The 57,671-nt window shown below is 45.4% G+C and carries 54 protein-coding genes and 2 pseudogenes (1 of these 56 running past the window's edge); 11 read left to right on the forward strand and 45 right to left on the reverse strand.

Translation table 11 applies throughout. The features are described 5' to 3' along the window. The coding region (locus tag H2C83_RS17340; protein ID WP_220184077.1) for a hypothetical protein at positions 1-207 on the forward strand (207 nt) is incomplete at its 5' end. Positions 208-239: 32 nt separating this feature from the next. Here H2C83_RS17340 and H2C83_RS08450 read toward each other — a convergent pair. The 4 genes from H2C83_RS08450 to H2C83_RS08465 all read right to left on the reverse strand — a co-directional run bounded on the left by H2C83_RS08450 (position 240) and on the right by H2C83_RS08465 (position 2,159). Continuing rightward, complete coding sequence (locus H2C83_RS08450) at positions 240-935, reverse strand: hypothetical protein (protein ID WP_181739713.1); 696 nt, start codon at positions 933-935, stop codon at positions 240-242. A 167-nt stretch (positions 936-1,102) separates the two neighbouring features. Next, positions 1,103-1,240: a hypothetical protein gene (locus tag H2C83_RS08455; RefSeq protein WP_181739716.1), complete on the reverse strand. Its 138-nt coding sequence runs from the start codon at positions 1,238-1,240 to the stop codon at positions 1,103-1,105. A gap of 9 nt (positions 1,241-1,249) precedes the next feature. Then, complete coding sequence (locus H2C83_RS18540) at positions 1,250-1,504, reverse strand: hypothetical protein (protein ID WP_181739718.1); 255 nt, start codon at positions 1,502-1,504, stop codon at positions 1,250-1,252. Then, positions 1,488-2,159, reverse strand: coding sequence for a response regulator transcription factor (locus H2C83_RS08465; RefSeq protein WP_181739720.1), 672 nt, complete (start codon positions 2,157-2,159; stop codon positions 1,488-1,490). The genes H2C83_RS18540 and H2C83_RS08465 overlap by 17 nt, the downstream gene beginning before the upstream one ends. A gap of 447 nt (positions 2,160-2,606) precedes the next feature. Between H2C83_RS08465 and H2C83_RS08470 the strand changes: the two genes are divergently transcribed. Further along, complete coding sequence (locus H2C83_RS08470) at positions 2,607-3,989, forward strand: UDP-N-acetylmuramoyl-tripeptide--D-alanyl-D-alanine ligase (protein ID WP_181739722.1); 1,383 nt, start codon at positions 2,607-2,609, stop codon at positions 3,987-3,989. 57 nt (positions 3,990-4,046) lie between these two features. Here H2C83_RS08470 and brnQ read toward each other — a convergent pair whose 3' ends face one another. From brnQ to H2C83_RS08485, 3 genes are all read right to left on the reverse strand, one after another. Next, positions 4,047-5,387, reverse strand: coding sequence for a branched-chain amino acid transport system II carrier protein (brnQ, locus tag H2C83_RS08475; RefSeq protein WP_181739724.1), 1,341 nt, complete (start codon positions 5,385-5,387; stop codon positions 4,047-4,049). 550 nt (positions 5,388-5,937) lie between these two features. Further along, entirely contained in the window at positions 5,938-7,101 is a 1,164-nt protein-coding gene (locus tag H2C83_RS08480) for an iron-containing alcohol dehydrogenase (RefSeq protein WP_181739726.1), read from the reverse strand. A 112-nt stretch (positions 7,102-7,213) separates the two neighbouring features. Beyond that, positions 7,214-8,074 carry a DUF421 domain-containing protein gene (locus H2C83_RS08485; RefSeq protein ID WP_181739728.1) on the reverse strand — a complete coding sequence of 287 codons (861 nt, stop codon included), beginning with the start codon at positions 8,072-8,074 and terminating at the stop codon, positions 7,214-7,216. A 108-nt stretch (positions 8,075-8,182) separates the two neighbouring features. Here H2C83_RS08485 and H2C83_RS08490 point away from each other — a divergent pair, with 108 nt between their 5' ends. Further along, complete coding sequence (locus H2C83_RS08490; RefSeq protein ID WP_181739730.1) at positions 8,183-8,389, forward strand: DUF1657 domain-containing protein; 207 nt, start codon at positions 8,183-8,185, stop codon at positions 8,387-8,389. Between the two features lie 321 nt (positions 8,390-8,710). Here H2C83_RS08490 and H2C83_RS08495 read toward each other — a convergent pair whose 3' ends face one another. The 9 genes from H2C83_RS08495 to hemE form a co-directional block, all read right to left on the reverse strand. Then, a complete protein-coding gene (locus H2C83_RS08495; RefSeq protein ID WP_181739732.1) occupies positions 8,711-10,078 on the reverse strand; it encodes a PTS transporter subunit EIIC in 1,368 nt (455 codons plus the stop codon). A 25-nt stretch (positions 10,079-10,103) separates the two neighbouring features. Next, entirely contained in the window at positions 10,104-10,958 is an 855-nt protein-coding gene (locus H2C83_RS08500) for a MurR/RpiR family transcriptional regulator (protein ID WP_181739734.1), read from the reverse strand. Between the two features lie 13 nt (positions 10,959-10,971). Then, complete coding sequence (gene murQ, locus H2C83_RS08505) at positions 10,972-11,883, reverse strand: N-acetylmuramic acid 6-phosphate etherase (RefSeq protein WP_181739736.1); 912 nt, start codon at positions 11,881-11,883, stop codon at positions 10,972-10,974. 216 nt (positions 11,884-12,099) lie between these two features. Continuing rightward, the gene (locus tag H2C83_RS08510) at positions 12,100-12,828 is read right to left on the reverse strand and encodes a DnaD domain-containing protein (protein ID WP_181739738.1); all 729 of its coding nucleotides are present in this window, start codon (positions 12,826-12,828) and stop codon (positions 12,100-12,102) included. A 104-nt stretch (positions 12,829-12,932) separates the two neighbouring features. Beyond that, the gene (asnS, locus tag H2C83_RS08515) at positions 12,933-14,225 is read right to left on the reverse strand and encodes an asparagine--tRNA ligase (RefSeq protein ID WP_376766354.1); all 1,293 of its coding nucleotides are present in this window, start codon (positions 14,223-14,225) and stop codon (positions 12,933-12,935) included. A 164-nt stretch (positions 14,226-14,389) separates the two neighbouring features. Next, complete coding sequence (gene hemQ / locus H2C83_RS08520) at positions 14,390-15,148, reverse strand: hydrogen peroxide-dependent heme synthase (RefSeq protein ID WP_181739742.1); 759 nt, start codon at positions 15,146-15,148, stop codon at positions 14,390-14,392. 88 nt (positions 15,149-15,236) lie between these two features. Further along, entirely contained in the window at positions 15,237-16,640 is a 1,404-nt protein-coding gene (hemY, locus tag H2C83_RS08525) for a protoporphyrinogen oxidase (RefSeq protein WP_181739744.1), read from the reverse strand. Further along, positions 16,637-17,584, reverse strand: a complete 948-nt coding sequence (gene hemH / locus H2C83_RS08530; protein WP_181739840.1) for a ferrochelatase — start codon at positions 17,582-17,584, stop codon at positions 16,637-16,639. Before hemH ends, hemY begins: the two co-directional genes overlap by 4 nt. Positions 17,585-17,589: 5 nt before the next feature. Continuing rightward, entirely contained in the window at positions 17,590-18,621 is a 1,032-nt protein-coding gene (gene hemE / locus H2C83_RS08535; RefSeq protein ID WP_181739746.1) for a uroporphyrinogen decarboxylase, read from the reverse strand. A gap of 476 nt (positions 18,622-19,097) precedes the next feature. On the opposite strand from hemE, the gene H2C83_RS08540 reads away from it, so the two are divergent. After that, positions 19,098-19,349, forward strand: a complete 252-nt coding sequence (locus H2C83_RS08540) for a hypothetical protein (RefSeq protein WP_181739748.1) — start codon at positions 19,098-19,100, stop codon at positions 19,347-19,349. A 377-nt stretch (positions 19,350-19,726) separates the two neighbouring features. Here H2C83_RS08540 and H2C83_RS08545 read toward each other — a convergent pair whose 3' ends face one another. Next, positions 19,727-20,266: a hemerythrin domain-containing protein gene (locus H2C83_RS08545; protein ID WP_312853881.1), complete on the reverse strand. Its 540-nt coding sequence runs from the start codon at positions 20,264-20,266 to the stop codon at positions 19,727-19,729. A 1,065-nt stretch (positions 20,267-21,331) separates the two neighbouring features. Between H2C83_RS08545 and H2C83_RS08550 the strand changes: the two genes are divergently transcribed. Next, positions 21,332-22,024, forward strand: coding sequence for a Crp/Fnr family transcriptional regulator (locus H2C83_RS08550; RefSeq protein WP_181739750.1), 693 nt, complete (start codon positions 21,332-21,334; stop codon positions 22,022-22,024). Between the two features lie 181 nt (positions 22,025-22,205). On the opposite strand, the gene H2C83_RS08555 is transcribed toward H2C83_RS08550, so the two are convergent. The 15 genes from H2C83_RS08555 to spoVK all read right to left on the reverse strand — a co-directional run bounded on the left by H2C83_RS08555 (position 22,206) and on the right by spoVK (position 35,774). Continuing rightward, complete coding sequence (locus H2C83_RS08555; RefSeq protein WP_181739752.1) at positions 22,206-23,192, reverse strand: tagatose 1,6-diphosphate aldolase; 987 nt, start codon at positions 23,190-23,192, stop codon at positions 22,206-22,208. A 13-nt stretch (positions 23,193-23,205) separates the two neighbouring features. Then, positions 23,206-24,141 (reverse strand): hexose kinase, encoded by a 936-nt coding sequence (locus H2C83_RS08560; RefSeq protein ID WP_181739754.1) that lies wholly within the window; start codon positions 24,139-24,141, stop codon positions 23,206-23,208. Between the two features lie 53 nt (positions 24,142-24,194). Continuing rightward, positions 24,195-25,604: a PTS galactitol transporter subunit IIC gene (locus tag H2C83_RS08565; protein WP_181739756.1), complete on the reverse strand. Its 1,410-nt coding sequence runs from the start codon at positions 25,602-25,604 to the stop codon at positions 24,195-24,197. A gap of 49 nt (positions 25,605-25,653) precedes the next feature. After that, positions 25,654-25,956: a PTS sugar transporter subunit IIB gene (locus tag H2C83_RS08570; protein ID WP_181739758.1), complete on the reverse strand. Its 303-nt coding sequence runs from the start codon at positions 25,954-25,956 to the stop codon at positions 25,654-25,656. A gap of 15 nt (positions 25,957-25,971) precedes the next feature. After that, a complete protein-coding gene (locus H2C83_RS08575) occupies positions 25,972-26,448 on the reverse strand; it encodes a PTS sugar transporter subunit IIA (RefSeq protein ID WP_312853882.1) in 477 nt (158 codons plus the stop codon). Positions 26,449-26,483: 35 nt separating this feature from the next. Beyond that, the gene (gene lacB, locus H2C83_RS08580) at positions 26,484-27,002 is read right to left on the reverse strand and encodes a galactose-6-phosphate isomerase subunit LacB (RefSeq protein WP_181739762.1); all 519 of its coding nucleotides are present in this window, start codon (positions 27,000-27,002) and stop codon (positions 26,484-26,486) included. Between the two features lie 13 nt (positions 27,003-27,015). Beyond that, positions 27,016-27,444, reverse strand: a complete 429-nt coding sequence (gene lacA / locus H2C83_RS08585; protein ID WP_181739764.1) for a galactose-6-phosphate isomerase subunit LacA — start codon at positions 27,442-27,444, stop codon at positions 27,016-27,018. Between the two features lie 21 nt (positions 27,445-27,465). Next, positions 27,466-28,221 (reverse strand): DeoR/GlpR family DNA-binding transcription regulator, encoded by a 756-nt coding sequence (locus tag H2C83_RS08590; protein ID WP_181739844.1) that lies wholly within the window; start codon positions 28,219-28,221, stop codon positions 27,466-27,468. Between the two features lie 370 nt (positions 28,222-28,591). Then, positions 28,592-29,461, reverse strand: coding sequence for an HAD family hydrolase (locus tag H2C83_RS08595; protein WP_181739766.1), 870 nt, complete (start codon positions 29,459-29,461; stop codon positions 28,592-28,594). A 293-nt stretch (positions 29,462-29,754) separates the two neighbouring features. Then, the gene (gene glnA / locus H2C83_RS08600) at positions 29,755-31,089 is read right to left on the reverse strand and encodes a type I glutamate--ammonia ligase (RefSeq protein ID WP_181739768.1); all 1,335 of its coding nucleotides are present in this window, start codon (positions 31,087-31,089) and stop codon (positions 29,755-29,757) included. Positions 31,090-31,130: 41 nt separating this feature from the next. Continuing rightward, positions 31,131-31,529 carry a MerR family transcriptional regulator gene (locus tag H2C83_RS08605; RefSeq protein WP_181739846.1) on the reverse strand — a complete coding sequence of 133 codons (399 nt, stop codon included), beginning with the start codon at positions 31,527-31,529 and terminating at the stop codon, positions 31,131-31,133. 154 nt (positions 31,530-31,683) lie between these two features. After that, positions 31,684-32,163, reverse strand: a complete 480-nt coding sequence (locus H2C83_RS08610; protein ID WP_246333823.1) for a DUF456 domain-containing protein — start codon at positions 32,161-32,163, stop codon at positions 31,684-31,686. Between the two features lie 35 nt (positions 32,164-32,198). Further along, entirely contained in the window at positions 32,199-33,461 is a 1,263-nt protein-coding gene (locus tag H2C83_RS08615; RefSeq protein WP_181739772.1) for a methionine gamma-lyase family protein, read from the reverse strand. Between the two features lie 28 nt (positions 33,462-33,489). Next, on the reverse strand, positions 33,490-34,743 hold the full coding sequence (gene hflX / locus H2C83_RS08620; protein ID WP_181739774.1) for a GTPase HflX: 1,254 nt from the start codon (positions 34,741-34,743) through the stop codon (positions 33,490-33,492). Between the two features lie 26 nt (positions 34,744-34,769). Further along, positions 34,770-35,774, reverse strand: coding sequence for a stage V sporulation protein K (gene spoVK / locus H2C83_RS08625; protein ID WP_181739848.1), 1,005 nt, complete (start codon positions 35,772-35,774; stop codon positions 34,770-34,772). Between the two features lie 181 nt (positions 35,775-35,955). On the opposite strand from spoVK, the gene H2C83_RS08630 reads away from it, so the two are divergent. Next, positions 35,956-37,092, forward strand: a complete 1,137-nt coding sequence (locus tag H2C83_RS08630; RefSeq protein ID WP_181739776.1) for a zinc-dependent alcohol dehydrogenase — start codon at positions 35,956-35,958, stop codon at positions 37,090-37,092. A gap of 245 nt (positions 37,093-37,337) precedes the next feature. On the opposite strand, the gene H2C83_RS08635 is transcribed toward H2C83_RS08630, so the two are convergent. Further along, positions 37,338-37,799: an NUDIX hydrolase gene (locus H2C83_RS08635; protein WP_181739778.1), complete on the reverse strand. Its 462-nt coding sequence runs from the start codon at positions 37,797-37,799 to the stop codon at positions 37,338-37,340. Between the two features lie 204 nt (positions 37,800-38,003). Between H2C83_RS08635 and H2C83_RS08640 the strand changes: the two genes are divergently transcribed. Further along, entirely contained in the window at positions 38,004-39,560 is a 1,557-nt protein-coding gene (locus H2C83_RS08640; RefSeq protein WP_181739780.1) for a multicopper oxidase family protein, read from the forward strand. 108 nt (positions 39,561-39,668) lie between these two features. Here H2C83_RS08640 and hfq read toward each other — a convergent pair whose 3' ends face one another. From hfq to H2C83_RS08700, 12 genes and pseudogenes are all read right to left on the reverse strand, one after another. Beyond that, the gene (gene hfq, locus H2C83_RS08645; protein WP_181739782.1) at positions 39,669-39,911 is read right to left on the reverse strand and encodes an RNA chaperone Hfq; all 243 of its coding nucleotides are present in this window, start codon (positions 39,909-39,911) and stop codon (positions 39,669-39,671) included. A gap of 44 nt (positions 39,912-39,955) precedes the next feature. Continuing rightward, positions 39,956-40,885, reverse strand: a complete 930-nt coding sequence (miaA, locus tag H2C83_RS08650) for a tRNA (adenosine(37)-N6)-dimethylallyltransferase MiaA (protein ID WP_181739784.1) — start codon at positions 40,883-40,885, stop codon at positions 39,956-39,958. Then, a complete protein-coding gene (locus H2C83_RS08655; protein ID WP_181739786.1) occupies positions 40,882-41,664 on the reverse strand; it encodes a class I SAM-dependent methyltransferase in 783 nt (260 codons plus the stop codon). The genes miaA and H2C83_RS08655 overlap by 4 nt, the downstream gene beginning before the upstream one ends. Before the next feature lie 2 nt (positions 41,665-41,666). Next, positions 41,667-43,586, reverse strand: coding sequence for a DNA mismatch repair endonuclease MutL (gene mutL / locus H2C83_RS08660; protein ID WP_181739788.1), 1,920 nt, complete (start codon positions 43,584-43,586; stop codon positions 41,667-41,669). 20 nt (positions 43,587-43,606) lie between these two features. Continuing rightward, complete coding sequence (mutS, locus tag H2C83_RS08665) at positions 43,607-46,276, reverse strand: DNA mismatch repair protein MutS (RefSeq protein WP_181739850.1); 2,670 nt, start codon at positions 46,274-46,276, stop codon at positions 43,607-43,609. Next, entirely contained in the window at positions 46,225-47,646 is a 1,422-nt protein-coding gene (locus H2C83_RS08670; protein WP_181739790.1) for a reverse transcriptase/maturase family protein, read from the reverse strand. The genes mutS and H2C83_RS08670 overlap by 52 nt, the downstream gene beginning before the upstream one ends. A gap of 578 nt (positions 47,647-48,224) precedes the next feature. After that, positions 48,225-48,326: pseudogene (locus H2C83_RS18545) on the reverse strand (MutS N-terminal domain-containing protein); the annotation flags it as partial. Positions 48,327-48,403: 77 nt separating this feature from the next. After that, the gene (locus H2C83_RS08680; RefSeq protein WP_181739793.1) at positions 48,404-49,789 is read right to left on the reverse strand and encodes a putative amidoligase domain-containing protein; all 1,386 of its coding nucleotides are present in this window, start codon (positions 49,787-49,789) and stop codon (positions 48,404-48,406) included. A gap of 168 nt (positions 49,790-49,957) precedes the next feature. Beyond that, a complete protein-coding gene (gene cotE, locus H2C83_RS08685) occupies positions 49,958-50,554 on the reverse strand; it encodes an outer spore coat protein CotE (protein ID WP_181739795.1) in 597 nt (198 codons plus the stop codon). Positions 50,555-50,653: 99 nt separating this feature from the next. Next, positions 50,654-51,076 (reverse strand): YlbF/YmcA family competence regulator, encoded by a 423-nt coding sequence (locus H2C83_RS08690; protein WP_181739797.1) that lies wholly within the window; start codon positions 51,074-51,076, stop codon positions 50,654-50,656. Beyond that, the gene (gene miaB, locus H2C83_RS08695; RefSeq protein WP_181739799.1) at positions 51,060-52,562 is read right to left on the reverse strand and encodes a tRNA (N6-isopentenyl adenosine(37)-C2)-methylthiotransferase MiaB; all 1,503 of its coding nucleotides are present in this window, start codon (positions 52,560-52,562) and stop codon (positions 51,060-51,062) included. Before miaB ends, H2C83_RS08690 begins: the two co-directional genes overlap by 17 nt. A gap of 389 nt (positions 52,563-52,951) precedes the next feature. Then, positions 52,952-53,521: a xanthine phosphoribosyltransferase gene (locus H2C83_RS08700; protein ID WP_181739801.1), complete on the reverse strand. Its 570-nt coding sequence runs from the start codon at positions 53,519-53,521 to the stop codon at positions 52,952-52,954. Between the two features lie 424 nt (positions 53,522-53,945). Here H2C83_RS08700 and hcp point away from each other — a divergent pair. The 4 genes and pseudogenes from hcp to H2C83_RS08720 form a co-directional block, all read left to right on the forward strand. Beyond that, positions 53,946-55,231, forward strand: a pseudogene (gene hcp / locus H2C83_RS08705) (hydroxylamine reductase). A 15-nt stretch (positions 55,232-55,246) separates the two neighbouring features. Continuing rightward, positions 55,247-55,468, forward strand: a complete 222-nt coding sequence (locus tag H2C83_RS08710; RefSeq protein ID WP_181739803.1) for a hypothetical protein — start codon at positions 55,247-55,249, stop codon at positions 55,466-55,468. A 79-nt stretch (positions 55,469-55,547) separates the two neighbouring features. Continuing rightward, complete coding sequence (locus H2C83_RS08715) at positions 55,548-56,837, forward strand: sensor histidine kinase (protein ID WP_181739805.1); 1,290 nt, start codon at positions 55,548-55,550, stop codon at positions 56,835-56,837. Next, on the forward strand, positions 56,834-57,671 hold the 5' portion of the coding sequence (locus H2C83_RS08720) for a response regulator (RefSeq protein WP_181739807.1). 77 nt of this gene lie beyond the right edge of the window; 838 of the gene's 915 nt are visible here — the first part of the coding sequence; the start codon lies at positions 56,834-56,836; its stop codon lies beyond the right edge, outside the window. Before H2C83_RS08715 ends, H2C83_RS08720 begins: the two co-directional genes overlap by 4 nt.

The following is a 57,671-nucleotide window of genomic DNA, read 5'->3' on the forward strand; positions in this document are numbered from 1 at the left end:
CAAAATGTTAAAAAACTAGCTTTGCTCCTCTCGAAGAGAGGAAAAAGCCTTGTGATCCGGCTAATTAATAAATTGAATTTCCTTCATTTGTTTATCTCCCTGAAATATACAACCCCAAGCCCTTTTCTTGCGAAAAAGCTTGGGGTTTGTCATCAAGCTCGCGCTATCTGCACCCAGATAGCGCTTTGTTTATTGCTTTTCGCTTAATTTCCGGTTATGCGAGCACCAGCTGCGAAACTTCATACCATGACCCGTTTCAGCTGCGCCAGAAAACGGGACCGAACAACCAGAAAGTAAATGGTTTGCAGGATAATAAACACTCCGATGGCAATAAAACTAACCATCATCATACTATTGGTGAAATGGAACATGGACGTGAACGAAGACAGGCCGATCAGTGTCTGAAGTGCCGCAAAAACAAGCGGGATATAAAAGAGCAGGGCAATCTGAATGGTTGCCGTTCTTTTCATTTCTTTTTCACCGAGGCCCATTTTCGACAGGCTGTGATAATAGCGCTGATCCTGCTGCAAGTCATTAAACAGCTTGAAGTACAGGAAGCTGGCTGTAAACACGGAAAAGATCACCGTGATAAACAGGCCGATAAAGATCATGATACTGGTTACCTGCTTCAAATTCACGTAATTGCTGGCGCGGGAAGTAATTATACCATCAACTTTACCGTTTCTTAACCGGTCTTTATTACTCCTGTCCAACTCCATTCCCAGTTTGACTTCCAGGGAATCCATCGCAGGAACGGTTTGATTGGACCAGTCTGGAACCAGATAACCGAAATTTTCTTCTGTTTGTACAGGTGGCAACTTCTGCATTACCTGTTTATAGTCGGTATCACTTATCACCACAACATGGGTTCTACCAAAAAGGGTCCTCGTAAATTCCTCCTTCTTTTTGAATGTGATGCCTTCTGGTTCATCCAAAGTTAATTCAGTAAAATCCGGTAATTTGTTTTCCGCTAACTTTGAATGAATCAACAGAGCCTCCCCCGCTCGCAGGGTAACGTGTGGCAATGAAAGTATTTTGTTAATCGTTCATAATCGGACTGCTGCATCAGGATAAAATAATTATCAAACCCTTTCATCCCGACTCAGATCTGATTGAAACCCACCCTTTCATACTTGATTCCTGCCCGTTTCAATTCCTGGTCAATCCTGGCCATCTCTGTTTTGCCTGTCGCATCCGTCAGCGGAAAACAACTGAACGCAAACGGGTCTTCTTTATACACGTATTCCGTCTATTTGTTGATTGCCAGCACCGCGCCTGCTATCGAATACAATACAAACAGGAACGAAATCCCACTTCCGGAAGGCCCCATAATTCCCACAAATTCTCCTTTTGCAATCGTTAAACTGATATTGGTCAAGGCGCGTGTTGGAACTTTTCCATGGTAAATTTTACTTAAGTGATGGACCTTTAACATCTTTTCGTTTTCTCCTTTCAGTTTGTAAGTTGCTTCAACCTGACCAACTTCATTACATGTAACCCGCACCCCTTACCGTTTCAATTGCGCTCTCAATCCCCAGTTCGCCCAGTTTTTTTCGAACCCGGGTCACATAAACATTTAACGTATTATCATCGATAAAATGCTGGTCACTCCACAATTTTTCCAACAGCCGGTCGCGGCTTACAATCCGCATGTGATTCTCCATCAATGCTTCCAGCAAAATTGCTTCCTTATGAGTTAAGGTCACTTTTTGTTCATTCAAGAACAACTGCAACCGTTCGGGATACAGGGAGAGGCCCTGTACTTTCACAACACGCTCACCCTGTTTTGCACAGGCTCCATACGCCCGACACAGGTTGCTCCTGATTTTGGCCATCACCACTTCATAGTAAAAAAGCTTTGTAATATAATCATCTGCACCGTTTTCCAAAGCCATAACCTGCTCCATTTTTCCTTCACGGGCAAATATGAACAAAATGGGGCAAGTCGATATCGAGCGGATTTGCCGACACCAAAAAAAACCATCATAGTTAGGCAGATTGACATCCAATAACACCAAGTCCGGGGAAACCTGTTTAAATCGCTGTAACACTTGTGAAAAATCTGTGGTAATCACTGCCTTGTGTCCATACTTTTCAATATGGGCCTTCAACAATTGATGTATCTTTGCATCATCTTCAACGATCAGAATTGTCGCCATGCTGATCCCTTACTGTATTTCAAAATACTTAACTTATGCATTTTTGAAATTGTCGTTTCATTTCTGCTCCTTCACTATTTCGATAACCCAGGTAGAGAAAGATTTCGCCTGTACCCTCTGGGTGAAGCGAAGTGAATGGGAGCTTTTGATCAAGCGAAGCGACCGGAACAAAGACTCCTGAATTTACTCCCGGCCACTTTTTCATCAAGCTCAATATTTATCTGTATTACATCTTTATCTTGACACAGTTTGAAACTCAGTACAATTTTTGCACATACACACAATAAATAAAATAAATTCGCCCAAAAACCGGGAAAACATCACGCTTTATTTTTTTCGGACAGCTTGTTTATTTCTTCCCGCTGGGCTTTTACCCATGCCAGTTTTCTCCTGCCTGAATAAGATAAATCACATGGGTCCATGGGATGATCATGGGAGGATATTTGCATGAAAGCAATCTCTTTAAAAAAACTAGCCCAAGTGATTGGCGGCAGGTTTATCACAGGTTCTCCGGCCAAAATTGTTCATTCACTGAACTTTGGCAATCCAAAACAACTTAAGCCTCATCAGGTCTATTTTTATACACGCAAATGCCGGTATGAAAAGCAGTTGAAAGCAATCCAGCGCATCCGGCCGACAGCGGTTGTTATTCCCGCACATATTTCGGCCCGGCATATTCCGGCGGGTACATCCATTATTCGTGTCAAAGATGCCTATGAGGCTTTTTGGAAAGCGGGCCTGTGGAACTGGAAACAGTGCCCCGCAAGAGTGATTGCCATTACAGGGAGCGCTGGCAAGTCCACCACAACCGAAATGGTGGCTTCTATTTTAAAATACCGCTGGCCGATGGTCAAAACACAAGGCAATCTGAATACTTACTCCTTCCTGCCCTCTTATCTCACCCGCTTGACCGGCAGGGAAAAATTGCTCCTGTTGGAAATGGGCATGAAATCCCTGAATAATATTCGCAAACAATGCCAAGTGGTTTATCCGGAAATCGGAGCCGTCACCAATGTGGGAGAAGCACACGCCGGGAGCCTGGGCGGTTTGAATCTGATCGTAAAAGCAAAGCAGGAACTGGTTGATGGCATTCGCAAGAGAGGAATCCTGCTTTTAAATGCGGATGACGCAAGATCGCGCAGGCTGCGAACCAACCGCTTCCAAGGGAAAATATTCACCTTTGGCATTCACCACCCCGCTCATGTCCAGGCAAAAAATATCCGCTACAGCAGCAAGGGGATGAGATTTGACGCCATCCTTCATGGCCGGTCTTTTCCTGTTTTTATCCCGATCTTTGGCACACATAATGTTTACAATGCATTGACGGCGATCGGCATTTCCTGGGCATTTGGGGCAAATATCGCAGAAATGCAAAAAGGGCTGGCTACTTTTCGGGCGCCGAAAATGCGCCTGCAGTTCATCCGCTGCCGATCCGGCCGCATCCTGATCAACGATGCCTGGAACGCCAATCCGACCGCAATGAAAGCAGGACTGAATGTTCTTAAAAATGTGAGCGGCTCCCGTCCCTCCATTGCCGTCCTGGGAGATATGCTCGAACTGGGAAGTTATTCGCACTATGCTCATGTACAGGTGGGCCGGTACGTTTCCAAACTGGGGATCAGCCAGTTGATTACATTGGGGCAGCGCGGAAAAATCATAGCCCAGGCAGCTGTGTCCAGCGGAATGAACCGGAAAAAAGTTTTTGCCTGCCAAAATTACCAGCAGGCACTATATTATCTGGCAAAAACGCCCAAACATGCGATGATCTACTTTAAAGCCTCACGCTCGCTTCATTTTGAACGATTGGTAAAAAAACTGAGAAACAGCTGAAAGACAACAAAACCGCCCTTTTGTAAAAGGGGCGGTTTGCCTGATATAGCAGCTTTATTACTGTTCCTTCAGGGACAGGGCCGTTTTTTTTGCCATTGCAACTTCAATTCCGTATCCGACGAAGCTGCCAAGGATGGCCGGGATCAGCCAGCCAATCCCATGATCGAACAGCGGGATATAATGAACCCATGACAGGATGCTGTCCAGAAATTGATTTTCCTTGACGGCCAGTTCCAAAAGGCTCACCAGAAAGGCTCCGCCCAAACCGCCGACATAGACTGCCCGATACCCTTTGAACAGGGGATCGATAGAGGAAAGCAGAATCAGGACAATGGCGACAGGATAAAGCATTCCCAGCACAGGTACGGAAATGGCAATCAGTTGGGTCAAACCAATATTGGCAACCACCGCGCTGAACAGAATGACGATCAACAGCCACTGCCTGTAGGACAGGTGTGGAAAAACCTGGTTCAGATAGTGGGCAACAGCGGTAGACAAGCCGATCGAAGTCGTCAGGCAAGCCAGCACGACGACGCCTCCCAGAATCAGGGTACCATAACTGCTGAAGAGTACGTTAGCTACCAGAGTCAGTATTTCACCGCCATTTTCCATCATGCCATACTGTTGGCTGGTTGCTCCCAAATAAGCGAGTGCAAAATAAACCAGGGCTAACAGAGAGACAGCGATCAAACCGGCCCGAAAGGTTGTTGTTGCCACCTGTTTACGGTCGGAAACACCAAACCCCTGAATCGAGGCGACAACCATTCCTCCAAATACCAACGCTCCCAGCGTATCCATGGTCAGATAACCTTCAATAAAACCTCTGGAAAAAGCGGAGTTGACATAATCGCCTGTCGGCTGCCCCAGATCTCCGAGTGGATTCAATAGCCCCTGCACAAACAGAATAACAATGAGAAGCAATAGAGACGGCGTCAAAATCTTACCGATACGGTCAATCAATTTTGACGGATTCAATCCAAACCAAAAGGTAACCAAAAAATAAACAATTGTAAAAACAGGCAAGGCCCACACTTGATTGGTTATTGACTCAGGCAGGAAAGAGAGGCCCATTTCAAAAGATACCGTTCCTGTTCTCGGAATTCCAAAAAATGGTCCAATCGACAAATAAATCATTAAACCAAGAATCAGTCCAAATAAAGGATGAACGCGACTGGCCATCGACTGCAAGCCGTTTTCAGACAAGCCGACCGCTATGACAGCCAGTAAAGGCAATCCGATTCCTGTGATAAAAAAGCCGAGCATCGCTATAAAAACATGTTTACCTGCTTCCTGGCCCAACAACGGCGGAAAAATCAGGTTCCCTGCACCGAAGAATAGTGAAAACAGCATCAGTCCGATCGTAATAATTTTTCGATTTGTTAGAACACTATTCGACATTTGAGTTTCCCTCCTTCTTGCAAATACCGCTAAAGAAATGCGAATCCTAGTACAGATAAATAAAACTTCTGCCTCATGCACGACAGGATCAGAATTAAGTCCAAAAGTGTGTGTAAATGGAAACTCAAAAATATTTCAGATCATTAAACAACTCCAACTTTTCAGAAGTACCGTTTTGAAAACCGCCAGGAAGTGGCAAGCGATATATCAACCGCTTAAGAACGCTTAAGAATACGAACAAATCCGCGGACACTCTATCCCGGATTCCAAAAGCGCAATTATTTCAAACAGGTTCCATTTTGACAGCATGAATATTCAAAATTTGAATTGTTCTAAATAAAAACTGTTGAGTTTCAAAATTTTACACATTTCGGCGGACTTAACTTTAATAGCTACCTCCCAACTCTTCGGTTACTTTGTGCATTTTCAGTATATTCATTTTATACAGATTACAAGTTGACATTATAATGAAATTATAAAAAAACAATCACAATCTGTCAAATGGCGTATTTTTCACAACGAAAAAGCCGGCACTTTTCCGGCTTTTTCATTACAGTGACATTTTATAGATCTCATATACATCTTCTTTGTCAAGTTTTTTGATATTGCCCAACGAACGGGCTGAAACCGCTATTTCCGCCATCAAATCAAGTTTTGAATCATCGATGCCATAATCGGCCAACCGGCTTGGAGCGCCCAATGAATTCCAAAACTCACGCAACCTGTCAATTCCTTCCTCTGCAATTTCCCGATCGGATTTTCCTTCTGGACTGACACCAAAAACACGAATTGCCAATTGTTTCATTTTGGGTGTTGTCACATCCAGGTTATAACGAATCCAGTTTGGAAATAAAATTGCGAGGCCGCCGCCATGCGGGATATCATACATGGCCGATACGGCATGCTCGATCCCATGAGTTGCCCAATCTCCGGCCATACCCATGTTCACAACTCCATTCAGGGCCATGGTTCCACAAAACAGAATTGTTTCCCGCGCTTCATAGTTTTGCAGATCCTGCAGCAGTTTTGGCGCTGTCTCCATCACCGTCAACAGCAGACCTTCCACCATCCGTTCGTTATACGGAACGTTGGGGGCCGGGCTGAAGTAATGCTCCAACGAGTGGGCCATGATGTCCACGATTCCGTTAACAGTCTGATCCCTGGGTACAGTGAAAGTATGTACGGGGTCCAGGATCGAAAACTTCGGAAATACCAGCGGGTGACCCCAGCCCAGTTTTTCCCGGGTATCCCAATTGGTGATGACTGACGTTGGATTCATCTCTGAACCGGTTGCAGCCAATGTCAGGACCGTACCAAAAGGCAACGCATCTTTGGGGGTCTCCTTTTTGGTAATAATCTCCCAAACGTCTCCATCAAATCGGGCCCCGGCAGCAATTGCCTTGGTAGCGTCGATTACGCTTCCTCCACCGACGGCAAGCAGGAATTCCACGTTTTCCTGTTTGCACAGTTCGACCCCTTTGTGGACGGTCAACAGGCGTGGATTGGGTTCAACTCCGGAAAGTTCCAAAACTTCGGCTCCCAATTCATTTAAAATTTTCATTGTTTTATCATAAATACCGTTTCTTTTGATACTTCCTCCCCCGTAAACCAGCAGTACTTTTTTTCCAAAACGGGGGACTTCATCTTTTAAAGCTGATATGGTTCCTTTGCCGAAGATAAGTTTGGTCGGATTATGAAACGTAAATGTATGCAACAATCAGCACCTCTTTTTTTTAAAAATCTATCCAAGTTCAATTATATTATAAAATAAACACAATATGAAATATCTTCCGGAAATGAAACCGGGAGGTGTTATGCCCCCGGTTTCATTGCGTTAAATACGGCTTTACTTCGCGAATAATCTGATCCAGTTCCTGCGCTGATTCCAGATACATTTTTTTGGCTTCTTCATCTTCTGTAGACAACCCGAACATTTCCAAATCAGCTTCACATTTTTTCAGAGTTGCCAATAATTGGGGGCGATCTTGTGCCTCCGGCTGCTGCAGTTGATCGTCATAAAGATCCAGATACAGATCTCCATAGGAATCAACCTGTGCCATAAACACATTTTCGATAGCCACCCCTTGCTTTTCCAATTCCTCATTCAGCCATTTCCGATTCTTGCCCAGACGGAACAATGATTCATCCTGGATATTCCCGTCCATGACGACGATTTCCGGCTCGCGCTCTTGAGCTACCGATATATCCAACATTTTAGCCGTGATCGGCTGGCGCTCCTTTTTTAACATCACATTGACAGAACCGTCCGGTTCCATGATGGCAAACTCAACATCCGCCAGTCTGAAAACATTTTGTTTGCGCAGTTGGGACACCAATTCATCAATTGTAATCCGTTCTTTTTTCAAATTATCCTCCAGTATTTTTCCCTCTTTGATCAAAACGGTTTCCTTTCCATCCAACAAATCCCTGATCTTTTTACTCTTGATTTGCAAATACTCAATCCCGATTGCCATCGTTACCCACACCAGCAGGGAAAGGGCCCCCAGATACCAGGCTGTTTTCTCCGCTTCTAACGGGATATAGGCAGCGATGCTCCCCAAAGTAATCCCTGTAATATATTCAAAAAGGGATAGCTGGGTAATCTGTCTTTTGCCCAGAAGCCTTGTAATCGCCAATAACAGGAGTACCGTAAAAATTGTCTTGATTACAACTCCATACCAGCTCATAAAAATCTCCCTTTTGCAAATGGTAATAACATGTGTAAATATCACGTGTAGTATTTGGAAAGAACCGTTCATCTATACATGAAGAAAAAAAGGAAGGAGGTTTGAACAATGACTGTTGCAACCAATGTAAAAAAATGTCTGGCTTCGCTTAAAAGTGCGCAGGCCTCATTAAAACAATTGTCCATTGAAACCGGCCATCCGCACGCTAAAGACACCTTCAAAAAGGCTTCAGACACAACATTACGCATTATAGACCGGATTGAACAAAGATTACAAACATTGGAGCGTGAGGAACCGCAATACAAAGGATATTAGTCTTATGATTGTCAACCGGTCAATAAATCTATCAGTTGACCCTTACCACTGCCCTGGCCGGAACCTGGGGGTAACTGACACTTCCAGGTTTGCTCAGGTCAAGCCCTGTTTTTTCTGCTTCCCTGGAAACGCGCAAGCCATTTTCCTTCCCCGATAATCAGTCCATGCCAAAGCTGATACGAAATTTCCAGCTTAATCGCGATGATTTTCTGCAAAGAAAATAATCTAATTTATATATAAAAAAGCGGTATCGTTTCATCTAAATACATAACAATACCGCTTCCATTCCTATTAACTTTTTATCGTTGTGAAATTTCGGGTTTACTCAAATCCTCTGGCCATATCATCTTTAAATCCAAACCAATACGTGAACAAAAATCCGGCTGCATAGGAAATGGCCAATCCAATCAGATACAGGAAGATCTGACTCGGCAGAACCAGAAAGGTCAATGGCAATCCGGAAACACCAATAGCAATGGTTGCCACTTTAAATACGGCTTGAAAAGCTCCGCCTACTCCGGCCCCCAGGCAGGCGGTCAAAAATGGTCTTCCCAGCGGCAGAGTCACCCCGAAAATGAGAGGTTCGCCAATCCCGAGCAAACCGGCTGGCAATGCTCCTCCAACCGCTCTTTTAAGATGTCTTTTTTTCGTTTTCATGTAGATGGCAAAAGCTGCTCCTACTTGTCCGGCTCCACCCATGGCCAAAATGGGCAGAAGCGGATCGTTCCCGATGGTATTGATCAGTTCCAGGTGAATAGGAGTCAAACCCTGGTGCAAACCGGTAACGACAAGAGGCAGGAAAGTGGCTCCCAATACAAAACCGGCCACTACTCCTCCCAGATCCAGAAGGTACAGCAACCCTTGCGTAATCCCGTCAGAAATAATCCCGCCGATCGGCATAAATACAACGTAAGTGATGATTCCTGTAATCAAGAGCGCCAGTGTGGGGGTTACAATGATATCAAGAGATGCTGGAACATAACGGCGAATCCGTTTTTCCAAATAGGCAATAAAAATCGCAGCAAACATGACACCAATCAATCCGCCGCGGCCCGGCAGCAAATTTTCTCCAAACAAGGTAATATTGGCCACTTCCGGGTTGATGACCAAAATTCCTGCCAGTCCGCCAAGCGCTGGCGATCCGCCAAATTCTTTTGCTGAATTGATCCCTACCAGAATTCCAAGATAGGCAAACAGCCCCGATCCTATCACTGACAATAAGGTGGCAACCTGAGAAGTTTCAGGAAGCCAGCCTGCCTGAACTATACTTTTGGTAATCCCCGTAATCAGTCCGGAAGCTACCAGAGCAGGAATCAGGGGGATAAAAATACTGGCGATTTTTCGCAAAAACAGTTTAAACGGTGTGGCATTTTTTTCTTTGAGTTGAGCCTTTCTTTGCTTGGCCTCTTCTTTTAAATCAAACTCATCATTACCGCTGTCACCCAGCAGTTTTCCAAATTCCTCCGATACCTTGTTCACAGTACCGGGGCCCAAAATAATCTGCAGCGTTTCTTCTTCAACAACTCCCATCACGCCATCGATTTCTTTCAGTTTGTCCTTGTTGACAAGGCTTTCATTTTTTGGTCTGACGCGAAGGCGCGTCATGCAATGGGCAAAGGAAGCAATATTGGATGGTCCTCCCAATTGCTCCATAATCTTTTCGGCCATTAGTTTATGGTTTTTTCCCATATTAATCCTCCTCACTAACGGGCTGTCAATTGTTGTCTTTCAGCCAGCGTGTCGCTTTTCTGGTTTTATCCAGCAATTCGACAATTTTATCGTACTGTGCGCTTGCCATCGCCAAAAATAAAATATCAATGATGTGGAGTTGCGCAATTCTTGAAGACGTTGCTCCGCTTCTAAACGTCGCTTCCATGGAAAAGGAAGTATACAGCCTGGTTTCCGCCAGATTGGCCACGGAAGATGGTCCATATTTTGTCAGACTGATGGTCCTGACACCGTACATTTTGGCCAAACGCAAAATCTTAACTACTTCAGGGGTTTCTCCGGAAAAAGAGATTGCAAACACGATATCGCTGGGTTCTGCATTGGCAATTTGCGTGGCAACCAGATGGGTATCGGAAAAGGCAGTGGCTCCCCGATTGATCCGAAGCCATTTCTGTTGGGCATCCAAGGCAATGATGTGCGAAGCCCCAATCCCGAAAAAATGCACATTTTTCGCTTGCAATAAAATCTGTACCGCTTTCCCCAATTCCCTGCAATCGATGATTTCCGCCGTATCACGCAAACTTTGGATCGTATTGCTGGTAATTTTCCGGATAATCAGGTCAATCGGTTCTTCCGGCTTGATATCCCGGTAACCCTGGTCAACCGGTTTTGCCAGATCACCAGCGATTTTCATCTTTAAGTCTTGAAATCCATCCAATTGCAGCGATTTGCTTAGACGAACCACAGACGCTCCGCTGGTTTGTGTGCGCTTTCCCAATTCGGCAGCCGTCATATGAATTGCTTCCCGGGGATGAGCCAGAATAAATTCAGCAATCTTTCGCTCCGAAGCCGACAATTGATTCCGCATCGATTTCAAACGATGAAGCCCCCCAGTAGACATCTGTCTCTCCTGTCTACAAAGGGCAACTGAGTGCTATGGCTTCGCGAACGTGACCTTTGGCTCGTTCAAGTAACTCTTTTGCCTCGCTGTAATCCAAACCGGAAATATGCATGAAGATCGCTGTTTTTACTTCATTGTTTGCCCTTTGCAGCAATTCTTCCGCTTCGTTTTCCGTTAGCCCCGTAATGGTTTGAATAATGCTGATTGCCCGTTTCTTCAATTTATAGTTGCTGATATGGACATCAACCATCAAGTTTTCATACACTTTCCCCAGCCGGATCATCGCTGTGGTGGAAATCATGTTGAGCACCATCTTCTGGGCGGTTCCGGCCTTCATGCGGGTGGAACCGGTTAAAACTTCCGGTCCTGCAATCACTTCAATGGCATGATCGGCTACCCGGCTGATCAAGGCATCCTTGTTGCAGGAAAGGGCAACCGCTTTTGCACCAACCTTGCGGGCGTATTTAAGTGCTCCCAGAACATACGGAGTTCTGCCGCTTGCCGCAATGCCAATCACGGTATCTTGGTCTGTCAGATGAATCTCCCTCAAATCCTTTTCCCCCAGATCTTCCCGGTCTTCTGCACCTTCGACGGCCTTGGTAAAAGCTTTTTCCCCGCCGGCAATCAGTCCTTGTACCAGCTCTGGCGGAGTGCTGAAAGTCGGCGGGCATTCTACCGCGTCAAGCACACCGAGCCGTCCGCTCGTTCCGGCACCAACATAGATCAATCGTCCTCCCTCTATAATGGATTGTGAAACAAAATCGACGGCAACCTTGATGTCCGGAAGCACCTTCTGAACTGCCAGAGCCACTTTTTGATCTTCCTCATTGATCAATTCTAAAATCTCCAGCGTGTCAAGGACATCAATCTGCTTGCTGCGGTCATTTCTGGTCTCTGTCATCAATGAACGAAGTTCTTCACCCATGTCTCAATCCTCCAAAACAAACAACGGCATTTGTATGCGCTTTTAATTATACCGGATTTGAAATATTATTTCAATATATAAAAAAAAGAACGAAACAACATTTCAAAAGCGGCAAAATGACTACTGAAAAAACAAAAAAGCGGAAGAAAATAATTCTTCCGCAAGCCTGGCAACACAAACATTTTCAGATGATATGCATAAAAATGATTTCCTCCGTTATTCATGATTTACCCAGTTATAAAAGGAAAAGCCGCTTCCGCCCAGTGCCGTTTTCTCCCGGATATTTGTCTGGTACAGACTTCCTTTTTGTCTGAATTTGCGCGAATACTCCGCTGCCTCATCCGATGTGCGAATATTGTTTTTTTGCCATTCAAACAAAATCCTGTCGATATAACGAAAGTTCAGTTTGCTGCAAAAGACTGCTTCCCGCAAAGCCGCTTCAATCAATTCTTGTGAATATCCGTCTTCATCGATCCATTGTGCCAGCATCTGGCATTCCATGGGAGACAATGCTCGTCCAAATTCCTGCTCAAACATTTGGAAAACTTGCTGATAAATTTCGGTGTCCTGTTTTGCTTCCTTCTGCTCCCGTTCAATAAACGATGAAACCAATTGCTGAAAGAGAGGCGACAAATTATAGCTTTCGCTTCTGATCCCATATTCGTTTACCTCATCCTCAATTCGCAAAAATCCTCCTGTTACCAAATGTTGGATCAAACCGACAATCTGATCCTGTGTCAGATTCATCCGCTGCTCCAGTTCAGCGACTGTAGGAAAAGTTTTGTTCTCCTTTTCCTGAAACATGAACAGATGGATCAGCAACATGACTTCCGCTTCCGTTAACCCCAATTGTTTATATTCCTTGATCAAAAGGACTGGCAAAGACACCGATCCCTGTTTTAGGAGATGAACCATGGCCGTCTGCACCGATTCTTTCTGGTTCATGCTCTTCCACCTCTCTTGTCAACTCTACTATAACACGATCATATTGTCGCAAACCGATAAAAAATTGAAAAGCACCGGCCGGCAAAACCGATGCCTTCCACTATTCAGGGATATAAACGGTTTAACATCCGCGGAAATGGAATGGTTTCTCTTACATGATCCAAACCGCAAATCCAAGCAACGGTTCTTTCCAAACCCAATCCGAATCCGGAATGGGGAACCGTTCCAAATTTCCTCAGATCCATATACCAGTCATAAGATTCAAGAGGAAGATCATGCTCTTTATATCGTTGGGCAAGCAAATCAGGATCGTCGATCCGCTGGCTTCCGCCAATGATTTCGCCATATCCTTCCGGCGCAATCAAATCAGCGCACAAAACCACTTCAGGGCGATCTGGATCCGGTTTCATATAAAAAGCTTTGATTTCAGTCGGATAATGAGTAATAAAGACCGGTTTCTCAAAGCTTTCGGCAATTTTCGTTTCATGTGGCGAACCAAAATCTTCTCCCCATTTAAAGTCTTCAAAGCCTTCCTTATGAAGAAGTTCAACAGCTTCATCGTAAGTAATCCGCGGAAATGGCGCCCTGACTTTTTCCAGCCGGCCAAGATCCCGTCCCAGTGTTTTTAATTCCGGCCGACAATGTTCCAACACATGCTGAACCACATAGGAAAGTATCTGCTCCTGAACTTCCAGGTTACCATCATGTTCCACAAACGCCATCTCCGGCTCAATCATCCAAAATTCAATCAGGTGCCGCCTGGTTTTCGATTTTTCAGCCCGGAAAGTGGGGCCAAACGAGTAAACTTTTCCCAGTGCCATGGCCGCCGCTTCCATGTATAACTGGCCGCTTTGCGTCAAATAGGCATCTTCGTCAAAATACTTTGTATGAAACAGGTTGGTGGTTCCTTCACATGATGAAGGTGTCAGAATGGGCGGATCAACCAACGTGAACCCGTGGTCATCCAAAAACTGCTGCACGGATTTGATGATTTCGGCCCGGATCTTCAATATGGCGTGCTGGCGGGGCGAACGAATCCACAAATGGCGGTGATCCATCAAAAAGTCAACTCCGTGCTTCTTCTTGGCAATCGGGTACTCAATGGCTATTTGAATAGGTTTAATGTTTGTTACATCCAACTCGTAACCGATTGGAGACCGTTCATCTTTCCGGACAGTCCCCCAGATATACAGCGAACTTTCCTGTGTCAGGGACTTGGCAGCTTCCCAAACCTCAGGAGTTACCTGGTTTTTCACCACAACTCCCTGAATAAAACCGCTTCCATCCCGCAATTGCAGAAATTGGATTTTTCCGCTGGAACGTTTATTATAAAGCCAACCGCCTAATTTCACTTCTTTTCCTACATGGTTCGTTATTTCCTTGATTGTTGTCAGCACTATGTACCCTCCATCCATTAAAAATGCCGCTGGCTACTATTATACAACCGCCTATTTTACAGAGTCAATTTGTTACTGCACTAGGCTAAAGTTTCCAAACCATTGTTTTTAAAACAAAGGAAAACCCCCGGTAAAAGCCGGAGGTTTTCCTTTTATATGTTGATTTATCCATTGATATTGTCAGTAAGCAATGAAGTTAATCCATCCATGGTTAACCGGTTACCGATATAGAAGGAGCCAAATTCTCCAAACCGGGCGCTGGCTTCGTCAAATCTCATTTCATATACCAGCTTTTTGAAGTACAGGGGATCATCGGAAAACAGGGATACTCCCCACTCCCAGTCATCCAGACCTGTGGAGCCTGTGACGATTTGCCGAACTTTTCCTTCATACTGGCGTCCGATCATTCCATGGCTTTTCATCATTTTTCTTCGTTCCTCAATCGGGAGCATAAACCAGTTGTCGTTTCCGACTCTCCTCTTGTTCATGGGATAAAAACAGACATATTGCGTTTTGGGAAGAATCGGTTGGAGACGGGCCCGGAAGACCGGATCGTCTAAAGGGTCAACCCCTGGCGGAATGGTATAGGCACTGAGTTCCACAACCGATAGAAAAGAATACGAAGCGGTCGTAAAATCTGCAAAGCCTGTTTTGTCCCACCCAAATTTTACTTCGTTCAGTTCTTCAATGGTAGGACGCAGATGGATCAACATCAGGTCTGCTTCATGACTGAGAACAGCATATTGGGCAAAGCTGCCTTTGTTGTCATCTTCTGTCTTCTGGTATTCTTCCGCTTTTTTTTGCAGTTCCTGAATCATTTGTTGTCTATGTGACGGCTTGAGTGATTTCCACTTGTTCCAGTCAATTTTGCGAAAATCGTGATAGGCATACCAGCCATTATAAGTGTCTACAGAACGGCTCATGCTTCACTTCCCTTTCATCTTGTTGTTCTTTCAACGAGTTCTTTCATCGAAAAAAACTTCAATAATCGAATGAATAATGGGAAAGCCTTCACGACAAATATTTTATCACATGTTTGGCCTCGTTTTTCCCTTGCTCGACACAATCGGGAATCCCGGAACCCATGTAGGAAGAACCGATCAAAAAAATGCCGGGATATTGAATCTCCATGTTCTGCTTCAATCGCTTCAACCAATCCTGGTGCTCAATGACAAACTGGGGCATTGCGCTTTTCCAGTGAGTCACATACGTAAATTCAGGATCACTCGTAATCGGGATAATCCGTTTCAGGTCACTGATGGCGATCTCCACCAGTTCATCATCCGGCTTGTCAACGATATCGTCCTCCCCATCCCGTCCGACATAACAGCGAAGCAATGCTTTGCCGGGAGGTGTGGTATGCGGCCATTTTCTGTTAATCCAGGTACAGGCCGTAATGGTATAAGGTTCCGCTCTGGGAACAATAAAACCGGTTCCTTCCTTGTCGAGATGGACGGCATCCTCGGGATAAGCCAGAAGGATGGTACCGACAGATACAGGCTGGCTGCGCAACGGTTCCAGGAAGTCATTATTCCCCAGCACTTCACTGGTTACCCGATGCGGGGTCGCCATGATCACCGCATCTGCCTGGAGTGGTTCCCCATTTGTCAAATGGAGCCGGTATCCCTGTCTATCCTTTTCAATCCGTTTCAACGGATCCCCTTTGATCACACTTACTTCCGTCAGTTGTTCCTCAATCGCTTTCACCATCGAGTACAACCCTTTTTTCAGCGTGATAAAAGCTCCTTTTGCTTTGCCTTTTTTCTTCTTTGGTGAACCCGTGCTTGCCATCGCCAGAATCAGGCTGCGATATTTTTTTTCCATCTCAGCAAATTGGGGAAGGATGGTCATTAAACTCATCTTGTCGATATCTCCGGCATAAATTCCCGACAGCAAAGGCTCGATAATGCGGTCAACCACTTCGTCCCCAAGCCGGCGGCGGAAAAATGAGCCGATCGATTGATCTTCAAGCTGCAAGTTTTTGGAACGAGGCAAAAACAGATCCGCCAGCGCACGAACTTTGCCCATTGGCGACACAAGGGGAGTTAAAGCAAAAGGTGTCAGTTTGGTTGGCACTCCCATCACTGCACCCTCCGGAATGGGAAAAAGCTTGTCGCTATGCAGTATGTATGCCTGACCTGTCTCATTGTTGACCAGTTCGTCTTCAAGCCCCAATTCCTTGATGAGCTCCCTGGCGCTCGTTTTCCGTTCCAGGATGGAATCGGGACCTTGCTCCATAATAAAGCCGTTATGGGTCACCGTTTTGATCTTTCCGCCAAGCCGGTCAGATGATTCCAGCAAGGTAACCTGCCAATTCAGCCCCTTTTCTTTTAATTCTTTTTGCAAATAAAAAGCAGCAGATAATCCGGTGATGCCTCCGCCAACGATGGCAATGCGAGGCGTTTTACTTGTCATGACTGTTCACTTCCTCCAGTAATCAAGTTTTTCTCCGCCGCATCAGCAAGGCAACTGATAAATAACGGGTTGGCATTGGGCATGTCGGTGCGGTAAAAATCAGCTCCAAGTTTTTCGGTCACCTGTCGGCACTCAATATCAATATCGTAGAGAATTTCCAGATGATCGGCGACAAAGCCAACCGGACAATAGACGAATGAACGGTACCCTTTTTGTTTATACAGTTGCCTCGTCAGATCCCGGATATCGGGACCAAGCCATGGAACGGGTGTTTTCCCTTTGCTTTGCCAACCGATGGCATAATTTTTGATTTGTGCCTGTTCAGCGATAAGATCGGCAGTCTCCTGCACTTGGTCCGGGTAGGGATCTCCCAGGTCCAGAATTTTTTCCGGTAAACTGTGGGCCGAAAAAATGACGACTGTTTCTTCGAGATTTTCCGATGGTATGGAAGAAAATGTCTCTTTCAACTGATTTGTCCAGTAATCGATGAATTTCGGTTCACGGTACCAGCTGTCCACCGTATAAATCAATGGACCGCCCAGCTTTTCAGCTTCTTGTCTGGCACGGTCATTATATGATTTTACACTAAAAAGGGAATAGTGTGGAGCCAGCACAACACTTACAGCTTTTTCAATTCCATCTTCGTGCATTTTTTTCACAGCGTCTTCAATAAATGGATTGATATGCTTCAATCCGATATATGCTTTAAACGTCTGACCGTTCAACCTGAAGTTCAATTCTTTTTCCAGAGCAGCCGTTTGTTTCTCGGTGATGGTTGCCAAAGGTGAAATGCCGCCAATCATCTCATATCTCTGTTTCAGGTTTTTCAAAAGCTGTAATGACGGCTTTTTGCCGCGCAATATATGTGTGTAATATGCTTCAATGTCTTCCGGACTCCTTGGTGTACCATAGGCCATCACCAATAAACCAGTTTTTCCTGCTATGGTTATCACCTCTTTGTATATTCATGGATAAAGGAGGTCAGTTTTTGTAACGTTTCCACCTTGACGCTCGGGAAGATTCCATGGCCGAGATTAAAGATATAGCCGGGCTCTTCCATGCCCTGGTCGAGAATCTCTCTGGTTCTTTGTTTGATCAGTTCCCAGGGTGCCAGGAGAAGAGAGGGATCGAGATTTCCTTGCAGAACCTTGTCAATTCCCCGCCCGCGGGCAGACCGGATCGAAGTGCGCCAATCTATTCCGATCACGTCTACGGGTAAGCGGTTCCATTCTTCCAGCAGATGCCCCGCCCCAATCCCAAAATAGATGACAGGAACACCCGTTGTTTTCAATTCCGTAAAGATATGCCGCATGACGGGAGCCACATAGATTTTGTAATCCTGTTCATTCAGCGCACCGATCCAGGAATCGAAGACCTGTACAGCATGGGCTCCGGCAGCAATTTGCCCTTTCAGGTAAGTGACGGTCAGATCACCCAGTTTTTTCATAAGCGCATTCCAGACATCCGGAGCTGAATACATCAACCCTTTTGTCTTGTGGTAGTTTTTCGAAGGCTGCCCTTCCACAATGTAACTGGCAAGTGTAAAAGGAGCACCGGCAAAGCCGATCAACGGAACGGACAACTGCTGGTTCAGGATTTTAATCGCTTCCAGAATTGTCGGAAGATGCGTTTGAGGATCCAGCTCACCGAGACGGCTTACGTCCTGTTCTGTATGTATCGGGTTTTCAATAACGGGACCGATGCCAGGCTTGATTTCCAACTGGACTCCGATATGCTTGAGCGGAGTCATGATATCGGCAAACAAAATGGCAGCATCCACACCAAGCTGTTTAACGGGAAGACGCGTCACCTCTGCACATACTTCAGGAATTTCACTCATTTCAAAAAAGGAATATTTCTTGCGCATCTCCCTGTATTCCGGCTGGTACCTGCCTGCCTGGCGCATATACCAGACCGGAATGTAAGGCGTCCTTTCCTTTCGACATGCTTTCAAAAATACATCATTGAATGGTTTGTTCATATTATCAACCTCTTTGATCATCACGATCTTTTTTGTTTTTGCAAATACAACTCAGGCCAACCATTTTTATTTTAATATGTAATTTTTAAGAATGAGTGATGATGATCACAAATCCTTAAAAATGTTTCCTGCAAAAAAATAATAAAATCCCATTATACATTTTTGATAAATGATATCACAATCTGCCTTTCTGTCAACCAGAATCCCCGTGTTTATTGCGGAAAACGCCAAAATTCGGCTGTATCGATTCAAGTCACAACAAAGAGGCAGAAAACTTTGATCAGTTCTTTGAAAATGATAAAAAAACATTTTCCGTTTTGAATAGAGAATGAGGCCATTGAAAAAACTACCCGTAATAATGCAGATTCAGGAGGTCCAGGCAGATGCGGATTAGCAAGCTACGAATAGGCTTTACCCTTGTATTTGTCATTTCATTTGCCATTCTGTAATATTATAGTGGGGAAATTTACCAGACAATGCCTCCAATCCCCAAACGGGTAGTTACCACGACAGGTACTGTCCTGTTTACGGAAAAGGATATCAAGGATGGGCAAAATGTCTGGCAATTCATGGGCGGACAGGAAGTGGGAACAATCTGGGACCATGGCGCATACGTAGCGCCGGACTGGAACGCGGACTGGCTGCATTGGGAAGCCATGTGGCTTCTTAACATACTCACCTTGCCATTGCCGAATACTGGCGCTGGTGGGTGGTTCACCTGTGGGTAGAAAGTTTCTTTGAAGTATTTGCAACGGTTGTGATCGCATTTTTTTACACGCATGGGCTTGTTGAAAATTTCCACAGCCAACACTTCGGTGTTGAAAACACTGATGCTCATGCCAATCACCACCTCCATCAATAAAAAATGACCATAAAAAACCAACGGCCCATTTGAAACAGGGCCGTTTTTCATTCCAACCTCCCCATCGAACAGTCAATTCGATGACGGACCCAAATAATCCGGGTTTTGTTCAAATAAAGATTTTAAAATCAATTCCCCCAATCCGAACCAGTGCTTCTTGTCTTGCCCGTGCTCCTATCCCAATTGAAATTACATTTTAAAATATACTGTCAAAATATAACACATATTTTTGCTGGCTTGTCTTTAAACGGTTTGGATCATTTTTTCCAAATCATCTTTTTCCCTGTCTGATAATAAACGTTCTCCCATGGGAAACAGAACCTTTTCTTCCTTCATGAAGTGATCAGACAGGACAGTACAGCAATCGATCATAAATATGGCGATTTCCTTTGCCTGTTCCGCATTTACCGGTTCGTTCAGCTGGCCGGCCTTTGTGATAAAAGATTCCAGGTTTTTCTTTGCCAGCTTATGTTCATATTCCATGACGGCAATCGGACCTGTTTCCCGGCCTATATATTTGGCAATTGCCGGAAATACAAAATCATCTTCGCGCTTTGAGTGCAGATACAATTGCCGCTGAAACTGAATGGCTTTCTCTCTCAGAACATTTAACAAATCCCGCCAGTCCGAAATGCTGTCGTCTTCTCCAATTGCTTGTGCCAGCTGTAACGAGAGTTCCATCTGTTCTCTCAGTTGAACATGTTCCTGTTTCAATTGGGAAAAGGCCGGCCCCAAAGAAACTTCTTCTCCCATTGAATGGCACTGAAAGGACATATTTTCCATGTTATTCCCTCCTGTTTACAAGCATAAAAACATTGTATCCTGATTTGTTCATTTTTATTGTGACGTTTATCACTTTACGCCCAAAGATCACCACTTTAATCACCCCATCGCTTTCCGCTTTCACAAATATTCCTGTCATAGGTATCCGCTTTCTGATAAATGATAATACCGATTTGGATGTGACTTAGATCAAACTATCCCTTTTATCGATTGTAGTATAGTTAAAACCAGTGGGGGAATTGGCATGAGGCAAAACGAACAGCAATCCATTGAACTGGACGTCCGTGATGACTTAAGGAAAAGATTGGACCCTTTTAAAAAAATCATCGATGCCATTAAAAACTTAAACTAATGAAGATCAACTCATTTTGCTATATCGACAAACTTTGGGATAACACTGGTACAGCAAAACAGTGGAACACGTTTACGGTTCACGTAATCTTTGCTTTATTGTGCCTGCTTTTAACAGGATTGACCGGAATGATCACGGGTTTTGGTTTTGCGCTTGGGCAGGAATTGCTTTCACTTTAAAAATCAATGTCTTCATAACAATCTACCTGTTGATTTTTGCCGGAGCAGCCATTGAGCAAGAAAAAACCGACCATCGCATTTCAGTCAACAGGAACAGGAAAAGCGAAAAAATTTAATCTACTGATCCAGAATAAGGGGGTGAGGAAAACAAGCTGTGATAATTATCATAAACCGAAACATAGTATTCATCTTTTTGTCAATAAATAATATGAATTTGGCGGAAAATTGCTCGAAAAAATTGAAAAATACGGCTTCATATCTGTATATTTCCTGTGCTGGAAACGACTTTTTTCCCTTTTTTGTGAAAAGATTTCTCACTTCATCTTATGGTACTATAAATATTAATGTATCACCACGTTAAGCCGCTTTTTCCCTGTTGGTTACCGCATCATGGATGGAAGGTTGCTATTTTGCAGTCGTACAGCCTTCAAAAACAGGGGATCATAATCTCAACCAGCCATCATACTGTGCCATTACTTGCCAATAAATTTTTTTCCAATTTGTGACCCGGTTAAAAATGGAGGTATTAAACTGGTGGATAGCAAACTTGATTTTTTAAGACGTGTTTCTTTGTTCAGCGAAATGACAGATGACGAACTGGAACAAATCGCCCGGATTACCGATTTGCGCCAGTATCCAAAAAATTCAACCATCTTTGTGGAAGCACAGGAACGGACAACGATTTACTTTATCCAATCCGGCAGTATCAAAATAACCAGGGTGGATAACAGTGGCAACGAACAGGTGATTACCCTGCTGCAAAAAGGGGATATGTTTCCCCATGTTGGCTTTTTCGATGATTCCCCGTATCCGGGAACAGCCCAAACCATTACGGATTGCAAACTGCTGGCCATCTCCATCAGGGATTTTGACCGTTTGTTAAATTCGAATCCACAGATAGCAAAATCGGTCATGAAAATCATGGCCAAAAAAATCCTTGATCTGCAAAGCCGCCTGCAAGTGGTGATTTCGGGAGATGTTCAACAGAAGGTGATTCAGTCTTTATTGCATTTGGTTCAGGAATACGGAATCGTCAAGGAAGACGGCATTCTGATCTCCATTCCCTTGACTCACCAGGATCTTGCAAACATGCTCGGAATGTCGCGAGAATCGGTCAATCGGGTCCTGAACCAGCTGAAAAAGGAAAAAATACTCAGTATCAACCGCAAGGGAATTCTGATTTGCAATCTGAATGCTCTGGAAAACAAACTTTCTCTTAAGGAATAACTGAATTATTCTGATTAAACAACGAACACGTCTTATTTCAAATACAAATCAGTTACCCAAAAAACAGCTATTTTAAAATAACCATTTTTGGACTTATTCCGCAATTTGAAAATACCACCATGAATAACTCCTGAGTTATTCATGGTGATGTATCTTTTTAGAAAATAGAGCTTTTGACTGATCAGGCTTTCCAGGGGATAGCCGTTTTCTTAACGGCATCCAACACATTATTCAAATTGGCCAGCCCTTTGGTTTCCAACCACTGATAAAAAGCTTTTTCTCCTTTTTCCGCAAAGGGCTTGACACCATCCTGCCAAATTGCCCTTCCGCATAAGCATCCGCAAAATCTGGACTGTGCCTCTTTTGCAAAGTAAAGCGTATCGATAAACTGCTCATTGGTTACCCCGCCGCTCAAATAGATGAACGGTACTTCGCTTTTCTCGGAACATCGACGGTAAAATTGTGCGGCCTCATCTGCACTGAAAACGGGATGAGCATCGTCATGGCGAGAATAGCCCTCGATGTGGTAAATCGCTACAGGCACCTCTACTTTCAACAAATCAATCCCATAGCATTCCTTTGAAAATTCTTCCATAAAATACTCGATGATCCCCGGTTTCACTTTGGCAAATTCCGGGCTTTTGGCGGGCAATCCCTTTTCGCTGTAAGAAACCGGTTCTAAAATAAAGAGAAGGTCATTTTGTCTGCACTCATCGCCGACACGTTTAATGAATGTTTTTTTTATGGAATTAACCACTTCATCTTCATCAGGATCATAATAGACCAGCAGTTTAAGCGCATGAACTCCTTTACGCGCCAGATCAGAAACGGCATAATGATCGACCAGATTGGGCAGGCGCCCCTTGCTTGTCGTGTCATAACCCGTTTTCTCATACGCCATGATCAAGCCGATATCCTTGTTCAACTTCTCCGCCGCTTCCCATCCATATTCCGGGTCCAGCAAAAGGGAGGATGACCGGTTTCCCAGTATTTCACTTACACCTTTTTTAAAACGGGTTAATCCATCTTGGTAGGAAATCTCTTGATTCAATGAGCTGATCATTTTCCCCAGACTTCCGCGCTGATCCATGGCTGTCGCCAGGATGATTCCATTCTTATCCGAAATTGCCTCAAGTCCTTTTTGTTTTCCAGGTGTTAATCTTCTCATTTGTTTTCCTTCCTCAAATCGTCATTGTTAGATTTTCTACTATCATTTGCTGCATGCACCAGGTCAATTTTCCCGTATTTATATAACCTGTTTTTTCCTCCATGGCATTCAAGACTCCCATGGCCAAACCGAACCTGACCAATTTCTCTTCCACAAGTCCCCGCGCAAAACCGGCTGCAAAACCGGCCAACACGGAATCTCCCGATCCCACCGGATTTTTTACATCAACCCTTGGCATCCTTGCTCTGTAACAGGCATGTCCATGTTTTACGATGGCGCCATCCGCGCCCAGGGTGACAACCACCCAGGGGATCCCTGCAAATATTTCTGCTTTCAGGGCATTGATAATTTGTTCTTCTTTTTCCGGTTTGCCGCCAAGCAAATCCGCCAGTTCATCCTGATTCGGCTTGATCAGGAAAGGCTTATTGGCTTTGGCGAGCGTAGATTTAAGCAATTCACCATTTGTATCAAGTAAAACGGGAATACCGTTTGCTGTTTCAATCAATTTGCCATAATAATCTTTTGCCAGCCCTTTTGGCAAACTTCCGGACAGGGTTACCACTTTTACAAGGGGGACGAATTCCGAAAACCATTTCAGGAATTGATCAGACTCACTTTTTGAAACAAGCGGGCCGCTTTCCAGAATCTCAGTCTGTTTTCCCTCATGGATGATGGCAATGCAGTTTCTGGTGTTTCCTTTTATGGAAACAAAACCATTATGGATCCCCAGTCTGGAAAGTTCAGACCTGATAAAGTGCCCAAGGCTGCCTCCGAGAAAACCGGAAGCGGCCACATCTTCCCCCAGTTGGCGCAAAACCCTCGCCACATTCAAACCTTTTCCGCCTGCTGTTTTGGATACGCGGTTGACCCGGTTAACCTGATCCGGCAAAAAACGATCCATTTCATATCGAATATCTACTGAAGGATTTAACGTAATTGTGCAAATCAACTTTTACCACCTTGTTTCAGACCCATTTATCCATTAGAATGACAAATATGCTGCTATGCAGTTTTTTCTTCTTCATATTTTTGATTTCGTTTTTTCATTTGTTTCAGGTACCATATGAACAACGCCAGGTAAGCTGCCAGTGCCAATAACGTTACCGCCAGATTTTGAATGTTGAAATTGGCACCCAGTTCACCAACCAGAATGGCAAGAAATTTTTCAATCGGCCCTTCCAAAGTGGAGTGTGTAATCATGACATTGCTTGCAACTCCACTGGGGAATGCGCCGACCGATTTGGCCGTTTCCGTCACAAATGGAGCTATGGCTGTTCCGGACAGCAGGAATACGGGGAGCATGATGGTTCCGATGATGATCATCCTCAATATTCTTCCGCGCGTTACAACCAGCAGGGCCGGTGTTAAACCAATGGCGATGATTCCTCCCAACGGAAGAATACGGTTACCCGGAATGATCAGGGCGATCAGTAACATGATGGGTGCAAGCACATTGGCTGCCGCCCACATTTCCGGCCTGGCGGCAAGGAAAGGCCAGTCGATGCCGATATTGAATTTTCGCCCTTTCAGCCGCTTGCTCATAAAGTTGGTAATTCCTTGTGACAAAGGTTCGACAGCGGCAATAAACCATGTACCCACAACAGAGAAAAGTTCCAGGGTTACCCCGCCAATAAAAGCCAAAGTGAAAATTGTTTGTATGCTTTGCTGGCTCAGAATCCCGACAAAAGCTCCGAGATAAACCCCAATGGCAAATTTGCTTCCCCAGAATCCGATTTTTTCATTCAGTGTTGCGGCATCAAAGTCATATTTGTCAATAAACGGAAATACCTTGTCAAAAACCTTGTCAAAAACCATGATCAAGGGATTTAACATAAAGTTAAGATGAGTGGTTGTGGTCGGGTTTGTATCAGGCATGTTTAACAGATCATTGAAAGTTGGCTTCATAATATCGGCATTGATAAATTTCAAGACTCCCAAAAATGCTACAAGCAGAGTTGCCAACAAGAGATTGTGCGAGTAATACATGACAATTAAACCAATGATCGCCAAATGCCAGACATTGAATATGTCGACGTCTAGGGTGTTTGTTTTGTTCAGAATGAGCATGATGATATTGATGACGATTACAATCAACAGAAAATATAGTGTATATGCCGATCCCCAGGTAATCGTGGCCAGTGGTGCCCAACCCACGTCCGTGATAGACAGTTCAATCCCGGTGGATTTGACAAAATCCTGCAGGGCCGGTGCGAAATTGCCCGTCAAAATTTCGATGATCACGCCCATACCTGTCAAGGCAATCGCCAGTTTCAAACCGCCTTCGATCGCTTTGCCGACCGGAACACGCATCAGCATTGCCAGAAGAGCCAAAACGATAAACATCATCGGAGCAGCACCCAGATTGATAATTGGCTCAAAAACAAGGTTGGCAAACTTGATGATTGCGTCCAATATAGTTTCCTCCCCCTATTTCATCGTTGTTTGTTCAAACTTATTTTCTTTATTTCTTTAAATTCCTGATCACTTGTTCCAGTTCATCAAACACCGGATCGGCCATGGCTGGAATCCGGTACAGAATCGGTCCTGCTTCTATAACGGGAATTTCAATGGAAAAACTGAATTTCGGTTTGGATATGGGTGTGAATATATCATAGTTTTTCAATGTATCTTCTGTGATATCTTTTATAACAATCGTATCCACCTTTACATCAAACCCGCGTTTTTTCATTTCTTCCTCAATAGCCGTTTTTATTTGGTGGCTTGAATTGATCCCGGCTCCGCAGGCAGCCAAAATTCTGATCATTTTTAACACTCTCCTTTATTGTGCAGATGTCAGAAAATCGTAAATTTCCTTTTTTCCTTTTAATGATTCCAATTTTTTCATGTGTTCCCGATTGGTCATAAACTCGATCAATTCTGACAGAATATTGGTTTGGCTGTTTTTTTCATGATTTACGATGAAGAACAGGTATTTGACAGTTAATTCCCGATCAGGTTCAATCATGTTTCTGAAAGGGATGTTCCTGTCCAATTTTACAAATACAACGGCTTTGTCATTGCAATATTCGGTTTCGGTATGTGGAATTGCCACATTTGGCATATCATCTGCGACCGGATTTAAATCCAGACCAGTGGGATAATTTTTTTCTCTTTCCAAAATCGATTCGGTAAACCCTTTTTTCACCAAACCCTTTTGTAACAAAGTATCGCCAATGTACGCAAAAACTTCTTCCTGTGTCTGTAAATCAGTCATAAATATCAGTTCTTCTCTGAACAAGGATTTGACCGATTCCACCCATTCACCCCCTTTCCTGCAAGCATCACCCATTCTTACTCCGTCGGGTAGCCTCCGTTATTCCATTTTTCAATGAACTCATCAAAAAAGTGTTCATCGTACAATTGATCTTTACCGTCCATGATTGAATCGATTTCTGCAATGATTCTGTCGTTTTCAGCCGATTGCTTGTAATCCGTTTCCAAAAACGCATCTACTATCTTTTCTATCAACCCGATCCCGACAACTTGTCCGCCGATTCCCAAAACATTGGCGTTCAGTTGTTCCCTGGCATAGCGGGCGGTTGCCACATCTTCCACCAGAGCGGCACGAACCCCTTTGACCTTGGCCGCACTGATCGTTATGCCAACCCCGGTCCCGCAAAGGACAATTCCCAGATCGGCCTTGCCGCCCACGACCATTTCTGCTGTTTTTTTGCCGAAAATGGGATAGTGTGTCCGTTTTTTGTCGTATGTACCATTATCAATTACTTCATGGCCTTTTTCCCGCAAATAATTGACCAGGTAATCCTTCACGTCTGTAACAATATGGTCGCATCCGATAGAAATTTTCATCTGTCAACACTCCCTAGCACATTTTGTTTAGCATATCTACTCTGATTTGGTGTCTGCCGCCGTCATATTTTTGATTGATAAAAACCTTACATATTTTTTTGGCCAGTGTTTTTCCAACGATACCGCTTCCAATTGTGACAATCGTTGATTTATTGTGCCTTCTCGTCATTTGGGCCGAATGTTCATTGCAGACGTTGGCACAGATAATCCCTTTATATTTGTTGGCGACCATGAATGAGCCGACACCATATTCATCTATGACAATTCCGCGGTCAGCCTTGTTGTCCCGGATCGCCTCCGCCACCCTTTTGGCGGATTCAACGAAATTCAAATCATTTTCCGGTGTTTCATCCAATACCTCATGCCCAAGGCTTTCGATAAGTCCCTTCAGTTCGGTTTTCAATTCAAACCCCTTGTCATCACTACCAATGGCAATTTTCATTTACAATCCTCTCCCGCTTGATCAGTTAATGATTTTGCATATTTCTTCATAGAAGTTTTTGTATTCGACAGGAATTTTGTTATCGGTAATAATCGCTGTCACTTCATTGACATTACATATTTTTTGAAAAGCGCAAACTCCAAATTTTGTGCTGTCCGTAATGATATACCTGTAATTGGAATTTTTCAGGACGATCCGCTGAATGGCTCCTTCTTCTTCATCCGCTGTTGTAATCTGATCCCCGTCAATTCCGTTTGTACCGATAAAAGCTTTTTGCACTTTGATATCCCTTATCCATTTACTGGTAAAATATCCGACAAATGTTTTTGTTCTTTCCCGTAATCTGCCCCCGATTAAAATCACATTAAAATTTTTGTTTTCCTGAAACCTGTTAAAGATGGAGATGGAGTTGGTAATCACGTTAAGGGAACTCACATCAATGTAATCGTAAATAAATTCGGTAGTTGTTCCCGGGCCGATAAAAATCGTATCATTATTTTCAATCAGCTTGGCCGCTTTTTCCGCTACATATTTTTTTTCCTTGATATTTAATGCTTTTTTCTCTGTATGGGACAGCTCAATGTATTGATCTTTTGTTTTTTTCTTTGCGCCTCCATGAATCCGGGTAATCAGGCCCTGGTTCTCGAGGTACTTGAAATCACGCCTGATTGTCATTTCCGTTACGCCCAGCATTTCTGCTGCCTCAGAAACTTTCAGAAACAATTTTTCTTCAATCATTTGCAAAATACGCTTATGTCTTTCATCCCTCAGCCTCATCACTACCTTTCGTTAATGTTCGAAAATGTTCTTTTTTGTTTTCTTCTATCATTATATAGGGTAAGTTTATTTTCAGCAATAGCCATCCAGCTTAGTCACCAATCGTTCATAAACTTTTAAACATGTTTTTATATAGTTATCAAATGATAGAGTCCATGAAAAAAGCCCATATATTTAAACAATACATGGGCTCATACTGTAGAAAAACATATCCAGGATAACGATTTTCAGGACTCCGTTTCGTCTCCGTCTTGCAAAGAAACGGTCAATATGTCTCCAGAAATTGCTCCATTAACCTTTGAATGAAATTTTGACCCGTCCATATTGACATCATCCATTAAAAAAATTCATTTCCTCTTCACATCAGTAGTTAATTCCTTCTATTTTTTATAATCCCAAAAAATTTTTCCAGCAAAAAATGATACAATCCATCTTCATAATAAGGATATTTTGTAACCTCATCTGCCTGGTTTCGGACAAAATCCATTGCATTTTTCATGGCAACCGAATAGCCGGCCAGTTCAAACATGGGCAAATCATTTTCACTATCGCCGACAGCCATTAACTCTGCCGGGGACAAACCATATTCGTCCAGCAATAAACGAAGTCCTGTTGCTTTGGACACATGATTTACAGCGATTTCTGCGTTATGGCTGGAAGAGGAGGAGATGGAGAAATTCATTTTGTTCCGCATCCGGCTTAGCTGCGCTTTCCAGTCTTTCATTTTCTCGCAGTCTCTGCTGAAAAAGTATATTTTCACCACATTTTCCGTAACAATGTGATCAACCCAATGAATTTTATAAGCAAGCGCCATTTTCCGTGAAATATATTCATTTTCCTGCAGCGTGGCCGGTTTCGTCTGGTTAACTTCGTTCTCCATCCCTGTTTGATCGGCAGCCAGTGCAAACCGGGGGCCTTTGGTTGAATGAATCTCATAGTATAAGCCATTTTTCCTGGCAGCGGAAATGACTTCTTTCACAATATCTTGCTCCAACGTATGATGCACGATTTTTTTATCCCCGGCATAACATCCCGCTCCATTGGAAGATACAATCCCATCCAGATGAAGATCTGCAGGAATGACATCAATGACTTCCGTATGTGTTCTGCCGGTAGCCACAAAAATCTTTATTTTCCTTTGTTGCATTCTAAATAAAATGTCAGCCAATTTGGAATTGACTGAACTATCCTGATCCAGCAATGTTCCATCCATATCTAGCGCTACTGCATTAATCGTCATCTCAGATTAATCCTTTCACATTGAATTATCTATTTCACTTATTAACATTCTTATAAATTATTTCCTCTCATTACAATTTACATGTCTATAATAAATAAATCAATACGAAGGCAAAACTTGCGAATTGCAAGACATGGCACATAAAAAAGCGGTCAAAGTTTTAAGTGTTTTACCACATCCATGATAAGCCTCTTCCCTCACCTGATAAAGAGGAAACGAGGCAAGGATTTCCAGCAAAAAAGCCAAAAAAATATGCCCCCTTCATACCAAAGGCATCAAGGGGGCGTTTTTGATTAGTACAGATTCATGTACTGTTCACGTTCCCACGGATGGACGTTCGTACGGAACATATCCCATTCAATTTCCTTGGCTTCTACAAAGTGGGACAAGGCATGTTCCCCGAGCGCCTCGACCATCACCGGGTTGTTTTGCAATTCAATCAAGGCCACTTCCAGGTTTTCCGGCAGATTATCAATTCCGGCATCTCGCCGCTCCTGTTCATCCATGATATAGATATTGCGATCCGTATGGTTGGGAAGCGGCAATTTGTTTTTGATCCCATCCAGTCCTGCTTTTAACATGACGGCCAAAGCCAGGTACGGGTTTGCAGCCGGGTCTGGGGAACGCACTTCAATCCGGGTGCTGAGGCCGCGCGACGCCGGTACACGTACCAGAGGACTGCGGTTTTTGGGAGACCAGGCAACATAACACGGAGCTTCATAACCCGGAACAAGCCGTTTGTATGAATTAACCAGCGGATTGGTAATCGCGGTAAAGGAACGGGCATGTTTCAGGATCCCGGCCAAAAAATAACGGGCTGTTTCACTGAGACCCAATTCATCAGTTTCATCATAGAAAACATTTTCATTGCCACGGAACAGCGACATGTGACAATGCATTCCGGAACCATTAACACCAAACAGCGGTTTCGGCATGAAGGTGGCATGCAGGCCATAGCGGCGCGCCACATTTTTTACCACCAGTTTGAACGACTGAATATTGTCTGCTGTCGTCACCGCATTCGCATATTTGAAATCAATTTCATGCTGTCCGGGTGCTACCTCATGGTGGGAAGCTTCCACTTCAAAACCGATCTGATCCAGTGTAAGAACGATGTCACGACGGCAGTTTTCCCCCAAATCCATCGGGGCCAAATCAAAATAGCCGCCTTTGTCATTCAGGTTAAGTGTCGGTTCTCCGTTTTCATCTGTCTTGAACAGAAAAAACTCGGGTTCGGTTCCGACATTGAAGGAGGTATAGCCCATTTCTTCCGCTTCTCTGAGCACCCGTTTCAAAATACTGCGCGGATCTCCTTCAAATGGTGCGCCGTCGGGATTGTGGATATCACAGACAAGCCCGGCTACTTTGGCATTTTCATTTCCCCACGGGTAAATGACAAAGGTATCCAGATCCGGATATAGATACATATCCGATTCTTCGATTCGTACAAATCCTTCAATCGAGGATCCATCAAACATCATTTTGTTATCCAGTGCTTTTTCCAGCTGGCTGCGCGGAATTTCCACATTTTTGATCGTACCCAGCAAATCGGTAAAGATCAGGCGGATATACGCAACATTTTCTTCCTGAACGATTCGTAAAATATCATCTTTTGAATATTTAGCCATCGTGACATTGCTCCCTTCATCCAGATGTCGTCATTTCAATCCTAATGGCGGAAAAACCGCGAAAACTCGCCATGGGTCAAAGGGATTTTCCCCGGGCGGTCCGGATAAATCAACTGCCTCTTTACCATCCGTCTCAATTCCCGCTCCGACAATTCCCTTTTTGCTTTTTCCGCTTCTTTTCTTGCTTCCTTAATTTCCTGGGACTGTTTTAACATCTCCCGAATCCCCGCGATGTTAATTCCTTTTTCCAAGTAAGATTTAATCTGCAACAGACGGTCCACATCATTAAAGGAAAACAGTCTCTGGTTTCCTTTTGTTCGGGCCGGATAAATCAGGCCTTGCTTTTCGTAATACCGGATCTGCCGCGGAGTCAATTCGGTGAGTCTGGTTACAATCCCTATCGGAAACAAAGGCATATTCCGTCTTTCTGCATCTCTCAAAACCATCGACAAAGCCCCCTTTCACATGCGGGATTGTCGTCTCTTCATTTTTTATTTTATTTATGTCATGTTTCTTTGTCAATACATGTAAGAAAAATTAACACGAGTTTATTTGAATGTCATAAAGCCGCCCTCCCGAAGGAGCGCGGCTTTTTCAAGCCCAGAATACCAGGACGAAAAACCAGATCAGAATGCCCGTCAACACAATAAATTTGGCAAAGATCCCTCCCAAGAAGCCGATCAAAGTGCCATAAGCAATACGCAAGGCGACTGTCACCGATTTTTTCAGGACCAGTTCCAGGGCAAATACCAGCAAAAAAGGACCGGCAATAACCCCGACGGGCCCCATTACGACAGGAATTATGATGACTCCCAAAATGGCGGCGGCTACTGATAAGGCGTTCCCGCCAAATTTTTTGACAGCAATGCTGCTTGAAACATAATCAACCAGAATCAACAAAATGGCCAGAATCAGTACGGTAATCCAAAAGCCAAACCCCAATTGGCCGGAATCAATCAAAAACTGGTAAATGACAAAGCCGGCGATCATCAACGGAGCATCAGGCAGGGCCGGAACAATCAGCCCAAGATAAGCCAGGATAAACAACAGGATGATGATCCCCCACCATAGCATGTCCAATGGAAATGTCTCCTTTCTGTCTGTTTATATTAAAAATGCCCTGTTTCGATCATGAAATCCATGGCCTGGGCCAGACCAATCTTTACATGAGAATAGGTCAATCCTCCCTGGATGTAGGCAATATAGGGCGGCCGGAGAGGACCGTCCGCAGAAAGTTCAATGCTGGCTCCCTGCACAAAAGTTCCGGCAGCCATGATCACTTCATCTTCATAACCGGGCATGGGTGACGGAACCGGCAAAATATGTGCATCAATGGGGGAAGCGGATTGAATTCCCCGGCAAAAAGCAATTAATAACTCCGGTTTTCCCAGATACACCTGCTGAATAATATCGGTTCTTTTTTCATTCCATGCAGGAGTGGTTTTAAAACCGGTTTCCTCCAGGAAAGCGGCTGTGAAAATCGCCCCTTTTAACGCTTCGCCGACGACATGGGGAGCCATGAACAGCCCTTGATAATAATCATGCATGTGACCAAAGGTAGCTCCGCCTTCCACACCAATTCCGGGAGCCACCAGCCGGGCACTTGCTTTTTCAACCAACTCGCTTTTTCCTGCTATGTATCCTCCCGATTTTGCCATTCCTCCGCCCGGGTTCTTGATCAGGGAGCCCGCGATCAGATCCGCTCCTGCGGCTGTCGGCTCTTCCTGTTCGACAAACTCTCCATAACAGTTGTCGACAAAAATCACCGATTGGGGGCTTATCTCCCGTACACGCCGAATCATCTGCCTGATTTCCCTGATTGTAAAAGACGGCCGGTCAGCGTAACCTCGTGACCGTTGGATAGCCACCATGCGTGTACGGGAATTTGCCGCTTTTTCAAACGCCAGCCAGTCAATCGCATTTTCCTTTGTCAAAGGAATTTCGCGATAAGAAACCCCGTAATCGGCCAGCGAACCAGAACCGTCTCTGGATGAACCGATCACCTGATGTAATGTGTCGTAAGGGCGTCCCGTCAAATAAACCAATTCATCTCCGGGTCGCAACACCCCGTATAAACAGGCAGAAATAGCATGGGTTCCCGAGATTATGTTTGGCCTTACCAACGCTTGCTCCGCACCAACTATTTGAGCAAAAACTTTCTCAAACGTTTCCCTGCCAAGATCATCGTAACCGTAGCCGGTTGAAGACTGAAGATGAAGTTCACTCACTTTCATTTCCCGATAAGCATTCAGTACCTGCCATTGCTTTAAATCCACATTCTTTTCAACTTCCTTGAGAACCGGTTGAATTTTTTTTTCTGCTTCCCGGACTTTTTTTTCAATCCATGTTCCATGGTTCAAAGTTTCGTACACAGCTTCATCACATTCCTATTATCAAATCTTACCGGATTTGTATCCTGTTTCTTAACTCTGCGGGCAACCGTTCAAAATCGGCATGGGAGAGACGAAACCTTATGCTCATCATCAGTTCATCTGCATTCGATTCAATCATTTCCGCTTTGTGATGCAACAGGGAAATCCAATCTCCTCGCATCACCGGAATTTCAACTTGTCCCGTGACCATGTCCTCTTGCAGCAATTGCCCGATCTTTTCTTTCAGGCGCTCCAGATCTGTTTCAGAAAAAGCAGAGACAAACAGGTTTTCCCCTCCACATTGTTTCGGAACAGCACCGGAAAAAAGATCGGTTTTGTTCCATACCTTCAAGGCAGGAATATTGGATGCTTCCAGACTTGCCAGTACTTGCTCCACCGCTTCGATCTGCTCTTCTGCTTCCGGATGGGACGCATCAATGACATGAAGCAGCAGGTCTGCTTCCCTGACATGTTCCAGCGTGGAACGGAACGCGGCAACCAGGTGGTGCGGCAACTGGCGAATAAAACCAACCGTATCTGTCAGGATGACTTCTTTTCCGGATGGCAGCACAAGCAGGCGCGAAGTCGGGTCCAGGGTAGCAAACAGCTGGTTTTCAGCCAACACTTCAGCGCCGGTAAGCTGATTTAGTAAAGTCGATTTTCCGGCATTGGTATACCCGACCAGCGCAACTTGGGGAATCCGGTTCTTTTTCCGGTGCTCCTGATGCAGCTGGCGATGTTTCTTGATCCCTTCCAGTTGCTTCGTCAATAGGCGGATCTGGCGCCGAATATGCCTGCGGTCCGTTTCCAGTTTCTTTTCTCCGGGTCCCCGCGTTCCAATGCCGCCCCCCAAACGGGACATTTCCTTTCCTTTCCCGGCAAGCCTTGGAAGCATGTACTGCAGCTGAGCCAGTTCCACCTGGATTTTTCCCTCTTTTGTTCTTGCCCGCTGAGCAAAAATATCCAAAATGAGTTGCGTACGGTCAATCACTTTACAAGGAATTAATGATTCCAGATTCCTGAGTTGCGCCGGGGAAAGTTCCTGGTCAAAGATGACAAGGTCAATCTGTTTTTCTTCAACCATTTTCGAAATTTCCTCCGCTTTCCCCCGCCCGATCAGCCAGCTCGGATCCTTTCGCCCCCTGAATTGCAGCACTTTTTCCACCGGAATCGCGTGCGAGGTTTCTGCCAGACTGGTTAACTCATCCAAAGTGGAGCGCAGTTCCCATTCCCGCCTTTTAGGCCCCGAGCCCACTAAAATCGCTCTTTCTCTTGATTGCATCTCGTTAATGCCGATTCATTCCTTTCTCAGACAAAATACGGTTTTGGCATTTTTTCATTATACCATGAACTTGCCCCGGATTTCTGCGCATATTGATCAAACCGCAAATCTTCACACTGGATGGTCATCAATTCCTCTCTGCTGATCTCCCGTTTGCCTATTAACCGGACTGCCTGGTGCCGGACAGCCTGCTCAATCAGGTTTCGCACATAACGCGCGTTTCCGAATTCCGTCTTTGAGGTCAGCAATTTCTGCTGCAAATGCTTGCGAAGTTTATCCCGGGCGGCGGAAGACAGCCGATATTCCCGTTTTTTGACCATTTGGGCCGCGATTTTCATCAATTCATCCAAATGGAAATCCGGGAATTGAAGATGGATCGGAAATCTTGACGGCAAACCGGGATTAAGTCGCAGAAAAGCTTCCATTTCTTCCGAATAACCGGCCAAAATCAGAACAAAATCATTTTTGTAATCTTCCATTGATTTTACCATTGTATCGATCGCTTCTTTTCCAAAATCCTTGTCTCCTCCGCGAGCAAGTGAATAAGCTTCATCGATAAACAGGACTCCTCCCAATGCCTTTCTTACATGTTCCCGCGTCTTTTGCGCCGTATGGCCAATATACTCGCCAACCAAATCTGCCCGCTCCACCTCGATGAAATGACCTTTTGACAACACTCCCATTTCCTTGAACAGCTTGCTGAGAATGCGTGCCACGGTCGTCTTCCCGGTTCCCGGATTTCCCGAAAAAATCATGTGCAGCACCTGCTGTTCCGCACTTAAACCCGCGGCTCTTCTTCTTTTTCCGATCTCCAGCCAGGCATAGATTTCTTTAATAAATTCCTTGATTTTATTTAAACCAACCAGCTGATTCAACTGTTCCAGACAATCTTGCAAAGGCCCTTCCCCACCGGCCGGATCAGAAGGGGAAAACTCAATTGGCCGGGACAGAGAAGCGAAATCTTTTTTCGGATGATCAAACACCACATGGATCTGGTGCCTGGCATTTCCCGTCATTACTCTCCTGTTCATGGTTTCACCTCGTCGTCCGGATTCGCTCATCCCAGTATACGCATCCGCCCATTTTTTGGTGAAAAAGTACCCAAAAGACCACCGTTTATTCATCGCCCCCGCTCCAACGAATAAAACAGTAAAAGTTTTTGGCCTGTGCATATTGGATAAAATAGGAAAATAAAAAAGGAGGAGTGTTCTGATGAAGGCCGTTACCTTTCAAGGCGTCAAAGATGTAAAAGTAAAAGAAGTCAAGGCCCCGGAAATTGAAAGACCGGACGACATCATTGTCCGCATTACCAGCTCGGCAATCTGCGGTTCCGATCTGCATCTGATTCACGGGATGATCCCCAATCTTCCCGAAAATTATATTATCGGGCACGAACCCATGGGTGTGGTTGAAGAAACCGGACCCGAGGTAACAAAAGTGAAAAAGGGGGACCGGGTAATCATTCCGTTTACGGTAGCTTGCGGAGAGTGCTTTTATTGCAAACACCAGCTCGAAAGCCAGTGCGATCATTCAAATCCCTACGGTGAGAGTGGCGGCTATTTCGGGTATTCGGGAACATTTGGCGGATATGCGGGTGGACAAGCCGAATGGATGCGGGTGCCCTTTGGCAATTTTACTCCTTTCCGGGTTCCTGACGACTGTGAGCTGGAAGACGAAAAATTGCTGTTTTTATCCGACATCGTGCCGACAGCTTTTTGGGGCGTCGATCAGGCCGGGGTGAAAAAAGGCGATACCGTCATCGTCCTTGGATGTGGCCCGGTTGGACTGCTGACCCAGAAATTCGCCTGGCTAAAAGGGGCGAAACGGGTGATTGCCGTTGATTATGTCGGTTATCGCCTGAAACATGCCAAACGGTGCAATGACGTGGAAACCGTCAACTTTGAAGAGGAAAAAAACATTGGACATCATTTAAAGGAAATAACCAGGGGCGGAGCAGACGTCGTCATCGACTGTGTTGGCATGGACGGAAAGAAAACAGTACTGGAAACGGTTGAAACTGTCCTGAAACTCCAGGGAGGTTCCATGGGAGCCATTCAAATCGCTTCCCAGGCCGTGCGCAAAGGTGGCGTGATCCAACTGGTTGGGGTTTACGGTATGCGCTACAACGCTTTTCCGCTTGGAGACCTGTTCTCCCGGAATATTACCTTGAAGATGGGCCAGGCACCGGTCATCCATTACATTCCGCAACTGTACAAGAGCATTGAGAATGCCGAGTTTGATCCCACCGATATCATTACACACCGTTTACCCCTGGAGCAGGCGGAATACGGATATGAGATTTTTGACGCCAAAAAGGAGGGATGCATTAAAGTGGTACTCAAACCGTAAACTGAAGGAAAAGAAAATGGGAAACATGGAACCAATCGACCGGCAGACCATTCTGTTGGCACACGAGGAGAGTGAAAGCCCGCCACCATGATCGCTTTTTCGCAAGGCGGAGCTGACGGGTTCTGAAAATCGCCACCAAATCGTTGTTTTTTACAGACTGGGACCGGGTCAGACGACTCCGGTCTTTTTTTACCGAATAAACAATCCAAAAATTGCCCTTCAGATCTCATCCAAAGAAATTTTGACTACCTGGTCGAGTCAACCGTCACGCTCTCCCAGCCAAAACTGTCAAACCAGCGGCCCTTCCGGTAGTTGTGAATTGCACGAACAATGTATGGAATCATGTTTGCCGGAAGATTGTCCAAAGAAAAAAAACGCAGGTCATTGCATTTGTGAGGCTCCCGGTTTTGAATCTCTCCTTCCCAATTCTTCACGGCTGCAAAAAAATCAATCCGTTCATCACCCGTTTTTCTGTGCATCACACCGACAATTTTCACGTCATCTTCCCGCAATGAAACCCCAGTCTCTTCTTTTGCCTCGCGCACAGCAGCTTGTTTGACCGTTTCTCCACCATCCAGGTGGCCCGCAACCACCGAATAATTGCCATCCTCATAGCCGGTGTTATAACGGCGCAGCAAAAGAATCTGATCCTCCCTGATAAAAAACAGGTGGATCGTAACAGGTGCAGTAAAACGATCTTTTGACATTTTCCCACTCCTCTGCAATTTTTGGAACATTTATCATTTTGACAATACATCGTCTGTTTCCTTGCTTCCGGGAAAATTGCTTCTTCCATTTTCTGATATAAAAATTCCGCTTTTTTTCATCCTGTAGTCAACTGACCGTTGCGTCAAAAGCCGCTTTCACATTTACTAAACTGAAAGATTCCCTTGAAGAAAGGAGAAGCTTGGATGAGACTGAAAAAACGGCTCACTCCCTTTACTGATCCGCTTCCCATTCCCAAAACCCTGAAACCGGTATCGCGAAATTCCAGGTTTACCTTTTATATCGTCCGGATGATAGAAAGATTTCAAAAACTTCACCGCGATCTTCCTCCCACCCGAATCTGGGGATATGAAGGGCAGTATCCCGGCCCGACCATCGAAGTAAAAAGGAATGAACCGGTTCGGATATTGTGGCTGAACCAACTGCCGAAAAGGCACTTGCTCCCTGTGGACAAAACGATTCATGGGGCAAGAAGAACGCCGGAAGTAAGAACCGTCGTCCACGCTCACGGGGTCGTCTCTCCCCCGGACAGCGACGGGCATCCCGATGCCTGGTTCACCAGAGGATTCAGACAGACTGGTCCTTTTTTCCAGCGCAAAATCTATCGGTATCCCAACAACCAACGAGCCGCCACTCTCTGGTATCATGATCATGCTCTCGGCATTACCCGGCTCAATGTTTATGCCGGACTGGCAGGGTTTTATCTTGTTCGGGACAAAAATGAAATGTCACTCAACCTCCCCAAGGGAAAATTTGAAATTCCCCTCGTTATCCAGGACCGCTCCTTTAACCGGGATGGATCGCTCTTTTACCCGAGGCGTCCGGAAACCACCTTCCGCAGGCTTCCCGATCCCTCAATCGTGCCGGAATTTTTTGGGGATACCAATCTGGTAAACGGAAAAGTATGGCCGTTTTTAAATGTGGAACCCCGAAAATACCGCTTTCGCCTGCTTAATGGTTCCAATTCCCGCTTTTACACATTGCGTCTCAGTTCCGGCCAGCCTTTTATACTGATCGGAACCGATGGCGGATTTATCCAGAGGCCGGCCCGCATCAGAACATTGACTCTCGCTCCTGCCGAGCGGGCCGATGTCATTCTTGACTTCTCCCGGTTTAAAGGGAAAACGGTCACAATGATCAACAGCGCTCCTGCGCCTTTTCCCGACGGAACACCGGCACCCCCCCGAACAACAGGTCTGGTCATGCAGTTCAGGGTAAAAAAACCTTTGAGTTTCAAGGATACCAGTTCCATTCCCGAGCGGCTCGGCACGATTCCGCCAACACCGTTAAGCAGGGTGCAAAAGGTCCGCAATCTTTCCCTGGTTGAGAGCACGGACCGGTTTGGCCGATTGCTGCTGCTACTGCAAAACAAAAGATGGGATGATCCCATTACAACCAAACCCCGCCAGGGCAGTCTGGAACTGTGGCAACTGATTAACACAACCGAAGATACCCATCCGATCCATCTGCATGAGGTTCATTTTCGCATCCTGAACCGCCAGCCTTTTGACGTGAACCATTTCCGGCGAACCGGCAAGCTCCGGTTCACTGGTTCCCCCGTCCCGCCATCTCCCGGTGAACGGGGTCTGAAGGATACGGTAAGGGCCCACCCTGGCCAGGTAACAAGGATTATTCCGCATTTTGGCCTAACTCCCTTTACCGGAGAGTTTGTATGGCACTGCCATATCCTGGAGCACGAAGACTGGGAAATGATGCGCCCCTACCTGATCGTGAGAAGATAGCCTATATACTCATCTTTCATTGCCATTTTCCAGCCGCAAAAATCAAAAAAGCTGCTGACCTTGCCTAAAAGCAGGCCAGCAGCTTCAAACCAAGTGATATGGACCGGATCAGCTTTCCTTGTCATCATTGGCGGGCATCAATGAAACGGGACGTGCGGGAGTAAATGTGGAAATGGCATGTTTATAAACCATTTGCTGTTTTCCATCACTATCGATTACGATGGTGAAGTTATCAAATCCACGGATTATTCCACGTAACTGAAAGCCGTTCACCAGATAAATCGTAACCGGTACCGATTCTTTGCGGATTTGGTTGAGGAATGTATCTTGAATATTGATTGTTTGTTTCAAAACCCGTACCTCCTATGTATTTTTACATTTAACATTATTGTACTCTATTCTCTAGCCAAATGAAACTTTCCTGCAATCAACAGTTCAATTTCTTGAAAAGATTCGGCGTTTGTTATGTCAAACCAATGAATTTCTGACAGGCGTCGAAACCATGACAACTGCCTTTTTGCGTATTTCCGCGAACCCAGCTTGATCAGGTGAACCGCTTCGTCAAATGATATGTCCCCTTCCAGATAGCTCATAATTTCTTTATACCCGATCGCCTGCATGGAAGTCAAATGGAGCCTGTAGCCTTTGTTCCAAAGTTGTTTCACTTCATCGACCAGGCCGGAAGCGATCATCTCATCCACACGCCGGTTAATCCGCTCATATAACAGTTCACGCGGCATGGTCAGCCCGATCCACAAAGCATCATAGGGGGATGTGCCTTTCCGTTTCAGTTCTGAAAACGGTTTCCCTGTCACATGATACACTTCCAGAGCGCGGATGATGCGCCGGACATCATTGGGATGCAGTTTGTGCGCCTGTACCGGATCGACTTTTTCCAGCTTCCGATGGAGCGCTTCTTTCCCTTCCCGTTGTGCCATCTCTTTCAATTCTTTCCGAAGTTCCATGTTTTCTTTCACATGGGGCATGGCATAATCGTGAACAACCGACTCAATATAGAGTCCGGTTCCCCCGACCAGCATGGGCAACTGTTCGCGTTCCGTGATTTCCGCTATTTTTTCGCGCGCCAATTTCTGATATTCCTGTACTGAAAACAATTGATCAGGATCGCGAATATCAATGAGATGGTGGGGAATTTCCTCCATCTCCCCGGGCATGATCTTGGCTGTTCCGATATCCATTCCCCGGTAAACCTGCATCGAATCCCCGGAAATAATTTCTCCATGGAACCGTTTGGCAAGCCATACACTTAACCGGGTTTTTCCGACAGCCGTCGGCCCCACAATCACAAGCAGTTTTGGTTTCACTGGCCTCCTCCTTTTTCAATCACGCCCCAGGCGTAGCTGGATGATGATTTGACGATTGTAAAACCCAGCCGTTCAAATTCGCCGCTTTTGGGGCGTTCTTTCAGTAATACAGCTTTGCGGGCGACCCGCACCGCTTCCTGGACCGACTCCCATTCAAGTGGCGTTGCATTGGCAAGCGGCTTTAACATATGGATTCCGGCCGAGCCCTCCACCGTTTCCCGGAACATGGGGTCAAACATGACAACATCAAAAGACTGATCCTCACATTCCTGCAGATAAGACTGATAATTGGATGAAACCACCTCAACCCTGCGCATTGCCTGAATGAGAGATTTTCTGTCAGTTTCATAATGCCTGAGGCCATGGCGGACAATCTCGGCAATAACCGGTTCACTTTCCAGCGCCACCACCCTTCCCGACGTTCCCACGACGTAACTGGCAACAATCGCGTCTGCTCCCATTCCCAGCGTACAGTCGAGCACATGGTCTCCTTTGCCCAAATTGGCAGCCGTCACCATTCGATCAGGTTGTCCATCCATCAGGTGTTTGACCCTGAGTGCTGACATATTGGGATGAAAATAGAAGGTAAAACCGTTTTTCTCTTCATACCGCCATTCATTTTTGCCAATAATGACCGCCCGATCTGTTTTCATCTCTTCAAACAGTGCCTTAAGCGACTTGCGCCCGCGCGCGAGAAATGGAACGTTCCAACCAGCAGCAAGTTTTTGTCCGGCTTCTGTTTCATTTTCGCCTGGATCAAACGAAGTGGTGACAAACAAATTTACATCACCCTTTTAAACATTTTTTCCAAATCATAAACAGAAAAATGGACAAAGATCGGCCGTCCGTGCGGGCACGTAAACGGGTTCTGGCAACGGTTCAACTGTTTCAACAGCTCTTCCATCTCGTCACGCCGCAAATTCCGGTTTGCCTTGATCGCCGCCTTGCAAGCCATCATTTTGGCTGTCGCGTCTCTTAATTGTGCCGTATCCACTTTTCCGTTCTCCTTCATAAAGTCAATGATTTCATGAATCAGCCGGCTCTCGTCTTCTTTGGGAAACCAGGTCGGATAGGCTCTCACCACAAAAGTTGTCCCGCCAAAAGGTTCCATGTCAAGGCCCCACTTTTGCAAATAGGCCAGCCGCATATGCAGTACTTCCGCTTCTGCCGGCGTACACTCAATCGTTAACGGCACCAGCAAGGGATACTGTTGATGATGATCTTCCCCCAGTTTTCTGGCGTACACTTCATAATATATCCGCTCATGGGCGGCATGTTGGTCCAGCAAGTAAAAACCGTCCTCCGTCTGGGCCACGATATAGGTGCCATGCACCTGCGCCAGCGGAGTCATGGCAGGCAGACGCGGTCCCGGCGATTCATCATGGGATGTATCCGTGCCCATCCCCGCCAGCTGGTCTTTTTCCCCGGCCGGTTCCGGACAGGTATCGGACACTGCCTCTTCATTGTTTTTTTCCGCTGCCACCGGTTGGGGTTCGAAATTTGCCCCATCCGCATTCCGCTTTTCGGCAGGCTGGCTTTTCAGTGTCCGGTTCGCTGATGGTGAAACATTCTCGCGAACCTGTGAAGCTGAACCGGTTTTTGACTGCGTGTATTCTAGGACCGGTTTTTCCGAATGATCCCAATCGAAAGATTGCTGTTCGGCAACCTGCGGCCCGGACCGAAACCCGTCCGTGATGGCAGCCGGAACAAGACGCTCTTTTTGCAATGCCTGCCGGATCGCGTTTTCCACAAACTGGCGACATTCCTTTTCCTTGCTGAGCCGCACTTCCAGCTTAGATGGATGTACATTGACATCCATCAGCCTGGCATCCATTTTCAGATGCAAAACACCAATCGGGTACCGGCCTTTCGGCAACAGGGTCCCATAGGTGCGTAAAACGGATTGAGTAATCGGCAAGGATCGTACATACCGTCCATTCAAGATAATTGACAGATAGGAACGGTTGGACCGGGTTACTTCGGGTTTTGTCACCAGTCCGCGAAGATGGAAATCCACATTGGACGCCTGAACCGGTATCGCATGCCCGGCCACCTGTTTCCCGTAGATTGCCAGCAGGACGTGAAGCAGTTTCCCGTCTCCGGTCGTGTAAAACAGTTGCCTCCCGTTATGGGTCAGGGAAAAGGAAATATCGGGATGGGCAAACGCCAGCCGGCCCAATATATCCGCAACATGGCTCACTTCGGTATTGACCGTTTTCAAATATTTCAAACGGGCGGGCGTGTTGTAAAACAGGTTTCTGACAATCACATCCGTCCCGCGGGAGCGCGAAGTTTCACCGATGGAAACGGGCTCTTTGCCCTGAATGGTCACCTTTGTGGCAAGCGCGGATGGATCATGAGCCGTAATTAACTCTACTTTGGCCACGGAAGCAATGCTCGGCAAGGCCTCTCCCCGAAATCCCAGGGTACGGATGGCAAACAGATCCCTTTTCCGTTTGATTTTGCTGGTGGCATGGCGGGAAAATGCCAAAACCGCATCTTCCCGGTCCATGCCAATCCCATTATCCGACACTTTGATAAACGAAATTCCGCCTTCTTCAATCATGACCTGCACCCGGGTCGCCCGTGCATCGATCGCGTTCTCGACAAGCTCTTTGACAATGGATGCAGGCCTTTCGACCACTTCCCCCGCAGCGATCTGGTTCGCCAAATGATCGTCAAGAATTTGGATTTTCCCCATGCCATCCTCCCTCCTCCTTTTTAATCTTTATCCAGTTTCTGTTTCGTTTCAAACAAAAATTGCATGCATTCAAAAGGTGTTTTATTCATCAGGTCCCATTTGCGCAGGGCGTCCAGTACCTCTTTTTCCACAGCAGGGATTGTTTCAGAAACAGCCTGACCTGAATCGGGAGCCGCTTCATCCACAGGCAGATCGCCAAACAGAGACAGCTGTCCGGACAAAGCCGATGAGGAATTGCTTTTATCCTGAGACCGGGCCTGATCCAGTTCGGACAACAGTTGTTTTGCCCTTTCAATCACCTTGGCAGGGATGCCTGCCAGTTCGGCGACATGAATTCCATAACTGCGATCCGTTCCTCCCGGGACGATCCGGTGCAGGAAAACAACTTTTCCGTTTCGCTCGATGCACTGGGCATGGACATTTACCAGCCGGGGCAATCTTTTTTCCAGTTCCGTCAATTCATGATAATGGGTGGAAAACAATGTTTTTGCCCCGATATGATCATGAATATATTCCACAATTGCCTGGGCGAGTGCCATTCCGTCATGCGTGGATGTTCCCCGCCCCACTTCGTCCAGCAGAATCAGGCTTCGCCCGGTGGCTTCCTTTAAGGCATGACGCGTTTCGGCCATCTCCACCATAAACGTACTCCGCCCGCCAATCAGGTCATCGGCAGCCCCGATGCGGGTAAAAATGCGATCGACAATAGCAATCTCAGCTTCATCAGCCGGAACAAAACTGCCAATTTGACCCAATATCGTAATCAGGGCGATTTGCCGCATATACGTGCTTTTCCCAGCCATATTGGGCCCCGTAATCAACAACACCTGGCTGTTTTCGCTGTCCAGCTCCACGTCATTGGCCACAAACTCTCCTGTCCCGGTTACGGCCTCCACAACAGGATGACGGCCGGCTTTGATCCTGAGATGATTGCCATTATGCACCTCTGGACGAACATAATGATACCTTTTGGCAACGAGAGCAAATGCATGCAATACATCCAGTTCGGCTACACGCTCCGAGAGTGCCTGCAGGCGGTGAACCTGGCCGGCAATCTTTTCTCTTACCCGGGTAAACAGTTCATATTCAAGTTCCACTGATTTTTCCGAAGCATTCAGGATTAACTGTTCCCGTTCCTTCAATTCCGGAGTGATAAACCGTTCTGAATTGGCCAGTGTTTGTTTGCGGTGATAACGCTGTTCCGGGACCAGATGGAGATTTGATTTGGTCACTTCAATATAGTAGCCAAACACGCGATTGTACCGGATCTTCAAGGACTTGATGCCGGTCTGTTCCCTTTCTTTCTGTTCCAGTTCGGCAATCCAGCTTTTCCCGTCCTTTTGGATCGAACGCAACTTGTCCAGTTCCGGGTTATACCCTTCGCGAATGATTCCGCCTTCTTTTACGGAAATTGGCGGTTCATCTGTAATCGCTTCTGCAATCAGCGACTGCAAATCTCCGCATTCATCCATTTCTTCTGCCAGTTGCCTGAGCGGCTTGCAGTTCGTCTCCGCCAGCCTCTTCTTCAACCGGGGAATTATGGACAGGGAACGGCTGACACTGTTCAAATCGCGCCCGTTGGCTGATCCGTAAGAAATCCGGGCCGCTAGCCGTTCCAGATCGTACACCTGCTTCATCATGTCCCGGACTTCATCCAGCATGAGGAAATCGTCCAGAAAAGCCTGCACCATATTTTGGCGCCGCCTGATCTCATTTATCGTTAACAGCGGCTTGTCCAGCCACTTTTTTAACATACGGCTTCCCATCGCCGTTGCGGTTTGATCCAGCAGCCACAGTAAAGAGCCTCTTTTTTTCCCTTCCCCCAAGGTTGACCACAATTCCAGGTTTTTCCTGGCGGTTTCATCCAAAATCATGTATTGCCTGGCGTCGTATCGGTTTAATCGCTGTATATGATGCAAAGCGCGTTTCTGCGTCTGCTTGAGATAGGAGAACAGCAAACAAACCACTCTCTGCAGATAAGGGGTGTTGCAAGCCTCTTTATACTGCGGGAATTGATCAGGCAATTCCTCTTCCAATTCTCTCTCCGATTTTGCATCTATGGAATAAGGAGTGATCAAACACTTCAAACGGATCTCAAGCCGCTCCTTTAAAACAGAGATTGTAGCCAATGTTTCATCCAAGACGATTTCTTTGGGCTGATAGGATGATATTTCCCCCATGATCAGTTCAAGGGAACCCGTCAGCTCGGTGATGTAACATTCTCCGGTCGACAGGTCCACTGCGGCAAGCGCAACATGATCTTCGGTTCCGGTCAGAGTCAGCAAAAAGTTGTTTTCCTGGTCCACCAGCATGTCATCTTCAATAATGGTACCGGGAGTAATCACCCGAACCACTTCCCGTTTCACAACGCCCTTGGCTGCTGCCGGATTTTCCACCTGTTCACAAATTGCCACTTTATATCCCTTGTCAATAAGGCGCTCCACATAAGTGTGGGCCGAATGGTAAGGAACACCGCACATGGGAATCCGTTCGGAACCGCCATCACGGCTGGTTAACGTAATCTCCAGTTCTTCCACAGCTTTTTTGGCATCTTCAAAGTAGAGTAGGAATTTGGCGCCTTGCCCCCTTGCGGGCGGCAGGTTTCCAAAAACCCCTCTCCGAACCGTACGTACACCTCTCAGCGTATACGGCTCTCCGCCTGCTCCGAAATCCGGCTCATACCTGGTGATCTTTCAAAGAATTTATCCTGTTTTCGTTCTGGAATCCGATCCACGTCATCTTGCAGGATTGGACTGGAATTATGCGCAAATCCACCGTCATAAAGCTTTATCAATTCTGACCCGTCATCTGTTTCCGTAACAACCGCAAATTTTCCCTCATGCAAATACTTCTGCATAATCTTCCGCACTGATTTTTTATATTTGAAAGCCAACGTTTTAACCATGCTGTATTTGATGAAATGGTGAAACCTTGACATGACACTGGCATTGTCCGCAAGCCGGTAATAATTGTACATACTTTGGATCACCGCATTGCAGACTGATAAAATTTCCGGATCGCCAAGCTTGACCAGATCGCTCCGGTGCACTGGCTTTAACAGGCCGTTTTGGCCGGTCTTGACTGCTTTCAGGCCATGTAGTCTACTTACCCAAATATCATGCGGAAGATAAAGTTTGCATCTCTTTTTAACCAAAATGTCATATCCAAGAAACCTTGTCGGTTTTCCGGCATGTCTTACCGTGAAGTGTTCTTGTGGATGCGGGATTTTCAATTGGCATTGTACAAACTGTGCCACCTGATCCCTGATAATCCCGGCTTCCCGCTTAGATCCATTCACCCCAAGCAGCATCTCTCCCCCATATCTCACATACACCAGGCGCCTGCCGGCCGGTTTTGCCATTTTCTCCACACGATTTTCCGGCAGCAGGTTTCCCTTGTACGGCGGATCAGCCAGCTTTTTTACATACATGTCCAGTTCGTGAAAATATATATTTGCCAGGATCGGACCGATGATTCCTCCAATCGGGGTTCCGCTGTATGTTTGCTGAAACTGCCAGTCATTCAGCGCTCCCGTCCGCAAAAACTTGTTGATCAGCCGGATAAATTTTTCATCCATGATTCTTTTTCGCAAAATCACGCGAAGCAGCTGCAGGTCAATGGATGAAAAAAAAGGATGAAGATCAGCATGAATCATCCAGTTCACATTGATAAAATCCCGCTTTACCTGCAAAAGGGCCGTATGGCAACTGCGCCTGGGCCGAAACCCATGCGAATCGTTGGAAAAAACCCCCTCATATATCGCTTCGAGAAGCATCCTGACAATTTCCTGCACCAACGAATCGTGAAAACGTCCCTGGCGGGAATCGGCAATTGCTTCAGGTTGATACCTTTCTGCCTTTAAATCGGCGATCAGCTGGTGAATGGAACGGAAAAAGGTTTCCTGGTTCTGTTTCTTTACTGATCTCTTTTTGGCAAGCTTGCGGTAAGCCAGACAATAAAATTGCCGGTTGTACAGATTTCGATAAATCCTTTGAAATTTGTAATTCTGGTCACCAGATTTTGCAGCCAGACTGTTCAATACATACTCAGGATTTCTCATAAAGCCTCACGCTTCTTCCCTTGCAGTATGGAACTTGAGCATGCTGCTCCCCTTCGCCATGTACCAGGCTTTCCCTGGCTCGGACTACTACTGGAGCTCCGTCACCATATCGGATATTCAGATCCGTTGATCATAGCTGTAAAGCCAGCATTCCGACTTAGGTGATCCCCATTTAGACTTGCAGAGACATGGCTTGTTGTGATGTCGGATGTGACGTTCGTCCGTTACCTCTGTCCGAGGTTGCCCAGCCGCGGGACGCATTCTTCTCTGTGCAATTCGCCATGTTTTCATGCGAATTACCACGGCTGCATGACGTACACAGCTACCTTCCGTCATGGACTACGAGCGGTCGGCTTGGACTGTCATTCAGGCAATCAAGCTTTCATCCTCATTCACAACCTTTCATCTCGCCACGCAGTCGCACCATGGTAGCTTGGTGACTTGTGACTTTACCAACATGCTACACTCTCCCTCGGGTTTCCCCTCCGGATCAGTTGGTTGATGATAGGTGATATCAATGCGTCCTGCACCTACTGCCCTGCCAGGAGCAGATTCCCTGTAAGCCCTTATGGGCGCACAAACATTTCGTAAAAATCGCCTAATCGAAAAAATAAGAAGGCATCTGGATACTGTGCCTTGATCGACAGATACTGCTGTATCATCGGAGTATATTTTGCCAAAGCTCTCTGCCTCCGTCACTATAATTTTTTACTGCAATATTTTAACATGAATTGGCACACCGTCCCACTTTTTTCGCTCATTTTTTCCGTTGATAGGGCGGAAGTTGCCATGCTTTCCGGATATCCCGGGATTCATTCCACGTCGATCCCGATGAGATATACTTATAAAAATTATCCAAATAATGCCTGTTCCTTTCATAGTGGGGGCATTTCTTCAATTCATTCCATAAAACAGGAAACCATTTTGCCAATAAGTCCTTATCCCCCTGGTAATAGGCTTCCTGCACCTGTTGGCATGAAAGCGGAAAATATTTGAAATGACGATAATGCAGGGCAACCAATTTGGCAACGACAAAAACGCCTTTGGTTAACGTGGGAGAAATCAGCCAGCTGGGCAAGGTCCGATATTCAAACCCGCCATGTTTCTGATATCGGAAATCTCCCAAAAAGCCATATTTGGGGCGCCGTCCGATTCCCTGGGGATCTTCTGCAATGGCCAGCAACAACGCCAGATAATTGTCCAGGGCACGCAATAATTTAAAGTTGAGAAAAATGCCGCTAAAATGGATATGGCCTCCCAACGGGAAAGCATGGTGGGGCAATGCACCGGCCAACCACTTTGCAGGGACTCGTCCGGTCTTTTTTACGGCATACTGCAGTCCTTTATAAATACTGATCGCGAGTGTCCTCGGGTCCGGTGTCGGTTCCGGGCGCAGTTCAACCAGCGGCTTATGGGAGCGGTTTTGTCCCATCCATATCGCATCACATCCTACCTTTCCGTTTCTCGGGAAAAAGTTGGAAGCAATCAAAATGCTCCCGGTTCTCCCTTCCATAATAAATTCCGGATCTGCTCCCATTACAACATCTTCCCATCTGCTTTCCGGCGATTCAACACATTTATTGACATATTCCTGTACCGCTTTGATAAATGCCTGCTCCATTTCGGCATTTAGCCGGGGACCGGGAATCACCTGCTGGACAAAATATCTTTGGTTAGATCCAACTCCCATACGGATTAATCCGTAATCCAATCCCAACGCATACAGGGCCCGGATCGCCCAGTTTTTTATTTTCCGCACTTCACGGGACTTATCCTGATCAGATATCCGTTGAAATGAATCCCGCTGCCTCTTCCGATCTGCCAGCCAGGCATTAAACTGCCGGGAACGATAAACAACCAATACTTTGGTCTGGAAAACAGCGACCAAATACTCCCGCAAAGGATGAATATTGACATACACCGGTACACCATGCATGCGCAAGATTCGATTCCGGATCAAGGGATTTTTGCTCTTTTCTACCTGCTCCTCTTCATTTAATACTAAAATGGAATCTGATAACGATACAAGTCCGCTATTTTCCAAATGAATGGTAGAAGCCAGCTTTCTTTTTTTCTCGACAATCATGCTTTTCAAAGATTGTTTATTGTTTGAACTCAGACAAGGAAGGGTAACGGCTCCCATAACCTTTCCCCTTTCTGTTCGGTACCACTCTCCGGCAAGAGCATTGTTGCTCTATGTTATGTTGTAATTTAACGTTTGGTTAAAAGTAGTTTTTTACTGAAAAAAGCAAAAATTAACTGCTGACGATCATGCCAGCAGTTGCCCAAAAACTGATTACCTTTTAACACTCTAATCCTCCAAATCATCAATAATCAAATCCGGGTCCAAATCATCAAAAGATGCTTCATCCAGATCCTCATTCTGCATTTCCCCGTAGCTTCCCACCAGTTCCTTGTCATCCGCTTCAGCATATTCCAATGGATAAACAGGAACACATATTTTGGTTTCTCCAACCATTTCAACAACAAACTCTTTTTCAACACGGACAACAACTTCATCCGAATGGGACGCTATGGATGCTTCCACACAATTGGGAGCCTGTGTCACTGCTGCACTTACTGCTACAGAAGATTCACGGGTATTCCGGTCGTAATAACTCATCGGAACCTGCTCCGTATAATAAACAGTTTCTTTGATAACATCGGTTTTGGTATTTCCTTTCGTCGAATACCAGATATTCACATCATAACTTCCGCTGACTTCGACAGCTTCGCCAACCTTGCTGCACTCATATTGGTGATTGATTACCCATGCCCCTAATATTGTATGAATGTTTTCCGGCGGACTTACGGTATGGGTTGCCTGTGAAAACTTGCGGCCTTTGCCGCATACCGCCTTGGTTAAGATTTGGCGATATTCCACAGCTCTATCTGTATATGACACCATTCTTCCCTCCTCCAAACATCGTTCACTAACAAGTGTATGCAGGGTAATCGTCTAGAGTGCCAAAAAACCCCACAGAGAATTTTCTGTGGGGCCAAATTTTTAACATGAACAACCTCGATGACCGCAGTTGCCGCATTTATGATCCATTTTTCCGCCTGTTACAACAGAAATTTTTTGTGAGACAGTAGATGCAATCACTTGTTGAATGATTTGCAAAAGGTCGTTTATATCAACCTGGGACTGCTGGTACTCACGGACAATCGGAAGGCTTTCCAGTTCGTGGTTCAGCTGGTCCAGTTCTTTTTCCAACAGGCGGGCATATTCCGTTTTCTGATAATGCCTGGCCACCACCCATTCCTTTTGTTTGTGCCTGATTACATCAATCCGTTTTTGGACGGTTTCACTGTTTTGCACCTGCTGTTCAGCAGCGCGAAATCTTTTGATCTCTTCACTTTCCTGGATCAGTTCTGCAAATTGACGGGCACGTTTCAGGACCGGATGATTTTCAGGGATGGGTTCCATTTCTTATCCCCCCACTTTGGTCAGTGGCTTTTTCATCAACCCATACTCCTTTTAATGTCCAGGTTTGCGGTTGATCAATGCGCACATGGGCAAATTTCCCAATCAGGCTTTTGGGCCCCTCAAAATTGACCAGTTTGTTGGTGCGGGTTCTGCCTGACAAAATATCCGGATTTTTCTTGCTTTCTCCTTCAACCAGAACCTCAACCACTTTTCCGCGCAGTGCTTCATTTTTTCTGCGGCTGATTTCATTTTGCAGCTCGTTCAGCCGTTGGAGGCGTTCCTTCTTCACTTCAGGCGGAACATCATCTTTCATGCTTGCCGCAGGCGTTCCTTCGCGGGGGGAGTATATAAACGTAAAGGCCGAATCATACTCAACTTCCCGAACGAGGGAAAGTGTTTCTTCAAACTGCTCATCCGTTTCACCGGGAAAACCGACAATGATATCAGTAGTAAGGGCGATATCCGGAATTGCCTGTTTGATTTTTCCCACCAATTCAAGATAGGATTCACGTGTATATTTGCGGGCCATCATTTTCAGGACTTCTGTGCTTCCCGATTGAACCGGCAGGTGGATATGTTCAACCAGGTTGCCCCGTTTGGCAAGCACTTCAATCAAATGATCATCAAAGTCACGTGGATGGCTTGTCGTGAACCGGACACGCGGGATTCCAATCTTGCGCACATCATTCATCAGGTCCCCAAACGTATAATTGCCGTCAGCCAAATCCTTGCCATAAGCATTTACGTTCTGCCCCAGCAAAGTAACCTCCTGATAGCCTTTCCGGGCAAGTTCGCGAATCTCATTCAAAACATCTTCAGGACGCCGGCTCCGTTCTTTCCCGCGTGTGTAAGGCACAATGCAATATGTGCAGAACTTATCGCAACCATACATAATGTTTACCCACGCGCTCAAGCCATCCCGACGGACCTTCGGCATATTTTCAACCACATCGCCCTCTTTTGACCACACCTCTACAACCATCTCTTTGTTAAACAAGGCGTTTCGCAAAAGGAACGGCAGCCGATGGATGTTGTGAGTACCGAATATCAAGTCAACATGCTGATAGCTTCTTAAAATACGGTTGATCACAACCTCTTCCTGGGACATGCAGCCACACACACCCAGAATCAGATCAGGCTTTTCCAGTTTCAGCTGTTTCAGACGTCCCAATTCGCCAAACACCTTGTCTTCTGCATTCCCGCGAACCGCGCAGGTATTCAGCAGGATAATATCTGCATCTTCCTCGCGATCCGTTGATTCATACCCGATCTGTTCCAAAATTCCAGCAATCGTTTCACTGTCATGTACATTCATTTGACAGCCATATGTTTCCACCATATATTTTTTTCCAGCGCCTGCATTGCGCATATTTTCCGGAATCTGTTCAAACCGGATCACTTGCACGTCCGATTTCCCCCGCCTTTTGGCAGATTTCAAATCGGGAGCAACAAAATATTTGCTGTAATCTTTTACTTCTTTGCTCATTTTATTCACTCTTTCCGGTGAGATATCTCCTGCTATATCAAACGGAAGGTTTCTTCCAATCTGTTTGCCAAAATTAGCAACACTGCAATTAAATAATTATACACGATGTCTCTACTATGTTCAACAGCACGAATTTTGTCTGCCTTTTTACCAAATCAAGAACATCCTACGGCAATTCTGCATTCAGAAGCTTTTCCGCTTGCCTTCTTTGGATGGTTCAAACATGTTTCTATGTTTTAGTTTTTTTATATAAAGTGTATGATTTGCCTGGTTGTCTTTCAGAATTTTGTTTGTGATACAAACTTTTTTATTTATTAACAGGCATTAAAAAAAGCCGGATCTCTTTCCAGAAAAATCATCCAGCTTTAACTGATTATTTTTCAGGTTGATCATTTAAAAGTGATCTGCCCGTTGGCTAATGATGCAATTTCCACTAGTGATTCCACGCGAATTCCAGCTTGCCGCAGACGGGCTCCCCCGTTTTGGAAGGCCTTTTCAATAACGATCCCGACTCCTGACAGGTGGGCACCAGCCATTTTTACCACTTCGATCAGCCCTTCTGCTGCTTGTCCATTGGCCAGGAAATCATCAATGATCAACACACGATCCTCATTCGTCAAAAGTTTTTTGGAAACGACTACGGTATTTATCTCCTGTTTGGTAAATGAAAAAATTTTTGATTCATAAAATGAATCTGTCAAAGTAAGTGATTTTTTCTTGCGTGCAAAAACAACCGGCACTCCCAGTTCCAAGGCTGTCATCAATGCCGGGGCAATTCCCGACGACTCAATGGTTAAAACCTTGCTTACCGATTCCTGCTGAAATTGCTTCGCAAACTCTTGCCCGATTTCCTGCATTAAAACCGGATCAATTTGATGATTGAGAAAATTGTCCACCTTCAGGATGTCCTCAGACAAGACCAATCCTTCCTTGAGAATTTTTTCCTTCAGTCTTTTCAAATGACGTCCCTCCACCCGTTCTCCATGAAGTCCGGAGGCTGCTCCGGCCAGCCAGCTTCTTTGTTATTTTTGTCTGTCAGTGTTTGCGATATTTCGAATTATAACCTAAAAGTCCCGCAAACAAAAGTGCCTTTGTCCTTTGTTTCCGTACTTTCTGCTTGTTTGGCTTTTCACCCGCAATTTATTGCACCGCTCCAAAAGTAAATGATTCTTCATAAAAATGTCATAAAACTTCCAGGATGAATAATTACAGCAGGCTCAAGTTTTACAAATTTGTGATGAAAATCACAGGAGTTTCGGTAGTGTGATAAATATTACATTTATAGTTATTTTGTTATGATAACATTTAAAATATGGTTTGTGATAAATATCACAAAATTTTTGTTGCTGAAATGGCTTACATGAAACAGAGGAGGAAAATCATATGTTTTGTCACCAATGCGAACAAACAGCACCAGGCGGATGTACAACCATCGGAGTATGCGGTAAAAATGAAGTAATCGCAAGCTTGCAAGATATCATGGTTTTGCTTTAAAAGGGATCGCTGCTTACCGTATGCATGCCAACCAGTTGGGATATACCGACCCATTCGTAGATAAAATCACACATGAAGCCCTGTTCATGACATTGACCAACTCCAACTTTAATGTGGAAGAGCATTTGGATATGGCCATGAAAGTGGGCCAGGCAGCAATCCGTGTTATGGAACTGCTAGATAAAGCGCATACAGAAACCTTTGGAATCCCGCAGCCTGTCCGGGTCAGTGAAAATAAAATAGAAGGTAAGGCAATTCTGGTCACAGGCCACAATTTGTTAGTACTTAAAAAATTGTTGGAACAAACAAAGGACACCGGGATCAACATTTATACCCATTCCGAAATGTTACCGGCACACGGTTATCCGGAACTCAAAAAATATTCCCATTTGAAAGGGAATATCGGAAAATCCTGGACAGACCAAAGAAGGCTGTTCGAAGAATTCCCGGGCATCATTCTGGGAACGACCAACTGTGTACTACCTATTAAAGGCACCTATTCCGATCGTTTCTTCACATGTGATGTAGCCGGACTGGAAGGCGCGCAAAAAATAAAAGACTATGATTTTACTCCATTGATCAATCGCGCCCTGGAACTTCCGGAAGTGAACATTGAGTCTGACGAGGAATTCCTCACCGGCTTCCATCATGAAACCGTTCTCGGACTGGCGCCGGAAATTATTCAGGCTGTAAAAGATGGTAACATCAAACATTTCTTTGTTATTGCCGGTTGTGACGCTCCAGGAAAAGGCGGAGATTATTATCGGGAGCTTGCCACCTCCTTGCCGCCAGAAACAGTAATCCTCACTACTTCCTGCGGCAAGTTCCGCTTTAACGATGTAGATTACGGAACCGTCCCGGGTACCGATATTCCCCGCTATATTGATTTGGGACAATGTAACAACTCGATTTCCACTGTAAAAATTGCCGCTGCACTGGCTGAATCATTTGAGTGCGAAGTAAACGAACTGCCTGTCAGCATCGTGCTGTCCTGGTTTGAACAAAAAGCTGTTGCCATTTTGTTGGGATTGTTCAGCCTGGGAATTCAGGATATTCGCATTGGTCCGAAAGCCCCTGCATTTGTTGCGCCTGGAGTATTGGAAGTATTGCAGGAAAAATTCGGCATGAAATTGATTGGCGATGTACAAGAAGACATGAAAACCATGTTGGGATAAAACATTCCTGTTCTTATGCAAAAAAAACTCTTGGTCCATGGGGGCCAGGACTTTTTTTATTTAAGGCGCCCGGTTCATTCCCCTGACTGCCGCCTCTCAACCATGTCCAGAGCTGTGATTTTCGGAGAATATGGAATATTGCAGTTGCCGAAAATGGCTGAAATGATCGGCAACAGGTTGAGCCGCCTGCAAACCGGTTTGAAGCTGCCTTGCAAGAAAATCGTTGGAATCCTGTAACAATATGTTACAATACCATTGTTCCTTTACAATATCTGTTAACCTGTAAAATTTTTACGCTATAAGGGGATGAAACTGCATGAGAGACAAACGTATTATTTATCCTGTCATGATTATTCTCGTCCCCATTGCCGGTGAATTCAAATTTATGCCTTTTGAAGGGGATCTTCGCGTCAGCCTGGGTACACCGGTCTTTTTATTCCTTCTGTTATGGTCAAAGCGCATGAACTCCATCAAGGCCGGTTTTTATGTAGCCACTTCGGTTGTCGTATTCCGGATCATGTTGTCCATCATCATTCAGTCTGACCTGACTTGTTTCGATGAAGCCTTCAGGTATCATTTTCCTGTTTTTTTCTATTATTTAACTTACGGTTTTTTATTCCGCCTGTTCAAAGTAAATGATTTTCATCATTCACCTTTTGTAATCGGCTGGCTCGGAGTCATCATCGAATTTTTGTCCAGCATCGCCGAACTCAACTTTCGCTACATCTTCTCTTCGCATGTTATATCCCTGAAAGAACTGATCCTCATCGTCGTGATCGCCATCTTCCGCAACTTTTTTGTACTTGGGTTTTTTGATATCCTGATTTTGCGGGATGCCAAAATCGCCGAAGAAGAGCAAAAGCAAAGGAACAAACAATTGCTTATGCTGGTTTCCAATATCTACGTCGAAATGATTCAATTGAAAAATTCCATGAACAATGCGGAAGAGCTGACCAGGGATTGTTATGAAATGTACCGGACGTTAAAAGAACACATCCGCTACGGAGAAGTGGCGGGCAAGGCATTGAGAATCGCCGGAAAGGTCCACGAAATCAAAAAGGACAATCAACGTATTCACGCCGGACTGTCCAAGCTGATGACAAAAATGAACTCAACCGATTATATGGAAATTAAAGAACTGATCCATGTCATTGTCACTTCAAACATGAATTACAGTGAAATATTGGGGAAATTGATACATTTTCATGTAGACATTCAGGGAGAGCATCCTCCGTACCGAACACTCGTGCTCCTCTCTATCATTAACAATCTTGTCTCGAACGCGGTCGAAGCCATCAAAGAAGAAGGAGATATAACCATCAGCATCAACCGGAATCCCGACCAACTAAAGATCAGGGTTTCCGACAATGGGCCAGGCATTCCGGAAAAAAACAGGGATTTGTTATTCCAGCCCGGTTTTACAACCAAATTTGACGCGGAAGGAAATATGTCAAATGGAATAGGTCTTACCCATGTCAAAAAAGTGATCGAAGATTTAAATGGCAATATAACCCTTGAAAATCCTGATCCATCATCAGGAAACACCACTTTTCGGATTGTTTTGCCTCTGGATGGTATAATCATGGGGGAGAGTGAGTACTCATGAGATTTTTTATCGTTGATGACGATGCTTCCATTCGAGCTATCTTAACCAATATTATTGAAGATGAGGATCTTGGAACAGTTGTGGGGGAAGCCCAAAACGGCCTGGAAGTTGATGCCGGGCTTCTTAATCGGAAGAGGGTTGACATTCTGCTGATCGACCTGTTAATGCCCGAACGGGATGGAATCGAAACGATCAAGGAGATGAGATGCGCGTTCCAGGGAAAAATAGTAATGATCTCTCAAGTGGAAACAAAGGAACTGATCGGCGAAGCCTATTCACTTGGAACTGAGTACTATGTTACAAAACCGATCAACCGACTCGAAGTAATCAGTATCCTGACAAGAGTCAAGGAAAAAATCCTGCTGGAAAAATCGATTCACGATATTCAGGCCTCCCTGAAACAATTGAGCGGACAGGATCTTTTTCGCGGGAGGGATCAATCGAACCAGGAACAAATGGCAAGCAAATTGCGCAATACAGGCAGACAGATTTTGCTTGAACTTGGCATTGCCAGTGATGGTGGACACAAAGACCTGCTCGATATTCTTGACACCATTTATGAAAACGAAACCAACGGCAATGTTGAAACTCTTTCATTAAAAAAGCTGTTTGAACAAACGGTCAGGAAACGGGCAGGAAACGAATCTCTTACAGACAAAGAAGTAAAATCATCCGAACAAAGGGTTCGTCGCGCAATTCATCAATCGTTGGAACACATCGCTTCCCTGGGGCTGACTGACTACTCCAATCCGACCTTTGAACATTATGCCTCCACTTTTTTTGACTTTTCACAAGTCAGAGCAAAAATGCTTGAACTTGAAGGGAAAACCAACA

The sequence above is a fragment of the Thermoactinomyces mirandus genome (assembly GCF_013868055.1).
In the GTDB taxonomy this organism is placed as follows: domain Bacteria; phylum Bacillota; class Bacilli; order Thermoactinomycetales; family Thermoactinomycetaceae; genus Thermoactinomyces; species Thermoactinomyces mirandus.

Bases quoted from the DNA above. Each gene is read 5' to 3' on its own strand.
- H2C83_RS08465 (WP_181739720.1), bottom strand. From the start codon at position 2,159: ATGGCGACAATTCTGATCGTTGAAGATGATGCAAAGATACATCAATTG.
- H2C83_RS08470 (WP_181739722.1), top strand. From the start codon at position 2,607: ATGAAAGCAATCTCTTTAAAAAAACTAGCCCAAGTGATTGGCGGCAGG.
- brnQ (WP_181739724.1), bottom strand. From the start codon at position 5,387: ATGTCGAATAGTGTTCTAACAAATCGAAAAATTATTACGATCGGACTG.
- H2C83_RS08485 (WP_181739728.1), bottom strand. From the start codon at position 8,074: ATGAGCTGGTATGGAGTTGTAATCAAGACAATTTTTACGGTACTCCTG.
- H2C83_RS08490 (WP_181739730.1), top strand. From the start codon at position 8,183: ATGACTGTTGCAACCAATGTAAAAAAATGTCTGGCTTCGCTTAAAAGT.
- H2C83_RS08495 (WP_181739732.1), bottom strand. From the start codon at position 10,078: ATGGGAAAAAACCATAAACTAATGGCCGAAAAGATTATGGAGCAATTG.
- H2C83_RS08500 (WP_181739734.1), bottom strand. From the start codon at position 10,958: ATGTCTACTGGGGGGCTTCATCGTTTGAAATCGATGCGGAATCAATTG.
- murQ (WP_181739736.1), bottom strand. From the start codon at position 11,883: ATGGGTGAAGAACTTCGTTCATTGATGACAGAGACCAGAAATGACCGC.
- H2C83_RS08510 (WP_181739738.1), bottom strand. From the start codon at position 12,828: ATGAACCAGAAAGAATCGGTGCAGACGGCCATGGTTCATCTCCTAAAA.
- hemQ (WP_181739742.1), bottom strand. From the start codon at position 15,148: ATGAGCCGTTCTGTAGACACTTATAATGGCTGGTATGCCTATCACGAT.
- hemY (WP_181739744.1), bottom strand. From the start codon at position 16,640: ATGACAAGTAAAACGCCTCGCATTGCCATCGTTGGCGGAGGCATCACC.
- hemE (WP_181739746.1), bottom strand. From the start codon at position 18,621: ATGAACAAACCATTCAATGATGTATTTTTGAAAGCATGTCGAAAGGAA.
- H2C83_RS08540 (WP_181739748.1), top strand. From the start codon at position 19,098: ATGCCTCCAATCCCCAAACGGGTAGTTACCACGACAGGTACTGTCCTG.
- H2C83_RS08545 (WP_312853881.1), bottom strand. From the start codon at position 20,266: ATGGAAAATATGTCCTTTCAGTGCCATTCAATGGGAGAAGAAGTTTCT.
- H2C83_RS08555 (WP_181739752.1), bottom strand. From the start codon at position 23,192: ATGAGAAGATTAACACCTGGAAAACAAAAAGGACTTGAGGCAATTTCG.
- H2C83_RS08570 (WP_181739758.1), bottom strand. From the start codon at position 25,956: ATGATCAGAATTTTGGCTGCCTGCGGAGCCGGGATCAATTCAAGCCAC.
- lacB (WP_181739762.1), bottom strand. From the start codon at position 27,002: ATGAAAATTTCTATCGGATGCGACCATATTGTTACAGACGTGAAGGAT.
- lacA (WP_181739764.1), bottom strand. From the start codon at position 27,444: ATGAAAATTGCCATTGGTAGTGATGACAAGGGGTTTGAATTGAAAACC.
- H2C83_RS08590 (WP_181739844.1), bottom strand. From the start codon at position 28,221: ATGAGGCTGAGGGATGAAAGACATAAGCGTATTTTGCAAATGATTGAA.
- H2C83_RS08595 (WP_181739766.1), bottom strand. From the start codon at position 29,461: ATGACGATTAATGCAGTAGCGCTAGATATGGATGGAACATTGCTGGAT.
- glnA (WP_181739768.1), bottom strand. From the start codon at position 31,089: ATGGCTAAATATTCAAAAGATGATATTTTACGAATCGTTCAGGAAGAA.
- H2C83_RS08610 (WP_246333823.1), bottom strand. From the start codon at position 32,163: ATGCTATGGTGGGGGATCATCATCCTGTTGTTTATCCTGGCTTATCTT.
- hflX (WP_181739774.1), bottom strand. From the start codon at position 34,743: ATGCAATCAAGAGAAAGAGCGATTTTAGTGGGCTCGGGGCCTAAAAGG.
- spoVK (WP_181739848.1), bottom strand. From the start codon at position 35,774: ATGAACAGGAGAGTAATGACGGGAAATGCCAGGCACCAGATCCATGTG.
- H2C83_RS08630 (WP_181739776.1), top strand. From the start codon at position 35,956: ATGAAGGCCGTTACCTTTCAAGGCGTCAAAGATGTAAAAGTAAAAGAA.
- H2C83_RS08635 (WP_181739778.1), bottom strand. From the start codon at position 37,799: ATGTCAAAAGATCGTTTTACTGCACCTGTTACGATCCACCTGTTTTTT.
- H2C83_RS08640 (WP_181739780.1), top strand. From the start codon at position 38,004: ATGAGACTGAAAAAACGGCTCACTCCCTTTACTGATCCGCTTCCCATT.
- mutL (WP_181739788.1), bottom strand. From the start codon at position 43,586: ATGGGGAAAATCCAAATTCTTGACGATCATTTGGCGAACCAGATCGCT.
- H2C83_RS08670 (WP_181739790.1), bottom strand. From the start codon at position 47,646: ATGAGAAATCCTGAGTATGTATTGAACAGTCTGGCTGCAAAATCTGGT.
- H2C83_RS08680 (WP_181739793.1), bottom strand. From the start codon at position 49,789: ATGGGAGCCGTTACCCTTCCTTGTCTGAGTTCAAACAATAAACAATCT.
- cotE (WP_181739795.1), bottom strand. From the start codon at position 50,554: ATGGTGTCATATACAGATAGAGCTGTGGAATATCGCCAAATCTTAACC.
- H2C83_RS08690 (WP_181739797.1), bottom strand. From the start codon at position 51,076: ATGGAACCCATCCCTGAAAATCATCCGGTCCTGAAACGTGCCCGTCAA.
- miaB (WP_181739799.1), bottom strand. From the start codon at position 52,562: ATGAGCAAAGAAGTAAAAGATTACAGCAAATATTTTGTTGCTCCCGAT.
- H2C83_RS08710 (WP_181739803.1), top strand. From the start codon at position 55,247: ATGCAAAAAAAACTCTTGGTCCATGGGGGCCAGGACTTTTTTTATTTA.
- H2C83_RS08715 (WP_181739805.1), top strand. From the start codon at position 55,548: ATGAGAGACAAACGTATTATTTATCCTGTCATGATTATTCTCGTCCCC.